The 57,518-nt window shown below is 69.6% G+C and carries 54 protein-coding genes, 1 tRNA gene and 2 pseudogenes (1 of these 57 running past the window's edge); 12 read left to right on the forward strand and 45 right to left on the reverse strand.

What is annotated here, in order from left to right; translation table 11 throughout:
• Positions 1–350: 350 nt before the first annotated feature.
• Positions 351–1,625, reverse strand: coding sequence for a UDP-N-acetylglucosamine 1-carboxyvinyltransferase (murA, locus tag RR1_RS09680; protein WP_010839848.1), 1,275 nt, complete (start codon positions 1,623–1,625; stop codon positions 351–353).
• Positions 1,626–1,679: 54 nt separating this feature from the next.
• Here murA and RR1_RS09685 point away from each other — a divergent pair, with 54 nt between their 5' ends.
• The gene (locus tag RR1_RS09685) at positions 1,680–2,252 is read left to right on the forward strand and encodes a cob(I)yrinic acid a,c-diamide adenosyltransferase (RefSeq protein WP_010839847.1); all 573 of its coding nucleotides are present in this window, start codon (positions 1,680–1,682) and stop codon (positions 2,250–2,252) included.
• 10 nt (positions 2,253–2,262) lie between these two features.
• On the opposite strand, the gene RR1_RS09690 is transcribed toward RR1_RS09685, so the two are convergent.
• The 22 genes from RR1_RS09690 to RR1_RS22865 form a co-directional block, all read right to left on the reverse strand.
• Positions 2,263–2,712 carry a DUF2550 domain-containing protein gene (locus tag RR1_RS09690; protein ID WP_010839846.1) on the reverse strand — a complete coding sequence of 150 codons (450 nt, stop codon included), beginning with the start codon at positions 2,710–2,712 and terminating at the stop codon, positions 2,263–2,265.
• A gap of 38 nt (positions 2,713–2,750) precedes the next feature.
• Entirely contained in the window at positions 2,751–3,119 is a 369-nt protein-coding gene (locus tag RR1_RS09695; protein ID WP_010839845.1) for a F0F1 ATP synthase subunit epsilon, read from the reverse strand.
• Between the two features lie 6 nt (positions 3,120–3,125).
• The gene (atpD, locus tag RR1_RS09700) at positions 3,126–4,574 is read right to left on the reverse strand and encodes a F0F1 ATP synthase subunit beta (RefSeq protein WP_010839844.1); all 1,449 of its coding nucleotides are present in this window, start codon (positions 4,572–4,574) and stop codon (positions 3,126–3,128) included.
• Positions 4,575–4,577: 3 nt separating this feature from the next.
• Entirely contained in the window at positions 4,578–5,549 is a 972-nt protein-coding gene (locus tag RR1_RS09705; protein WP_010839843.1) for a F0F1 ATP synthase subunit gamma, read from the reverse strand.
• Positions 5,550–5,597: 48 nt separating this feature from the next.
• On the reverse strand, positions 5,598–7,241 hold the full coding sequence (gene atpA / locus RR1_RS09710) for a F0F1 ATP synthase subunit alpha (RefSeq protein ID WP_010839842.1): 1,644 nt from the start codon (positions 7,239–7,241) through the stop codon (positions 5,598–5,600).
• A gap of 75 nt (positions 7,242–7,316) precedes the next feature.
• Complete coding sequence (locus RR1_RS09715) at positions 7,317–8,144, reverse strand: F0F1 ATP synthase subunit delta (RefSeq protein WP_010839841.1); 828 nt, start codon at positions 8,142–8,144, stop codon at positions 7,317–7,319.
• 5 nt (positions 8,145–8,149) lie between these two features.
• A complete protein-coding gene (locus RR1_RS09720) occupies positions 8,150–8,707 on the reverse strand; it encodes a F0F1 ATP synthase subunit B (protein WP_010839840.1) in 558 nt (185 codons plus the stop codon).
• Positions 8,708–8,716: 9 nt separating this feature from the next.
• Positions 8,717–8,959: an ATP synthase F0 subunit C gene (locus RR1_RS09725; protein WP_010839839.1), complete on the reverse strand. Its 243-nt coding sequence runs from the start codon at positions 8,957–8,959 to the stop codon at positions 8,717–8,719.
• Positions 8,960–9,056: 97 nt separating this feature from the next.
• Positions 9,057–9,839, reverse strand: coding sequence for a F0F1 ATP synthase subunit A (gene atpB / locus RR1_RS09730; protein ID WP_010839837.1), 783 nt, complete (start codon positions 9,837–9,839; stop codon positions 9,057–9,059).
• A gap of 331 nt (positions 9,840–10,170) precedes the next feature.
• Positions 10,171–10,641 carry a Cg1360 family ATP-synthase-associated protein gene (locus RR1_RS09735; RefSeq protein ID WP_040774954.1) on the reverse strand — a complete coding sequence of 157 codons (471 nt, stop codon included), beginning with the start codon at positions 10,639–10,641 and terminating at the stop codon, positions 10,171–10,173.
• Positions 10,642–10,724: 83 nt separating this feature from the next.
• On the reverse strand, positions 10,725–11,969 hold the full coding sequence (locus RR1_RS09740; protein ID WP_010839835.1) for a glycosyltransferase family 4 protein: 1,245 nt from the start codon (positions 11,967–11,969) through the stop codon (positions 10,725–10,727).
• 52 nt (positions 11,970–12,021) lie between these two features.
• Positions 12,022–12,681, reverse strand: a complete 660-nt coding sequence (locus RR1_RS09745) for an L-threonylcarbamoyladenylate synthase (RefSeq protein ID WP_010839834.1) — start codon at positions 12,679–12,681, stop codon at positions 12,022–12,024.
• Positions 12,682–12,706: 25 nt separating this feature from the next.
• Positions 12,707–13,693, reverse strand: coding sequence for a peptide chain release factor N(5)-glutamine methyltransferase (gene prmC / locus RR1_RS09750; RefSeq protein ID WP_010839833.1), 987 nt, complete (start codon positions 13,691–13,693; stop codon positions 12,707–12,709).
• 12 nt (positions 13,694–13,705) lie between these two features.
• Positions 13,706–14,782, reverse strand: coding sequence for a peptide chain release factor 1 (gene prfA, locus RR1_RS09755; RefSeq protein WP_040774906.1), 1,077 nt, complete (start codon positions 14,780–14,782; stop codon positions 13,706–13,708).
• A 91-nt stretch (positions 14,783–14,873) separates the two neighbouring features.
• Entirely contained in the window at positions 14,874–15,116 is a 243-nt protein-coding gene (gene rpmE / locus RR1_RS09760) for a 50S ribosomal protein L31 (RefSeq protein WP_010839831.1), read from the reverse strand.
• 230 nt (positions 15,117–15,346) lie between these two features.
• On the reverse strand, positions 15,347–17,362 hold the full coding sequence (rho, locus tag RR1_RS09765) for a transcription termination factor Rho (protein ID WP_010839830.1): 2,016 nt from the start codon (positions 17,360–17,362) through the stop codon (positions 15,347–15,349).
• Between the two features lie 457 nt (positions 17,363–17,819).
• A complete protein-coding gene (gene thrB / locus RR1_RS09770; RefSeq protein WP_040774903.1) occupies positions 17,820–18,761 on the reverse strand; it encodes a homoserine kinase in 942 nt (313 codons plus the stop codon).
• A gap of 55 nt (positions 18,762–18,816) precedes the next feature.
• Entirely contained in the window at positions 18,817–19,899 is a 1,083-nt protein-coding gene (gene thrC, locus RR1_RS09775) for a threonine synthase (protein ID WP_010839827.1), read from the reverse strand.
• The gene (locus RR1_RS09780) at positions 19,896–21,215 is read right to left on the reverse strand and encodes a homoserine dehydrogenase (protein WP_010839826.1); all 1,320 of its coding nucleotides are present in this window, start codon (positions 21,213–21,215) and stop codon (positions 19,896–19,898) included. Before RR1_RS09780 ends, thrC begins: the two co-directional genes overlap by 4 nt.
• Positions 21,212–22,633: a diaminopimelate decarboxylase gene (gene lysA, locus RR1_RS09785; RefSeq protein ID WP_040774900.1), complete on the reverse strand. Its 1,422-nt coding sequence runs from the start codon at positions 22,631–22,633 to the stop codon at positions 21,212–21,214. The genes RR1_RS09780 and lysA overlap by 4 nt, the downstream gene beginning before the upstream one ends.
• Positions 22,630–24,282: an arginine--tRNA ligase gene (gene argS / locus RR1_RS09790; RefSeq protein ID WP_010839824.1), complete on the reverse strand. Its 1,653-nt coding sequence runs from the start codon at positions 24,280–24,282 to the stop codon at positions 22,630–22,632. The genes lysA and argS overlap by 4 nt, the downstream gene beginning before the upstream one ends.
• A 117-nt stretch (positions 24,283–24,399) precedes the next feature.
• A complete protein-coding gene (locus tag RR1_RS22865) occupies positions 24,400–24,600 on the reverse strand; it encodes a hypothetical protein (protein WP_010839823.1) in 201 nt (66 codons plus the stop codon).
• Between RR1_RS22865 and RR1_RS09795 the strand changes: the two are divergent.
• Positions 24,533–25,347 (forward strand): annotated as a pseudogene (locus RR1_RS09795) (thioredoxin-like domain-containing protein). The gene RR1_RS22865 and the pseudogene RR1_RS09795 sit on opposite strands and share 68 nt — an antisense overlap.
• On the forward strand, positions 25,347–26,054 hold the full coding sequence (locus RR1_RS09800; protein ID WP_040774898.1) for a DUF305 domain-containing protein: 708 nt from the start codon (positions 25,347–25,349) through the stop codon (positions 26,052–26,054). The pseudogene RR1_RS09795 and the gene RR1_RS09800 overlap by 1 nt, the downstream one beginning before the upstream one ends.
• A gap of 3 nt (positions 26,055–26,057) precedes the next feature.
• Here the strand turns inward: RR1_RS09800 and RR1_RS09805 are convergent, their stop codons facing one another.
• Positions 26,058–28,454 (reverse strand): phosphoketolase family protein, encoded by a 2,397-nt coding sequence (locus RR1_RS09805; protein ID WP_010839820.1) that lies wholly within the window; start codon positions 28,452–28,454, stop codon positions 26,058–26,060.
• Between the two features lie 210 nt (positions 28,455–28,664).
• Here RR1_RS09805 and RR1_RS09810 point away from each other — a divergent pair.
• Both RR1_RS09810 and RR1_RS09815 read left to right on the forward strand, forming a co-directional pair.
• Positions 28,665–28,737, forward strand: a tRNA-Arg gene (locus tag RR1_RS09810).
• 224 nt (positions 28,738–28,961) lie between these two features.
• A complete protein-coding gene (locus RR1_RS09815) occupies positions 28,962–29,510 on the forward strand; it encodes a MarR family winged helix-turn-helix transcriptional regulator (protein WP_010839817.1) in 549 nt (182 codons plus the stop codon).
• Here RR1_RS09815 and RR1_RS09820 read toward each other — a convergent pair.
• From RR1_RS09820 to RR1_RS09830, 3 genes are all read right to left on the reverse strand, one after another.
• A complete protein-coding gene (locus tag RR1_RS09820; protein WP_040774949.1) occupies positions 29,478–30,524 on the reverse strand; it encodes an enoyl-CoA hydratase/isomerase family protein in 1,047 nt (348 codons plus the stop codon). The two genes, RR1_RS09815 and RR1_RS09820, sit on opposite strands and share 33 nt — an antisense overlap.
• Before the next feature lie 82 nt (positions 30,525–30,606).
• The gene (locus RR1_RS09825; protein ID WP_010839815.1) at positions 30,607–31,380 is read right to left on the reverse strand and encodes an SWIM zinc finger family protein; all 774 of its coding nucleotides are present in this window, start codon (positions 31,378–31,380) and stop codon (positions 30,607–30,609) included.
• 3 nt (positions 31,381–31,383) lie between these two features.
• Positions 31,384–34,221 carry a DEAD/DEAH box helicase gene (locus RR1_RS09830; protein ID WP_010839814.1) on the reverse strand — a complete coding sequence of 946 codons (2,838 nt, stop codon included), beginning with the start codon at positions 34,219–34,221 and terminating at the stop codon, positions 31,384–31,386.
• A 161-nt stretch (positions 34,222–34,382) separates the two neighbouring features.
• Between RR1_RS09830 and RR1_RS09835 the strand changes: the two genes are divergently transcribed.
• Complete coding sequence (locus RR1_RS09835; protein WP_010839813.1) at positions 34,383–34,700, forward strand: hypothetical protein; 318 nt, start codon at positions 34,383–34,385, stop codon at positions 34,698–34,700.
• A 60-nt stretch (positions 34,701–34,760) separates the two neighbouring features.
• Positions 34,761–35,483, forward strand: a pseudogene (locus tag RR1_RS09840) (HNH endonuclease family protein); the annotation flags it as partial.
• A 4-nt stretch (positions 35,484–35,487) separates the two neighbouring features.
• On the opposite strand, the gene RR1_RS09845 reads toward RR1_RS09840, so the two are convergent.
• Positions 35,488–37,020, reverse strand: a complete 1,533-nt coding sequence (locus tag RR1_RS09845) for a molybdopterin-dependent oxidoreductase (protein WP_040774895.1) — start codon at positions 37,018–37,020, stop codon at positions 35,488–35,490.
• Between the two features lie 111 nt (positions 37,021–37,131).
• Between RR1_RS09845 and RR1_RS09850 the strand changes: the two genes are divergently transcribed.
• Both RR1_RS09850 and RR1_RS09855 read left to right on the forward strand, forming a co-directional pair.
• Positions 37,132–37,956 (forward strand): shikimate 5-dehydrogenase, encoded by an 825-nt coding sequence (locus tag RR1_RS09850; RefSeq protein WP_010839810.1) that lies wholly within the window; start codon positions 37,132–37,134, stop codon positions 37,954–37,956.
• A 124-nt stretch (positions 37,957–38,080) separates the two neighbouring features.
• Positions 38,081–39,391 carry an HNH endonuclease signature motif containing protein gene (locus tag RR1_RS09855; protein WP_010839809.1) on the forward strand — a complete coding sequence of 437 codons (1,311 nt, stop codon included), beginning with the start codon at positions 38,081–38,083 and terminating at the stop codon, positions 39,389–39,391.
• Positions 39,392–39,411: 20 nt separating this feature from the next.
• On the opposite strand, the gene RR1_RS09860 is transcribed toward RR1_RS09855, so the two are convergent.
• From RR1_RS09860 to RR1_RS09875, 4 genes are read right to left on the reverse strand one after another with little or no spacing between them, the layout of a single operon-like run.
• Positions 39,412–39,930, reverse strand: coding sequence for an O-acetyl-ADP-ribose deacetylase (locus tag RR1_RS09860; protein WP_010839808.1), 519 nt, complete (start codon positions 39,928–39,930; stop codon positions 39,412–39,414).
• A 49-nt stretch (positions 39,931–39,979) separates the two neighbouring features.
• On the reverse strand, positions 39,980–40,522 hold the full coding sequence (locus RR1_RS09865; RefSeq protein ID WP_238559070.1) for a hypothetical protein: 543 nt from the start codon (positions 40,520–40,522) through the stop codon (positions 39,980–39,982).
• 31 nt (positions 40,523–40,553) lie between these two features.
• Positions 40,554–41,756, reverse strand: a complete 1,203-nt coding sequence (locus RR1_RS09870; RefSeq protein ID WP_010839806.1) for a benzoate/H(+) symporter BenE family transporter — start codon at positions 41,754–41,756, stop codon at positions 40,554–40,556.
• A gap of 24 nt (positions 41,757–41,780) precedes the next feature.
• On the reverse strand, positions 41,781–42,809 hold the full coding sequence (locus RR1_RS09875) for a phosphotransferase family protein (protein ID WP_010839805.1): 1,029 nt from the start codon (positions 42,807–42,809) through the stop codon (positions 41,781–41,783).
• Positions 42,810–42,982: 173 nt separating this feature from the next.
• On the opposite strand from RR1_RS09875, the gene RR1_RS09880 reads away from it, so the two are divergent.
• The gene (locus tag RR1_RS09880; RefSeq protein ID WP_010839803.1) at positions 42,983–43,600 is read left to right on the forward strand and encodes a hypothetical protein; all 618 of its coding nucleotides are present in this window, start codon (positions 42,983–42,985) and stop codon (positions 43,598–43,600) included.
• Between the two features lie 78 nt (positions 43,601–43,678).
• On the opposite strand, the gene RR1_RS09885 is transcribed toward RR1_RS09880, so the two are convergent.
• The 6 genes from RR1_RS09885 to RR1_RS09905 all read right to left on the reverse strand — a co-directional run bounded on the left by RR1_RS09885 (position 43,679) and on the right by RR1_RS09905 (position 49,064).
• Positions 43,679–45,028 (reverse strand): DUF6297 family protein, encoded by a 1,350-nt coding sequence (locus tag RR1_RS09885; RefSeq protein ID WP_040774946.1) that lies wholly within the window; start codon positions 45,026–45,028, stop codon positions 43,679–43,681.
• The gene (locus tag RR1_RS09890) at positions 45,025–45,681 is read right to left on the reverse strand and encodes an ABC transporter ATP-binding protein (protein WP_010839801.1); all 657 of its coding nucleotides are present in this window, start codon (positions 45,679–45,681) and stop codon (positions 45,025–45,027) included. The genes RR1_RS09885 and RR1_RS09890 overlap by 4 nt, the downstream gene beginning before the upstream one ends.
• Positions 45,682–45,768: 87 nt before the next feature.
• Entirely contained in the window at positions 45,769–46,086 is a 318-nt protein-coding gene (locus RR1_RS21925; protein WP_143153786.1) for a hypothetical protein, read from the reverse strand.
• A gap of 98 nt (positions 46,087–46,184) precedes the next feature.
• On the reverse strand, positions 46,185–47,609 hold the full coding sequence (locus RR1_RS09895; RefSeq protein ID WP_010839799.1) for an NAD(P)(+) transhydrogenase (Re/Si-specific) subunit beta: 1,425 nt from the start codon (positions 47,607–47,609) through the stop codon (positions 46,185–46,187).
• On the reverse strand, positions 47,606–47,935 hold the full coding sequence (locus RR1_RS09900) for an NAD(P) transhydrogenase subunit alpha part 2 (RefSeq protein ID WP_010839798.1): 330 nt from the start codon (positions 47,933–47,935) through the stop codon (positions 47,606–47,608). Before RR1_RS09900 ends, RR1_RS09895 begins: the two co-directional genes overlap by 4 nt.
• 4 nt (positions 47,936–47,939) lie before the next feature.
• Positions 47,940–49,064: a Re/Si-specific NAD(P)(+) transhydrogenase subunit alpha gene (locus RR1_RS09905; RefSeq protein WP_040774892.1), complete on the reverse strand. Its 1,125-nt coding sequence runs from the start codon at positions 49,062–49,064 to the stop codon at positions 47,940–47,942.
• A gap of 160 nt (positions 49,065–49,224) precedes the next feature.
• Here RR1_RS09905 and RR1_RS09910 point away from each other — a divergent pair, with 160 nt between their 5' ends.
• Together RR1_RS09910 and RR1_RS09915 are read left to right on the forward strand one after the other, a co-directional pair.
• On the forward strand, positions 49,225–50,019 hold the full coding sequence (locus RR1_RS09910; RefSeq protein WP_010839796.1) for an SIR2 family NAD-dependent protein deacylase: 795 nt from the start codon (positions 49,225–49,227) through the stop codon (positions 50,017–50,019).
• Positions 50,016–50,438, forward strand: coding sequence for an HIT family protein (locus tag RR1_RS09915; RefSeq protein WP_010839795.1), 423 nt, complete (start codon positions 50,016–50,018; stop codon positions 50,436–50,438). Before RR1_RS09910 ends, RR1_RS09915 begins: the two co-directional genes overlap by 4 nt.
• 7 nt (positions 50,439–50,445) lie before the next feature.
• Here RR1_RS09915 and RR1_RS09920 read toward each other — a convergent pair whose 3' ends face one another.
• The 7 genes from RR1_RS09920 to RR1_RS09950 form a co-directional block, all read right to left on the reverse strand.
• Entirely contained in the window at positions 50,446–51,603 is a 1,158-nt protein-coding gene (locus RR1_RS09920) for an ABC transporter substrate-binding protein (RefSeq protein WP_010839794.1), read from the reverse strand.
• Positions 51,604–51,672: 69 nt separating this feature from the next.
• The gene (locus RR1_RS09925; RefSeq protein ID WP_238559069.1) at positions 51,673–52,446 is read right to left on the reverse strand and encodes an ABC transporter permease; all 774 of its coding nucleotides are present in this window, start codon (positions 52,444–52,446) and stop codon (positions 51,673–51,675) included.
• A complete protein-coding gene (locus RR1_RS09930; RefSeq protein ID WP_010839792.1) occupies positions 52,443–53,276 on the reverse strand; it encodes an ABC transporter ATP-binding protein in 834 nt (277 codons plus the stop codon). The genes RR1_RS09925 and RR1_RS09930 overlap by 4 nt, the downstream gene beginning before the upstream one ends.
• A complete protein-coding gene (locus RR1_RS09935) occupies positions 53,273–54,211 on the reverse strand; it encodes an ABC transporter permease (RefSeq protein WP_010839791.1) in 939 nt (312 codons plus the stop codon). The genes RR1_RS09930 and RR1_RS09935 overlap by 4 nt, the downstream gene beginning before the upstream one ends.
• Positions 54,208–55,239, reverse strand: a complete 1,032-nt coding sequence (locus RR1_RS09940; protein WP_010839790.1) for a TIGR03842 family LLM class F420-dependent oxidoreductase — start codon at positions 55,237–55,239, stop codon at positions 54,208–54,210. Before RR1_RS09940 ends, RR1_RS09935 begins: the two co-directional genes overlap by 4 nt.
• Before the next feature lie 9 nt (positions 55,240–55,248).
• Positions 55,249–56,667 carry a dihydropyrimidinase gene (gene hydA / locus RR1_RS09945; protein ID WP_010839789.1) on the reverse strand — a complete coding sequence of 473 codons (1,419 nt, stop codon included), beginning with the start codon at positions 56,665–56,667 and terminating at the stop codon, positions 55,249–55,251.
• 35 nt (positions 56,668–56,702) lie between these two features.
• On the reverse strand, positions 56,703–57,518 hold the 3' portion of the coding sequence (locus tag RR1_RS09950) for a nitrilase-related carbon-nitrogen hydrolase (protein ID WP_010839788.1). 21 nt of this gene lie beyond the right edge of the window; the window shows 816 of its 837 coding nt (coding positions 22–837); the start codon falls outside the window, past its right edge — the gene reads right to left on this strand; its stop codon occupies positions 56,703–56,705.

Genomic DNA, 57,518 nt, shown 5'->3' on the forward strand with positions numbered 1-57,518 from the left:
CAGACCAGCCGTCACACCACACAAAAAATGTGGCGCGCCAAAAAATTGGCACTGACATTCATCGACACACTGTTGAGTTCTCAAAGAACACGCACACACCAACCACACCGACCCGAAAGCCGACACAACCGGGATGACTAGTTCCACCCACAAACACCTGCAGGCGCGGACCACAACCCTACACGAGAGTCTGTCCTGACCGCCAGGCGCACCCCGTACAACCTCGTTCACTCACCACACTCGAAAGCCGGGAGTCGGTGTCCGTGTCGCTCTGACTCGAAGAAAACTACGCCACCGCACCTTCATCCACCAAATCGCCTGGTCAGCGGGGCGCAGGCGACGATCGGCCGTCAGTGGCGGTCGGGATCGGGCACCCCGACGCGCTCGATCACGCCGCCCAGAGCCGCGAGCTTCTCGACGAACTCGGGGTACCCCCGGTCGATGTGGAAGACGTCGTGCACCTCGGTCACTCCCTCGGCGCAGAGCCCCGCCAGCACGAGGCCGGCGCCGGCGCGAATGTCGGACGACCAGACCGGCGCACTCGACAGCTGCGGAATCCCGCGGACTACGGCGTGGTGGCCGTCCGTGCGGGCATCGGCACCCAGTCGGATCATCTCCTCGACGAACCGGAACCGAGCCTCGAACACGTTCTCGGTGATCATCGACGTCCCGTCGGCGACCGCGGCCAGGCCGATGGCCATGGGCTGGAGGTCGGTGGGAAAGCCCGGGAACGGGAGCGTCGCGAAGTTGACGGCCTTCGGCCGCTCGGGCTGACGCACACGGAAGCCGTCGGCGTAGTCGGTGACCTCGGCCCCCGCCGAGCGAAGTTTGTCGAGCACGAGCCCGAGGTGCTTCGGGTTCACCCCGGTCACCCGCACATCGCCGCGGGTCATCGACGCCGCGATCCCCCACGTTGCCGCGACGATGCGGTCGCCGATCACGCGGTGCGTCGTCGGGTGCAACCGATCGACGCCGTCGATGGTCAACGTCGACGATCCCGCGCCCGAGACGCGTGCACCCATCTGCACGAGCATCGTGCACAGGTCGACGATCTCGGGTTCGCGCGCGGCGTTGTCGATGACCGTCTGGCCCTTGGCGAGGACTGCAGCCATGAGGATGTTCTCGGTGGCACCGACCGACGGGAAAGCGAGGCGAATCGCCGCGCCCTCGAGATCCTCGGCCTGCGCGACCACACACCCGTGTTCGATCGTGCTGTTGGCGCCCAGCAGTCGCAGCCCCGACTGGTGCATGTCGAGCGGCCGCGACCCGATCGCGTCGCCACCCGGCAACGCGACCACGGCCTGCCGGCACCGAGCCACGAGCGGGCCCAGCACACACACCGACGCACGGAACTGCCGGACCGCCGCGAAGTCGGCGTGATACTTCGGCTCCGCGGGAGTCGTGATGTATGCGACCGAGCCGTCGAGCTCGACGTCGCAACCCAGCCCGCGCAGCACCTCCGCCATCAACGGCACGTCGAGGATGTCCGGGCAGTTCTCGACGACGGTCGTGCCCTCGGTCAGCAACGCGGCAGCCATGAGTTTGAGCACGCTGTTCTTCGCGCCACCGACCGCCACGTCACCTTCGAGGCGGTTGCCGCCGGTCACCAAGAAACGTTCGCTCACAGTCCTACAGCCTAAGCGCAAGGGCCTTCGTACGCCGCAGGGTACGGTGACGCAATGGCGGTGCATCTCACCAAGATCTACACCCGGACCGGTGACGACGGCACGACGGGCCTGAGCGATTTCTCCCGTGTCGCCAAGACGGATCCTCGTCTCGTCGCCTACGCCGACTGCGACGAGACGAACGCCGCGATCGGTGTCGCGCTCGCCGACTCCGAGGTTCCGGACCGAGTCGCCCACGTCCTGCACTGGATCCAGAACGATCTGTTCGACGCCGGAGCCGATCTCGCGACGCCGCACGTGGCGAACCCCGAGCATCCGCCGCTCCGCATCACCGACGCCTACGTGACGCGGCTCGAGGAATGGTGCGACGAGTTCAACGCCGCGCTGGCGCCGCTGAACTCGTTCGTGCTTCCCGGCGGCACGTTGCTGTCGGCCCATCTGCACGTCGCGCGCACCGTCGCCCGGCGTGCGGAACGCTCGGCCTGGGCTGCGGTCGATCACGCACCCGAGACGACGAGCCTCCTGCCGGCGAAGTACCTCAACCGGCTGTCCGACCTGCTCTTCGTGCTGTGCCGCGTCGCGAATCCGGACGGCGACGTCCTGTGGCGCCCGGGCGCCGGAGCCTGAACTCCCGGATTCACTGGATACGACGGCGCTGACTGCGACCGTCCGGCCGGGACTCGACCCACGACAGGAATGCCGTCAGCGCACCGACGTCGAACGCGATCTCGTAGCTGCGCTCGCCGTCGATGTCGGCCGAATCGGTGAGTTCGACGATCACTGTGTCCTCGGTCATGATGTCGAACTCGTTGCCCGTGGCGCTTCGCCGTCCGGTGACCTCGATGCCGCCCCGCGTGAGCCGGGCATCCGGACCGGGACGCAGGCTGGAGAGTTTGAAGAACACCAGCGTGCTCTCCCCGTAGCGGACGATCCCGTGCCGCCACCCCGACCCGGGGCCCGCGGGGAGGGTGCGCATGATCGCCGCGGTCCCCCCACGGTGAAGCACGCGCAACCGATACAGAAAAGCCGCGACGAGAGACACGAGCAGCACGGCCAGAACGATCGTGAGAATCGTTCCGGCCGTCACTGCTGAGCTCCCGTCGCGGCTTGTCCGGCGTGGATCCGCTAGGCCCGCTCAGCGGCGCGAAGACGTCCGCGAGCAACTGCCACGGCATGCTCGTCGTCGCCCGCATCGGCCAGCGCGGCCTTGGCGGCCTCGACGTCGATGTCACTCGCGAGATCGGCGGACTCCGCGAGCACCGTCACGGTCTCCGCCGTCACCGACAGGAAACCGCCGTGGATCGCGGCGACGATCCGATCGCCCTCCACCGGGTGGATGACGACGACGCCCGACTCGACGAGCTGACCGAGGACCGGTTCGTGACCGGGCATGATGCCGATCTCGCCCTCGGTGGTCTGCGCGACGACAAGGCTCGCCTTGCCGGACCAGACGCGCTCCTCGACGGCGACGACGTCAACGGTCATGTCTGCCATGTCGGACTACTTTCCGGCGATCTTCTTGGCAGCGGCCTCGACGTCGTCGAGTCCGCCGAGGCTGTTGAACGCCTGCTCGGGGAAGTGATCGAACTCGCCCTTGCACACGCGGTCGAACGCCTCGATCGTGTCGCGCAGCGGCACGACCGAACCCGGCTGACCGGTGAACTTCTCGGCGACGATGAAGTTCTGGCCGAGGAACCGCTGGAGGCGACGTGCACGGCCGACGAGGACCTTGTCCTCCTCGGAGAGCTCGTCCATACCGAGAATCGCGATGATGTCCTGCAGTTCCTTGTACTTCTGCAGGATTCGCTTGACCTCGTTCGCGACGCGGAAGTGGTCCGCGCCGACGATCGACGGCTCGAGGATCCGCGAGGTCGACGACAGCGGGTCGACCGCCGGGTAGATACCCATCTGCGAGATCGGACGCGAGAGCTCGGTGGTGGCGTCGAGGTGCGCGAACGTGGTCGCCGGCGCCGGGTCGGTGTAGTCGTCGGCGGGGACGTAGATCGCCTGCAGCGACGTGATCGACCGGCCACGCGTCGAGGTGATGCGCTCCTGGAGCACACCCATCTCGTCGGCCAGGGTCGGCTGGTAACCGACGGCGGACGGCATACGGCCGAGCAGCGTCGAGACCTCCGAACCGGCCTGCGTGAAGCGGAAGATGTTGTCGATGAACAGGAGCACGTCCTGGCCCTGGACGTCGCGGAAGTACTCCGCCATCGTCAGTGCCGACAGCGCGACGCGCATACGCGTTCCGGGCGGCTCGTCCATCTGGCCGAACACGAGGGCGGTGTCCTGGAGGACGCCCATCTCTTCCATTTCCAGGTAGAGATCGGTGCCCTCACGCGTGCGCTCACCGACGCCCGCGAACACCGAGGTGCCCGAGAACTCACGCGCGATACGGGTGATCATCTCCTGGATCAGAACGGTCTTGCCGACACCGGCACCACCGAACAGACCGATCTTGCCGCCCTTGACGTACGGGGTCAGCAGGTCGATGACCTTGATGCCGGTCTCGAGGATCTCGGTCTTGCCCTCGAGCTGGTCGAAGGCCGGCGGCTTGCGGTGGATGCCCCACTGCTCGCCGTCACGGCCGGTGCCAGGAGCGTCGAGGCAGTCGCCGAGCGCGTTGAAGACGTGGCCCTTGACGACGTCGCCGACGGGAACCGAGATCGGCTTGCCGGAGTCGACGACGGCGGCGCCACGGACGAGTCCGTCCGTCGGCTGCATCGAGATGGTGCGGACCATGTTGTCGCCGAGGTGCTGTGCGACCTCGAGCGTCAGGGTCTTCGCGACCGATGCCAGGGTGACCTCGGCGTTGAGTGCGTTGAACAGTTCGGGAACGGCTCCGCGCGGGAACTCGACGTCCACGACGGGGCCGATCACCCGCACGACGCGGCCGGCGAGCTCGTTCGCCCCCGCTGTGCCCTTGTCGGTTACTGCTGAGGTCATTGTCTAGTCACTTCCTGCCAGCGCGTCCGCGCCGCCGACGATCTCGCTGATTTCCTGGGTGATCTGTGCCTGACGAGCCTGGTTCGCCTGACGCGTCAGGGTGTTGACCAGATCGTTGGCGTTGTCCGTCGCGGCCTTCATCGCGGTACGGCGAGCCGCGTGCTCCGAAGCCGCGGCTTCGAGAAGTGCCGCGTAGATGCGGGTGTTCACGTACTTCGGCAGCAGGGCCGAGAGCAGCTCTTCCGCATCGGGCTCGAAGCTGAAGTCCGGCGTGGGCTCGTCGTCCTTGGGAACCACGCTGTCCGAGAGCATGTCCTCGCCGAGCTCGATCTCCTCGGTCGTGACGGTGACCTCGAGCGGCGCGACACGACGCACCTCGGGACGCTGGGTCAGCATCGACACGAAACGCGTGTACACGATGTGCAGTTCGTCGACGCCTTCGACGGTACCTTCACCGTCCGGTGCCTCGACCTGCTCGCCCGACCCTGCCATGAACAGGTCGACGAGGTGACGTGCCGCTTTGTTCGCATCGGCGTACCGCGGCTTCTCCGAGAAGCCGGTCCACGCTCCCGCGACGTCGCGGTCGCGGAACGTGTAGTAGCCGAGGCCCTTCTTGCCGAGCACGTACGGAACCGGATCCTTGCCCTCGCTGCGCAGCAGCTGGTACAGCTCTTCGGCTTCCTTGAGCACGTTGGCGTTGTAGGCGCCGCACTGGCCACCATCGCTGGTGACGACGAGTACCGCGGCACGCTTGGGTTCCGCGCGCTCGGTGAGCAGCGGATGGTCGAGTGCGGTCGACGCGCTCGCCAGCTCGCTGAGCACCTTGGTGATCTCGTCCGAGTACGGCTTCGACGCCGAGACCCGGCTCTGCGCCTCGGTGATCCGCGAGGTCGCGATCAGTTCCCGAGCCTTGGTGATCTTCTTGGTCGAGTTGACCGACTTGATGCGCGAACGCAGTTCGCGAATGCTGGCCATCGATCGATCACTCTCCCTTCGTCTGTCGCAGTGTCAGGACCGCGCGGCTCACTTGTGGACGGACTTCCGCTTGACGGAGACCTGCTCCTGGTTGACCTCGTCGGCCGCGAGGGTGTCCGCCTCGGCCTCGTTGACGACGCGGTTGCCGTCGGACGTGAGGAAGCCCTGCTTGAACTTCTCCGTCGCGTCGAGGAGCGCCTTCTGGTTGTCGTCGTCGAGGACCTTGCCACCCGAGATCGAGTCGAAGACGCCGGTCGCGTTGCGGTGCAGGTCGTCGAGCAGCTCCGACTCGAAGCGGCGGACGTCACCGACGGGGACGCTGTCGTAGACACCTTCGCCGGCGAGCCAGATCGACACGATCTGATCCTCGACGGGAACCGGCGAGAACTGGTCCTGCTTGAGCAGTTCGGTCAGGCGAGCACCGCGGTCGAGCTGAGCCTTCGACGCGGCGTCGAGGTCCGACGCGAACGCCGAGAACGATTCGAGCTCACGGAACTGCGCGAGTTCGAGACGCAGCGAGCCGGAGACCTTCTTCATGCCCTTGGTCTGTGCGGCACCACCGACACGGGACACCGAGATACCCACGTTGATGGCGGGACGCACGCCCTGGTTGAAGAGGTCGGACTCGAGGAAGACCTGGCCGTCGGTGATCGAGATGACGTTGGTCGGGATGTACGCCGAGACGTCGTTGGCCTTGGTCTCGATGATCGGCAGACCCGTCATCGAACCGCCGCCGAGGTCGTCGGAGAGCTTCGCGCAACGCTCGAGCAGACGCGAGTGCAGGTAGAAGACGTCACCGGGGTATGCCTCACGTCCCGGCGGGCGACGCAGCAGCAGCGAGATGGCGCGGTAGGCCTCGGCCTGCTTGGTCAGGTCGTCGAACACGATGAGGACGTGCTTGCCCTCGTACATCCAGTGCTGGCCGAGTGCCGAGCCGGTGTACGGCGCGAGCCACTTGAAGCCGGCGGAGTCGGACGCGGGGGCCGCGACGATGGTCGTGTAGTCCATCGCGCCGGCCTCTTCGAGCGACTGCTTGACGCCCGCGATGGTCGAGCCCTTCTGGCCGACGGCGACGTAGATGCAGCGAACCTGCTTCGTGGGGTCGCCCGACTCCCAGTTGGCCTTCTGATTGAGGATCGTGTCGATGCAGACCGCGGTCTTGCCGGTCTTGCGGTCACCGATGACGAGCTGGCGCTGGCCACGGCCGATCGGGGTCATCGCGTCGATGGCCTTGATGCCGGTCTGCATCGGCTCCTCGACGGGCTGACGCTCGAGAACCGACGCCGCCTGGAGCTCGAGCGCACGGTTCTCGCTCGACTCGATGCCGCCGAGGCCGTCGATCGGCTGACCGAGCGGGTTGACGACGCGGCCGAGGTAGCCGTCGCCGACCGGCACCGACAGAACGTCGCCCGTCCGCTTGACCTCCTGGCCCTCGGCGATCGCCTCGTACTCGCCGAGGACGACGGCACCGATCTCGGTCGCATCGAGGTTCAGCGCGACGCCGAGGACGCCGCCCGGGAACTCGAGGAGTTCGTTGGCCATCGCCGAAGGCAGGCCACTGACATGCGCGATGCCGTCACTCGTGTCGGTCACCACGCCGACCTCCTCGCGGGAGGCCTCCGGTGAGTAGTTCGCGGTGTAATTGTCGATCGCGCTACGGATCTCGTCGGAGGAGATCGTCAGCTCCGCCATGTTCTTCCTGCTCTCGGTATCTGGTCTTCGAAAAGATCGGGGAATTGGTCTGTGCCGTCGGCGAACGTGGCCCGGCTACGCGAGTCCGCGCCGCAGCGCAGCGAGTCGCCCTGCCGCACTGCCGTCGACGACCTCGTCGCCCACGCGGACGACGAGACCTCCGAGGAGTTCGGGGTCGACCTCGTTGTGCACCGTCACGGGCTTGCCGTACATGCGGGTGAGCGTCGTCGCCAGCCGATCCGCCTGCTGCGTGCTCAGTGCGCTGACGCTGGTCACCTTGGCGACCAGGTTCTCGCGCTGAGCTGCAGCGAGGTTCGACAGTGCGTCGAACGCGTCCGCGGGAGCCGTCCCGCGGAGCCGGCCGACGGCCTGCACCGCGAGTGCCTCGCCGACCGCGGTCGCCTTGCCGTACAGAAGGCTCGTGAGGAGTTCCTTCTTGCGGCGCGGCGTCGTCGCACGGTCCGACAGGGTCTGCTCGAGTTCCGGATTCCCTGCGACGATGCGGCCGAGTCGGAACAGCTCGTCCTCGACGGTGTCGAGCTGGTTCTGATCGGCTGCGGCCTTCAGCAACGATTCCCGGCCGAGGAGCACGAGCGAGTCGAGCAGGTCTCGGGGCGCGGACCAGTCCTGAGCCACCGCCGTCGTGAGGACGGCGAGCGCCTCGGCGCTGATCTTGCCGCCGAAGATCTGCTCGGCCAGTCCCGAACGGGCCGCCGCGGGCGCCGATGCGTCGGACACCGCCGCGGCGAGGCCGCGGGAGTCGTCCAGCGTGTCGACAACCGAGAACAGGTCCGTTCCGGTCTGAGCCGCGGTCGCGGTCGCTGCCCCCGGGGAGACGGCGTCCACGGCCGAGGACAACGCAGCACGGGTCTGCGTCAAGGCCTCACGGCTCGCTGCGTACATGGGCCTCACTTCCCTGCTGCGGTCTTGTCGACGGAGTCGAGTTCGTCGAGGAAGCGGTCGATCGATCCGGCGCGCTTGACGTCGTCCGACAGCGACTCGCCGATGACCTTCTCCGCGAGGTCGACGGCCGTACGGCCGAGGTCTCCGCGCAGTTCGGTGACGATCTGCTGACGCTGCGCCGCGAGCTGGGTGTGACCCGCAGCCACGATGCGCTCGCTCTCCTCCTGGGCCTGTGCCTTCATCTCCGTGATGATCTGCTGGCCCTGCAGTCGCGCGTCCTCACGGATCTGCGCTGCTTCGGTGCGAGCCTCGGCGAGCTGCGCTCGGTACTGCTCGAGCGTCTCCTTCGCCTCGACCTGCGCCTCTTCGGCGCGCTGGAGACCGCCCTCGATCTTGTCCGTGCGCTCGTCGAGCACCTTCTGTGCCATCGGAAGCACGAACTTCCAGAAGACGAACGCGACGACAGCCAGGGCGACGATCGACCAGACGATGTCGTACACCGCGGGGAGGAGCGGGTTCTGCTCACCTTCCGCCGCGAGTACTGCGATGGTTGCTGCTGCCATGTCGGTGTCTTAGAAAATGAAGCCGGCGACGAGGCCGATCAGGGCGAGGGCCTCGGTGAAGGCGATACCGAGGAACATCGTGGTACGGACCTGTCCGGCCATCTCGGGCTGACGGACCATGGACTCCATCGCCTTGCCGACGAGGATACCGATGCCGATGCCGGGGCCGATGGCCGCGAGACCGAAGCCGATGGCGCCGTAACCGCGGACGGTGGTCTCAGCCGCTTCCTGTGCCAGGTACGCGAGGCTCATGGTGATTGTTTCCCTTTCTGTTGGCCCTCACCGGGATCGGTGGGGGCTCAGTTCTCGGTGTGGCCGCGTTCCCTCGGGGACGGCCGGTCGAAAAGTTCTAGTGCGAGTCCGCGTGCAGCGAGGTGTCGATGTACACCGACGTCAGCAGCGCGAAGACGTAGGCCTGCAGGAAGATGACCAGCAGCTCGAAGAAGGTGAAGCCGATCGCGGCCGCCACCGACGCGACACCGAAGATCGCGGTGAAGTTGCCGGCCTCGAAGAAGAAGTACCAGGCCGAGCTGAAGAACAGCACGAGCAGGATGTGGCCCGCGAGCATGTTGGCCATGAGACGAACCATGAGCGTGAACGGCCGCAGGATGAAGGTCGAGATGAACTCGATCGGGATCAGCAGCACGTGCAGGGCGGGTGGCACGTTCGGAACGACGACCGAGCTCTTGAAGTACGTGAGGAAGCCGTACTTCTTGATACCGACGTAGACGAACGTCCCCCACGCGAACAGCGCGAGCACCATCGGCATCGCGATTCGGCCGTTCGACGAGATGTTGAGGAACGGTGTGACGCCCGAGATGTTCGTCGCGAGAACGATGAAGAAGATCGTCGCGATGACGGGGAGGAACCTACGGCCCTGTTCCTTGCCGAGGATCTCCTCGGCGATGTGGATCCGCACGAAGTCGATCGCGAACTCGGCGACGTTCTGCACGCCACGCGGAACGAGCTTGGGGCTGCGCAGGGCGATCACGAAGAACAGCAGCAGGGCCGCGACCATGATCAGCCGGATCATGATCAGTCGATCGATCTCGAACGGTGTTCCACCGAAAAGGATGGCAGGCGGGTTGAAGTCGGCCAGTGTGGGCGGCGAAAAGCCCTCGCCCGCAGCCAAGAGTGTGACGCTCAGCGGTCTCTCCCGTAGTCGGTCCGCAGTCGAAGTCGGCCTGCGGTTCGATCGGACAGTGGTGGTTCGATCGGACGATCTTCCGGCCGACGAGGTCCGTTCGCGGAATCGTCAGCTCTCCCGGGGGAATGCTGTCGGCGTCGGCTGCTCTCGTCGACCCGGCGGTACGCATGGCGCCCGCCGCACAAATCGCAGTGGACACGCGTATCCGCACGCGGAATGCGCCCTTTGTGCCTGCTTGGCCCGAACCTTATCAAGACATCTACGACAGTGTGTAGGCGGGTCCCGGCCTGCGACGACGGTGGCCGGAGCACCCGCGCTACTCCTTCGTGTCGGACGAAGACGGCTCTCCCGCCACCCCCGCTCCGCCTCGAGTGTTCGGCTCCACGTACAGCATCTTACTCCCCAGTACGCCCCAGGTTTCCGAGCCCAGCACGAGAATCAACGCGCCTACCATCACGATCGCCAGCGAGGTCCGGCTGTAGAAGTCGAGCGGGCTCAGCAGACCGAGGGCGATGAGGGCGACGGCCATCTTCAGCAGCCAGCTGCCGAGCAGGACGGCAGCGGCCGTGAGGGGCGGAAGTTTCGCCGTCGCGAGCACGGTGACGGCGGTGATGAGGACGAACCCGCCGCCGATCCCGGCGCCGAGCAGCGCGCCCCAGACTCCCGGGAGTCCCGCGACGAGACCCGAGACCGCGACGCCGATCACGGCGAGGGCGACGAGACCGAGTGCACCGAAACGCACTGCGCGGCGCAGCGCCGCCGTCGATCCACCGCTCGGCATCATCATGGCGTCCGGATCGGACGAGGGCTCGGAGTTCGGCGCGGCCGCGGAATGCGGCGGTACGCCGGGGTTCGGGGAGGTCACGATACTCAAGGGTAACCGATGTCCGAATCAGCCCGATTCTGCGGCGACGGGCCCGGGGGCGACTCCCGGCCACGACGCAACGACGGCACCGCCGTCACGATCAGCGCGAACAGCAGTCCGCCCGCGAGCAGCAGCACCACGACGCGGCGATCGAACAGCGCAGTGCCGACCGCGCCGAAGGCGAGGACCCCGACCCACAGGTAGATCAGCAGGACGACACGGCGGTGCGAGTGGCCGATCTGGAGCAGCCGGTGGTGCAGATGCATCTTGTCGGGGCTGAACGGGCTCACCCCGGCGCGCGTGCGGCGTACGACTGCGAGCAGGAGATCGAGAATCGGAACGAACATCACCGCACCGACGAGCAGCAGCGGCGTGAAGAGACCCAGCAGGTCGCGGCTGCCGTACGCGTTGAGCGAGATGCGGCCCGACGCGCTCGTCGCGATCGCCGCCAGCATGAGGCCGATGAGCATCGAGCCGGAATCGCCCATGAAGATCCGGGCGGGCTGGAAGTTGTGCGGCAGGAAGCCGAGACACGCGCCGGCGAGCGCCGCCGCGAGCAGCGCCGGCGGATAGGCGCTGACGTCGCCGCCCTGATCGTGCAGCAGACCCGCCGAGAACACGCAGATCGCGACGGAGGCGATGAGCCCGAGGCCCGCGGCGAGGCCGTCGAGTCCGTCGACGAAGTTCATCGCGTTGATCATCACGGCAGCGACGGCGACCGTCATGAGCCCGGCCTGCAACTGGTCGAGGACGATCGTCGTCCCACCGTCGCCGAAGGGCAGGTAGATGATGTACCAGCTCACGCCCATCACGACGAGGATTCCGGCGGCGGTCACCTGGCCGACGAACTTGGTGAGCGCATCGAGTCCCCAGCGGTCGTCGACGACGCCGACGAGCACGATCACGAATCCGGCGATGAGGACCGCCGGTATGTCGTTGTTGAACTCGAACCCACGCGTCAACGCAGGGAGTTGCGTCGCGAAGCCGAGCGCGACGAGGACACCGAGGTACATTCCGGTGCCGCCGAGCCGCGGCGTCGGCTGGACATGGACGTCGCGATCGCGCGGAACGGCCACGGCACCCGAGCGGATCGCGAGGACCCGCACGGCTCCCGTGGCGAGGAAGGTCACGACGGCCGCGGTGAGAAAGACCAGGAGCAGCTCACGGATCGGGACGCCCGCGCCACCGCCGCCGTAGCCGAACGTCGACCCCACCGCCAGCAGCGACTCGGAGCCGGGTACGACGATCACCTCGACGACGCTACCGCGCGCCGCACCGCCGTCCCGTCGCGAAACACCGGGATCACTCGGCGCCTGCGAGATCGGCCGGCGACATGCCGAGGACGGTCGCGATGTCGTCGAGCGAGACTGCGCCTTCGCGCAGCACGCGCGGCGTCGCACCCGTGAGATCGACGATCGTCGAGGCGACGGCGTGCTCCGCGGGGCCACCGTCGAGATACACGCTCACGAGCCCGCCGAGCTGATCGCGGGCCTCACCGACCGTCGTCGCCGGCGGATTCCCGGACACGTTGGCGCTCGACACGGCGAGCGGTCCGACGTCGCGCAGCAGTTCGAGCGCGACGGGGTGCAGGGGCATCCGCAGCATCACGGTGCCGCGGGTGTCGCCGAGGTCCCACGCGAGCGACGGCGCCTGTTCGACGACGAGACTCAGCCCGCCCGGCCAGAAGGCGCGTACGAGTTCGCGCGCCTGCGGAGTCACGCTGTAGACGAGTCCGTCGATCGTGTTCCACGAGCCGACGAGAACCGGGACGGGCATGTCGCGGCCCCGGCCCTTCGCGCGCAGCAGGGCGTCGACGGCGTCGCTGTCGAACGCATTGGCGGCGATGCCGTACACCGTGTCCGTGGGCACGACGACGAGCCGGCCCGCCTCGAGAGCGTTCTTCGCGGCACCGAGACCCGCTGCGCGGGAATCCTCACTGCCGCAGTCGTATACGGAACTCACACGCTCATCCTTTCATTCGGCCGGTTCAGTCGGCCGACGAGGGCTGCGCCGACGGCTCGGGTACGGGCTCGGTGCGCTCGGGCTTCGGCCCGCCCAGCACCCGCCCGCCGGTCTGCGACATGCGCTGCGATTCGACGGCCGTCGCGACGCGATGCGCGACGACGAAACGCGGCCGGCCGGCGAGGTCGGCGTGCTCGGAGACGTTGCCGAAGACGCGGCGCTGCGAGAACAGCTCGGCGACACGCTCGCCGTGCGAGTCGTCGTGCTCGATGCCCGCCGCTCCCCCGATCCGCAACCATCGCGCGATGTTGGAGACCATCGGCTTGATGACGGACAGTCCGTCCGCGCCGCCGAACAGCGCGAGATGCGGGTCGTGATCGGCCACCTCGGGTTCGAGGTCGGCTCCCTCCGGAACGTACGGCGGATTCGCGACGACGACGTCGACACGCCCTTCCAGGGCCGTGAGCAGCTCGCGCTGGGTGACGTCGCCCTGATGGAGATGGACGGGGGTGTCCCCCGCGGCCTCGCGCGCCCGCGCGTTGCGACGGGCCCACGACAGCGCAGCGGAGTCGAGTTCGACGGCGTGGACGACGGCGTCGGGCCGCTCGTGGGCAATCGCGAGCGCGAGCGCACCCGAGCCGGTGCACAGGTCGAGAACGACGGGCGCGCGATCGGTGACGCGCTGGAGATGCGAGAGCGCCCATTCGAGCAGGAGTTCGGTCTCCGGCCGCGGGACGAACACTCCCTCACCGACCTCGACGTCGATCGCGCCCACGGCCGCCGTCCCGAGAATGTACTGGAGCGGGATCCGCTCGGCGCGTCGCGCGACCATCTCGTCGAGACGTTCGACGATGTCGCCGTCGACCAGCGGGACGAGCCCGAGTCGCGTGCGTGACGTGCCGAGCAGGTGCGCCGCGAGGAGTTCGGCGTCGGTGCGGGCGTTCGGGACGCCCGCGGCCTCGAGGCGTGCCGTCGCGTCGGTGAGAGCGAGGCGAAGGGGATGGCGGCTCACGGGACCAGCTTCCTACTCGGCTTCGAGCCGTGCACGGCGATCGGCCTCGACGAGCGCGTCGAGCAGTGCGCCCATGTCGCCGTCGAGCACGGCGTCGAGATTGTGCGCCTTGTAGCCGATGCGATGGTCGGCGATGCGGTTCTCCGGGAAGTTGTATGTCCGGATCCGCTCCGAGCGGTCGACGGTGCGCACCTGGCTCGCGCGCTCCGCGGACGCCTCCGCCTCGGCGGCCTCCTCGGCGGCGGCCTGCAACCGCGCGGCGAGGACCTGCATCGCGCGCGCCTTGTTCTGCAGCTGCGAACGCTCGTTCTGGCAGGTCACGACGATGCCGCTCGGCAGATGCGTGATGCGGACCGCCGAGTCGGTCGTGTTGACGCCCTGACCGCCCTTGCCGGACGACCGGTACACGTCGATGCGCAGGTCGGCGTCGTCGATGTCGATCTGCTCCGCTTCCTCCGGCTCCGGGTAGACGAGGACTCCCGCCGCCGACGTGTGGACGCGGCCCTGCGACTCAGTCACGGGCACCCGCTGCACGCGGTGCACCCCGCCCTCGAACTTCAGCCGCGACCACACGCCGTCACGCGTCGCCTCGCGTGCCGCGATCGACAGCGTGAGGTCCTTGTAGCCGCCGAGGTCCGACTGCGCTCCGCCGAGAACGGTGACCCGCCAGCCCTGCCGCTCGGCGTAGCGCGTGTACATCCGGGCGAGGTCGGCCGCGAACAGGGCCGACTCCTCGCCGCCCTCACCGCTCTTGACCTCGAGGACGATGTCGTCGCCGTCGTGCGGGTCGCGCGGGGCGAGCAGGTCGGTCAGCTGGGCGTCGAGCTCTGCTGCAGCACGCTCGAGTTCCGGGATCTCGGCCGCGAAGGCCGGATCGTCGGCAGCGAGTTCCCGCGCCGCGGCGAGGTCGTCCTGTGCGCCCTGAAGCTTGCGGTACGTCGCCATGATCGGGGCCAGTTCGGCGAAGCGTTTGCCCACGCGGCGTGCTGCGGAGGCGTCGCCGTGCAGCGCCGGATCCGCGAGCTGCTGCTCGAGTCCGGCGTGTTCGGCGAGGATGTCGTCGATCGCCGACGGCGACGTGCGTGCCATGTTTCGTTCCACTCCTGCTGATGTTCGTGCCGGTTGCGCAAAAACGCCGACGCCCGGCCTGCGATGTGCAGGACGGGCGTCGGCGAAACGGCTAGGAGTTGGCGGAGTCCGCCTTCTTCGCGCCACGATCGCGACGGCCGTAGCGGGCCTCGAACCGTGCGACGCGTCCGCCGGTGTCGAGGATCTTCTGCTTGCCCGTGTAGAACGGGTGGCACTGCGAGCACACTTCCACGTTGATCCGGCCGCCCTCGGCGGTGCTGTGGGTGTCGAACGTGTTCCCGCAACCACAGACCACGGTGGTGGCGTGGTAGTCGGGGTGAATACCTGACTTCATGGTGTCCCTTTCGATGGCCGCCGGGTCACCTTCGCCTGCCGAAGGTGTGAACCGGAACCGGACTCGGCCGTTCAGTATGCCAGAGCAGCGGCGACGGCCGACAATCGCGCCTGCTGTGTTTCCCAACGCTGCGGCGCCCCGTCGTGTTCCCGGGTTGGGGCGCTTCGCGCTCGTGCGTGATTCTCCGGTGTGGGGACCGGAAGATCACGCACGAGCGGCGGAGCCGCCCACTAGTCGTCGAGCGCTCCGCCGGGAGCGTTCTTCGACACCTGCATGAGGAACTCGATGTTCGACTTCGTCTTCTTGAGCCGGTCCATCAGCAGATCGATCGCCTGGTGCGAGTCGAGGGCCGACAGCACGCGCCGCAGCTTGTGCACGACGGCGAACTCGTCCGGACTCATGAGGAGCTCGTCCTTACGGGTGCTCGACATGTTGACGTCGACCGCCGGGAAGACGCGGCGCTCCGCGATCTTGCGATCGAGCTTGAGCTCGGCGTTGCCCGTGCCCTTGAACTCCTCGAAGATCACCGTGTCGCCGGTCGAACCGGTCTCGACGAGCGCCGAGGCGATAATCGTCAGCGAACCGCCGTTCTCGATGTTGCGGGCGGCACCGAGGAAACGCTTCGGCGGGTACAGCGCCGTGGAATCGACACCACCGGACAGGATTCGTCCCGACGCGGGCGAGGCGTTGTTGTACGCACGGCCGAGGCGGGTGATCGAGTCGAGCAGCACGACGACGTCCTGGCCCTGCTCCACGAGGCGCTTCGCCCGCTCGATCGCGAGTTCGGCGACGGCCGTGTGGTCGGACGGCGGGCGGTCGAACGTCGAGGCGATGACCTCGCCGTTCACCGATCGCGTCATGTCGGTGACCTCTTCGGGACGCTCGTCGACGAGGACGACCATGAGGTGGCACTCGGGGTTGTTGCGGGTGATCGCGTTCGCGATGTCCTGCAGCACCGTCGTCTTGCCTGCCTTCGGCGGGCTGACGATGAGCGCACGCTGACCCTTGCCGATCGGCATGACGAGGTCGATGACGCGTGTCGTGTACCGATTCTGGTCGGTCTCGAGCCGCAGCCGCTGGTTCGGGTACAGCGGGGTGAGCTTGTTGAACTCGGAACGGCCACGCGCCGATTCGGGCTCGCCACCGTTGACGGTGTCGATCCGCACCAGCGGGTTGAACTTCTGGCGCTGATTCTGCTGCTGCTCGCCCTCACGCGGAACGCGCACGGCGCCCGTGATGGCGTCGCCACGGCGCAGTCCGTTCTTGCGGATGAGGTTCATCGACACATAGACGTCGTTCGGTCCCGGCAGATAACCCGAGGTCCGGACGAACGCGTAGTTGTCGAGGACGTCGAGGATGCCGGCGACCGGCTGCAGGACGTCGTCCTCGCGAATCTCGACGTCGCCGCCGCCACCGCCCTCGCCGCGATCGCGTCCGCGACGGCGCTCACGGAACCGGCGGCCCCGCCGGCCGCGACCGCCCTCGTCGTCGTCGCCCTGATCGCGGTTGCCGCCACCCTGGCCACCCTGATTGCCCTGGTTGCCGCCCTGATCACGGTTGCCCTGATCGCGGTTCTGGTCGCGGTTTCCCTGGCCGCGGTTACGACGGTTTCCGCCGTCGCCCCGCTGCCCGTCGCCACGCTGCTGACCGTCGTTCTTCTGGCCGCCGTCGTTCTTCTGGCCGCCGTCGTTCTTCTGGCCGCCGTCGTTGCGGGACTGGTCGTTCTGCTTCTGCTGACCGCCGTCGTTCTTCGGCTGGTCCTGCTTGTCGTTCTTGGGCTGCTCGTTCTTCGGCTGCTCGTTCTTCGGCTGCTCGTTCTTGCCACGGCCGCCGTCACGCTGCTCGCTGCCCGCGTTCACCGGCTGTTCCGGGGCGGCGACGCCGTCGATCGTCGTCTGCTCGCCCGCAGGTCCTGCGGCACGGCGCGATCCGGACCGGCGTGCACGGCGCGGCCGGTCCTCGCCGTCCTCGGCGGCGGGCGCGGCGCTCTCGGCCGGCGCGCTGGGCGCCACCGCCTTCTCGCCTGACGGCTTGCCCGAGCCCTGGCGCTCCTTGATCGCGGCGATGAGGTCGCCCTTGCGCATCCCGGAGGTGCCCTTGATGCCGAGCTCGCCCGCGAGGGCGCGCAACTCGGCCAGCACCATGCCCGACAGCCCACCGGAGCGCCGAGCTTCGGCGCGCTTGGTCGAGGCCGTGACGGCGTTGTCCGCCTGCACCGGGCTGGTCGTGAGTTCCGTATCGGTCACGGAGGTCCTTTCCTTACCCCGGTCGCGGTCGTGCGACTCGAGGGTTCGTCCCGTAAACCCGGTCGCATCGGACGGATTTCGGATTCGCCGTACGTGGGTGCGATCGAGAAACTGTCGGCTGTGCCCGCCACCCGCTGAGACATTCGGGGGATGTTCGAACCCGGCACGGGTGTGCGGAGAGTTCCCACCAGGATCTCACCGAACCAGGACCTCACCGAAAAAGTGACCCCACCGATGATGTGGGGACGAGCCCGACTCGGGAAGACCCGAACCGAGAGCTCTTCGTCGATGCGATTCGCCTCGATGATGCGATTGCCCTGGATGAATCACCGGCGTCTGATTGCGCACGATGTACGGACACTGCCCACTCTAGCGATCTGCCAGCGTGTGAGCAAGCGTACCGGCACGCGCGTCTCGGTTTCCGACCGGCCGGTACGGCGCCGCGACGACCTGCGTCTCACGCCCGGTGGACGCCGCCGCTCACCGCGAGATCGAGCACCCGCAGTCCGTCGTGCTCGGCCTCGCTGCGGAGGTCGGCCGGGATCGTCTCGGTCCCGAGCGCGAGCACCGTGGGCCCGGCGCCCGACACGGTCGCGGCGATGCCGCGTTCGCGCAGCCTGCCGACCCAGCGGGTCGTGAGCGGCAGCGCGGGCGCCCGGTGCGGCTGATGCAGCATGTCCTCCGTGGCCGGCAGCAGCAGCTCGGGATTCGTCGTCAGCGCGACGACGAGCAGGGCGCTCCGGCTCGCGTTGAACGCGGCGTCGCCGTGCGGGACGAGGTGCGGCAGCAGACCACGCGTGTGCGCAGTCGACGACCGCTCGGTGGGGACGAGGACGCAGGCCCGCAGGTCCGGGTGGGTGTCGAGTCGTACCGCGCGGAAGACCTTCGCGAGCGCCGACTCGCCCGTGTTCTCGTCGTTGCTGCTCCACGAGACGACGGCGCCGCCGAGGACACTCGCCGCGGCGTTGTCGGGATGGCCTTCGAACTCCGAGGACAGCTGGACGAGCTGGGCGTCGGACAGTCCGTGAGTGGGGTCGAGCTCACGCGCGAGCTCGCTCGCCGCGAAGAGCCCGCCCACAGCTGCCGATGCCGACGATCCGAGCCCCCGCGAGTGCGGAATGACGTTGCGGCACACCACGTCCAACCCGTCCGCCCATACCCCGGCAGCCTCGAGGCCACGCTCGATCGCACGAACGACGAGATGCGACGGATTGCACGGAACGTCCTCGGCGCCCTCCCCGACGACCTCGATGTTCAGCCCGGATTCGGTTGTCGTGACCGTGATCTCGTCGTACATGCCGAGCGCGAGACCCAGCGTGTCGAAGCCCGGCCCGAGATTGGCGCTCGACGCGGGCACCCGCACGGTGACGGTGATTCCGCTGGGAAGGGTTTCGGTCATGGCTGGTTTCCGGATCGACGAATCATGGTGTGCCGCGGTCACGGGAGCGTCCGCGCTACGCGAGTTCGAGGGCCGCGGCGACCGCGACCGGATCGACGGGAATCGGCTCCACGTGCGGCATTCCGCGCAGCGCCGTGTCGGGGTCCTTGAGGCCGTTGCCCGTCACGGTGCACACGACGGTGAGCCCGGAGTCGAGCCAGCCCTCCTCGCGCGCGGCGAGCAGGCCCGCGATGCTCGCGGCCGACGCGGGCTCGACGAAGACGCCCTCGGTGGCCGCGACGAGGCGGTACGCGGCGAGGATCTCGTCGTCGGTCGCGGCGCGGAACGCGCCGTCCGACTCCTCCTTCGCCGAGACGGCGCCGTTCCAGGACGCCGGCGACCCGATGCGGATCGCGGTTGCGATCGTCTCGGGATCGCGCACGGGCTCGCCCGTCACGAGCGGGGCCGCTCCGGCCGCCTGCACCCCGAGCATCCGCGGACGCGACGTCGTGACGCCGTCCGCGTGGTACTCGGAGTAGCCGCGCCAGTACGCGGTGATGTTGCCGGCGTTGCCGACGGGAAGCGCGTGGACGTCGGGCGCCTTGCCGAGCGCGTCGCAGATCTCGAACGCCGCGGTCTTCTGGCCTTCGATGCGCACCGGGTTCACGGAGTTCACGAGCGCGATGGTGGGGAACTCGGCCGTCGTCTTGCGGGCGAGTTCGAGGCAGTCGTCGAAGTTGCCCTCGACCTGGATGATCTTCGCACCGTGCATCACGGCCTGCGCGAGCTTGCCCATCGCGATCTTGCCCTGCGGCACAAGCACGGCGCACGTCATCCCGGCGCGGGTCGCATACGCGGCGGCCGACGCGGACGTGTTGCCCGTCGATGCGCACAGCACCGCCTGCTGGCCGCGTGCGCGTGCATCGGTCACGGCCATCGTCATCCCGCGGTCCTTGAACGACCCGGTCGGGTTGAGCCCCTCGACCTTGAGATACACGTCGCAACCGGTGATCTCGGAGATGTGGTTCGCGCGGATCAGCGGCGTGTTGCCCTCGTGCAGCGTCACGGTCTGCCAGTCCGGGCCGATCGGGAGCCGGTCACGGTACGCCTCGATGAGCCCCGGCCAGGGCGTGTGGACTGCGGACGGGATCCCGGTCATCGGTGTGTGCCCTCCAGTCGCAGCACGCTGGTGACGGCTGTGACGAATTCGAGTTGTTCGAGCGCGCTCACGGTCGCCGACAACGCCGAGTCGCTCGCGGTGTGCGTGACGACGACGAGCCGCGCCCCGGTGCCTTCACCCTCCTGGCGGACCGTCGAGATGCTCACGCCGTGCTGCGCGAACTCCGCCGCGACGGCCGAGAGGACGCCGGCCTTGTCCGCTACCTGCATGTTGACGAAGTACCGCGTCGGGATGTCGCCGATCGGCGCGATCTCGAGGTTCGCGTACTTGCTCTCGCGCGGGCCACGGCCGCCGTTGACCTTGTTGCGCGCGGCCATCACGACGTCGCCCATGACGGCGGACGCCGTGGGGGCACCACCGGCGCCCTGGCCGTAGAACATGAGCCGCCCGGCGTTCTCCGCCTCGACGACGACGGCGTTGAACGCGCCGCCGACCGTCGCGAGCGGATGCGAGTCGGGAACGAGCGCCGGGTAGACGCGTGCCGAGATCCGGTCGCGGCCGCCCGGCGAGGGCACCCGCTCGCAGATCGAGAGCAGCTTGATGGTGCACCCCAGTGCGTGCGCGGACTCGAAGTCCTGCGGTGTGATGGCCGAGATGCCCTCGCGGTGCACGTCGCTCGCGCTCACCCGGCTGTGGAATGCGATCGACGCGAGGATCGCGGCCTTCGCCGCGGCGTCGAATCCCTCGACGTCGGCGGTCGGATCGGCCTCCGCGTAACCGCGGTTGCCTGCTTCCGCGAGCGTCTCGCCGTAGTCGGCGCCGGTCTCCGACATCGCGGAGAGGATGAAGTTGGTGGTGCCGTTGACGATGCCGGCGACGCGGTGGACGCGGTCGCCCGCGAGCGACTGCGTGAGCGGGCGGATCACGGGGATCGCGCCCGCCACCGCGGCCTCGAAGTAGAGGTCCACGTTGCGCGCCTCGGCCGCCTCGGCGAGCTCGCCCGTGTGCTCGGACAGCAGGGCCTTGTTCGCCGTCACGACGGACTTGCCGCTCGACAGGGCGGCGAGGACGAGCTCGCGCGGCAGCTCGATGCCGCCGATGAGCTCGACGACGATGTCGACGTCGTCGCGCTCGACGAGAGCGCGCGCGTCCGTCGTCACCAGGTCCGGGTCGAGGCCGCGGTCGCGCGAGGCGTCGCGAACCGCGATCCCCCGGAGCGCGAGCGGCGCACCGACGCGCTGCTGCAGGTCGTCGACCTGCTCCTGCAGGATGCGAACCACCTCGCTGCCGACGTTTCCGTAGCCGAGTACCGCGACTCCGACGGGCTGGTCGGCACCGAACTGTGCGCCGGTCACTGCTCCACCTCCAAAGCGATCAGGTCGTCGAACGTCTCTCTGCGCAGCATCACGCGCGAACGCCCGTCGCGTACCGCGACGACGGCGGGACGACCGAGCATGTTGTACCTACTCGACATCGAGTAGCAGTATGCACCGGTCGCCGCGACGGCCAGGAGGTCCCCCGGCCGGACGTCCTCGGGAAGCCACGTGTCGCGAATCACGATGTCGCCGGATTCGCAGTGCTTGCCGACGACTCGCGAGACGACGGGGCTGCCGTCTCCGGTCCGCGACACCAGCCGGCAGTCGTACTCGGCCTGATAGAGCGCGGTACGGATGTTGTCGCTCATCCCGCCGTCGACACTCACGTAGCGACGCGTCACGTTCGCGTCGACGTGGACGTCCTTGAGGGTCCCCACCTCGTACAGCGTGACGGTCCCCGGCCCGGCGATCGCGCGTCCGGGCTCGACGGCGAGCGTCGGCTCGGGCAGGCCCACGAAGGCGGACTCGGTGCGCACGATCTCGCGCAGCTTGGCGGCGAGATCGGCGACCGGCGGCGGATCGTCGCTGGACACGTACGAGATGCCGAGCCCGCCACCGAGATCGACGACGGACATCTGTGCGGTGCGGTCGACGCCGAAGCGGGCGACGACGTCGCGCAGCAGGCCGATGACGCGGTGCGCCGCGGCTTCGAAGCCGTCGACGTCGAAGATCTGCGAGCCGATGTGGCTGTGGAGGCCGACGAGCCGCAGGTTCTCGCTCGCGAAGACCTGCTCGACGGCCCGCATCGCGTTTCCTCCGGCGAGCGAGAAGCCGAACTTCTGGTCCTCGTGCGCGGTCGAGATGAACTCGTGGGTGTGTGCCTCGACGCCGACGGTGACCCGGATGAGGACGTCCTGCACGACGCCGGCGTCGCGGGCGACCTCGTCGAGCCGCTCGATCTCGTACTCCGAGTCCAGCACGACGTGACCGACGCCGGCAGCGACGGCGGCCCGGAGTTCGTCGACGGACTTGTTGTTGCCGTGGACCGCGATGCGCTCGGCGGGGAACCCGCCGTGCAGCGCCACCGCGAGTTCGCCGCCCGAGGCGACGTCGAGGCAGAGCCCTTCGTCGGCGACCCAGCGCGCGACCTCGGAGCACAGGAACGCCTTCGACGCGTAGTGGACTCGCGCGTCGGTCCCGAACGCGGCGACCATGTCGCGGCACCGGGAACGGAAGTCGTCCTCGTCGACGACGAACAGCGGAGTGCCGTAGCGCTGCGCGAGCTCGGTGACGGGGACGCCCGCGAGGGTCACCTCGCCGTCGTCGCCGCGGCGTGCACCGCGCGGCCACACGGCCGGGTCGAGGCGGGCGACCTCGTCGGCCGATGCCGGCCGTTCGGGCAGCCCGGGTGCGTGGAGCTGCTCGGCGTGCTTCGGTCCTGCGGGGTGTGCCATCACATCTTCTCCGGTGCGCTCACGCCGATGAGGTTCAGCCCGTTGGCGAGGACCTGCCGCGTCGCGCCGCACAGCGCGAGCCGCGCGGTGTGGATCGGCGCCGGCTCCTCGTCCCCTTGCGGGAGAACGCGGTTCGCGCCGTAGAAGCGGTGGTACGCGCCCGCGAGTTCTTCGAGGTACCGCGCGATCCGGTGCGGTTCGCGCAGGCTCGCGGCACTCGCGACGACGCGCGGGTACTCGCCGAGGGTGCGGACGAGGTCGCCCTCCTGCTCGGACACGAGCAGTGCGAGATCGGGGGCGTCGGCCGTCACGCCGAGGTCGCTCGCGGACCGGAGGATCGAGGAGAGTCGCGCGTGGGCGTACTGCACGTAGTAGACGGGGTTCTCGTTGCCCTCGCTCGCGTAGAGCTCGAGGTCGATGTCGATGCTCGTGTCGACCGACGAGCGGACGAGCGAGTAGCGCGCGGCGTCGACGCCGATGAGCTCGACGAGGTCGTCGAGCGTGACGACGGTGCCCGCGCGCTTGCTCATCCGGACGGGCTTGCCGTCGCGCACGAGGTTGACCATCTGGCCGATGAGGACCTCGACGGTGTCGGGGTCGTCGCCGAAGGCCGCAGCAGCGGCCTTGAGCCGGCCGATGTAACCGTGGTGGTCGGCGCCGAGCATGTAGATCGCGAGGTCGAAGCCACGCTTGCGCTTGTCCTGGAAGTACGCGATGTCACCGGCGATGTACGCGGCGTTGCCGTCGCTCTTGATGACGACGCGATCCTTGTCGTCGCCGAAGCGCGTCGACTCGAGCCACCAGGCGCCGTCCTTCTCGTACAGCGCACCCGAGTCCTTCAGCGTCTCCACGGCGCGCGCGACGGCACCCGACTCGAACAGCGAGTTCTCGTGGAAATACACGTCGAAGTCGACGCCGAAGTCGTGGAGGGTCGTCTTGATGTGCTCGAACATGAGGTCCACGCCGATCGAGCGGAACACCTCCTGCCGCTCGCCCTCGGGCAGCGAGAGAACGTCGGGGCGTGCCTGCTGGACCTGCTGCGCGGCGTCGGCGATGTAGGCGCCGGCGTAGCCGTTCTCGGGAGTGGGCTCGCCGAGCGCGGCGGCGACGAGCGACCGCGCGAAGCGGTCGATCTGCGCACCGTGGTCGTTGAAGTAGTACTCGCGCGTGACGTCGCCGCCCTGCGCCGTGAGAATGCGGCCCAGCGCGTCGCCGACCGCGGCCCAGCGCGTGCCGCCGAGGTGGATCGGACCGGTGGGGTTGGCCGACACGAACTCGAGGTTGATCCGCGTGCCCGCCAGCGTGTCGGCGCTACCGTAGGCGGCGCCCGCGGCGAGCACGTCCGAGACGATCGCGCCCTGCGCATCGGCCGCGAGCCGGATGTTGAGGAAGCCCGGACCCGCGACGTCGACGGCGTCGATCGCGGCGTTGCCGGTGAGCGCCTCGGCGAGCCAGCCCGCGAGTTCGCGGGGATTCGCGCCGACCTTCTTGCCGATCTGCATCGCCAGATTGGTGGCGTAGTCGCCGTGCTCCGGGTTGCGCGGACGCTCCACCGTCACCGCCGCGGGGAGTACCGAAGCGTCGAGGTCACGGCTCGTGAGAACGTCGGTGGCGGTCGCACGAAGGAGGTCGGCAAGGTCAGCGGGAGTCACAGGTATCCATCCTATGGGTTCGCCCGGCCGCGGTTGCCGACGGTCGCGGGATCGGCCGACCCAGAGAACTCTCAGGCGACGCCAGTAGAGTGGTGAAGCTGAACCTCAGTGGAAGCATCAACTTCCGGCGACCGATCCGGCCCCGCCGAACTCGGCCGCAGTCCCCGACCACGAAAGCGAATGACCATCGATGCCCAGCGGTCCCGGCGGTAAGTCGTCGAAGTCGTCCAGTGCCAAGTCATCGAAGGCGCTGAAGGCAGCCAAGAAGAAGTCTTCGGGCGGTGGCTCCGGCCGCCAGGTGAACGTGCCGTGGCTCACGATCGGCGCGGTCGTCGTCGCCGCGCTCGTCGGCGCACTCGCGTACAACCTGGTCCCGAAGTACCAGACCATCAGGAAGCGGAGCGCTGGGCGCCGACGGCGGAGAACCCCGACCCGTCGACCGCGATCGACGGCGTCACGGCGATCGACTATCCCGCCGGTATCCACGTGACGGGCACGCAGCGCGTCGCGTACGACCACGCCCCGCCCTTCGGCGGCCCGCACGACGGCGTGTGGGCGACCTGCACCGGCGTGGTCTACGAGGACCCGATCCGCAGCGAGAACGCGGTCCACTCGCTTGAGCACGGCGCAGTCTGGGTCACCTACGACCCCGAGCAGGTCTCGGGCGACTCCCTCGCCACGCTCGAGGACAAGGTCGACGGCGTCCCGTACATGATGCTCTCGCCGTACCCCGGTCTCGAGACGCCGATCTCGCTGCAGTCGTGGGGACGTCAGCTCCAGCTCGACGACGCCCAGGACGAGCGGATCGACCAGTTCGTCGCCGCACTGCGCCTGAACCCGAACACCTACCCCGAGGTCGGCGCGAGCTGCTCGACCATCCCGGGCAGCGGATTCGATCCCGACAACCCGCCGCCGTTCGATCCCTCGGAGCCCGGCCCTGACGCCGTCCCGATGGACGGTGGCGGAATCGAGCCGGATCCGTCCGAGGTCCGTAGCGGCGGCATGCAGCTGCCCGCGCAGGGCGGGCTCCCCGCCGAGGGTGGCGTTCCCGCGCAGGGTCAGTGATGACGGATCCGGCGCCGGAACCCCAGCCGACGCCGCGCAGCCAGCGCACGGCGCTGCTCGTCATCGGGGTCGTCGGCGTGCTCGTGCTCGGCTTCGCGATCGGTGTGCTGGCGCGGTTTCCGTTCGACGACTCCGGTCCGGCCGCTCCGGGTGAGGACTCGGTGGACGTCGGCTTCGCCCAGGACATGAGCGTCCACCACAGCCAGGCCGTCGAGATGTCGGCGGCGGTCCTGTCCTCCGAGGACGGCCACGTGCGCTCGCTCGCGTACGACATCCTCACGACGCAGCAGCATCAGCTCGGTCAGATGCAGGCGTGGCTGACGCTGTGGGGGCAGCCGCCGCTGCCCACGGGCGCGGGCTTCATGGAATGGATGGCGGACGACTCCGGCTCGCACGCGCACGGCGGCGTCCAGGGCGCCGCTCCGGCTGCGGACGGCGCGCTCGACCGGATGCCGGGCATGGCGTCGAGCGACGAGATGGCGCAGCTGCGGCAGGCGACCGGACCCGAGCAGGACGTGCTGTTCCTGCAGCTCATGCTGCGTCACCACGAGGGCGGACTGCCCATGATGGAGTACGGCGCGCAGCACGCGTCGGAGAGCGTCGTTCGCTCGCTCGCCCAGACGATGGTCGACACGCAGGAATCCGAGTCCGTCCTCATGCGGGACATGCTCGCGGCGCGGGGCGCCGAGCCGCTTCCGATGAACTGACCGTCAGGACCAGCGCCAGTCGCGCACCTCGGGCATGTCCTCGAGGTGCTCGACGACGTAGCTGCGGTGCCTGTCGAGCTGGGACCGGCAGAAGTTCTCGAGTTCGTCGGCGCCGTCGGGCCGCCAGGTGGCGCGGCGCACCGCCTCGAGCGCGAGGTGGTAGCGGCTCATCCGGTTGAGCACGACCATGTCGAAGGGCGTCGTCGTGGTGCCCTGCTCCATGAACCCGCGCACGTGGAAGCGGTCCGCGTCGGGCCTGCCGTGCAGCAGTTCGTGGACGGCGCGCGAGTAGCCGTGGAACGCGAAGATGCAGTGCACGTCGTCGGTGAACAGCGACTCGAACTTCTCGTCGGAGAAGCCGTGTGGGTGATCGGCCGGCGGCAGCAACCCCATGAGGTCGACGACGTTCACGACGCGCGTCACGAGATCCGGGGTGTGATCGCGCAGCAACTGCGCCGCCGCGAGGAGTTCCTGCGTCGGGACGTCGCCCGCGCACGCGAGGACGATGTCGGGCCTGCGTCCGCCCTCGCGCTCGGTGCTCGCCCACCGCCAGATCGACGCGCCCGCCGCGCAGTGCTCCTCGGCGGCATCGAGCGTCAGGTACTGCAGGTGCGGCTGCTTGTCGACGACGATGAGGTTGACGTGGTCGACGCTGCGGAAGCAGTGGTTCGAGATCGACAGCAGCGTGTTCGAGTCCGGCGGCAGCCAGATCCGCACCACCTCGGGCGAGAGCGGGATGAGGGCGTCGATCATGCCCGGGCCCTGGTGGCTGAAGCCGTTGTGGTCGTTGCGCCAGCACGTGCTGGTGAGCAGCACGTTGAGCGACGACACCGGCGCGCGCCACTCGAGTTCGTGCGCGTGCTGCAACCATTTGACGTGCTGGATGATCATCGATGCGCACACCATCGTGAACGCCTCGTAGCTCGCGAACAGCCCGTGACGGCCCGTGAGCAGGTAGCCCTCGAGCCACCCTTCGCACAGGTGCTCGCTGAGCACCTCCATGACACGGCCCGTCGGCGACAGGTCGTCGTCGTAGTACTCGATGGGGAGTTGCCATGCGCGCGCCGTCGCCTCGAACACGGCGCCGAGCCGGTTGGAGTGCGTCTCGTCGGGGCAGAACAGCCGGAAGGTGCCGCCGCCGTCCGCCGTCGTCGTGGCGCGGTAGATGTCGCGCATGAACTCGCCCAGCACGCGGGTCGTCTCGTGGACCGTCGCACCGGGCGCCTCGGGATCGACGTCGAGCGCGTAGTCCGCGATCGCCGGCAACGGCAGTTCGGTGCGTACCCGCCCGCCGTTCGCGTACGGCGACGCGCCCATCCGCTTGTCACCCGACGGCGCGAGCGCGCGGACCGACGCGGCGACGGCGCCCGCGTCGTCGAAGATCTCCTGGGGTGCGTACGAGCGCATCCAGGTCTCGAGTTCGGCGAGATGCTCCGGGTTGTCGCGGACTCCGTGCAACGGGACCTGGTGAGCGCGGAAGGTTCCCTCGACGAGTTCGCCGTCGACCTTGTGCGGCCCGGTCCACCCCTTGGGTGTGCGCAGCACGATCGCGGGCCAGCGGATCCCCTCGACCTCTTCTCCCCCGCGTGCTCGCTCCTGCAGCGCACGGACGGCGACGTACGACTCGTCGACCGCACGCTGGAAGTCGCGGAACACCTGCTCGGGGTCGTCACCCGCGACCTCGATCGCATCCCAGCCCTGACCGGACAGGTACTCGGTGACGTCGTAGGTCGGCGTCCGTCCCGGGACCGTCGGCCCCGAGATCTTCGCGCCGTTGAGATGCAGGATCGGCAGCACCGCGCCGTCGCGGGCGGGATTGAGGAACGCCGGAAGCTTCCACGACGCCGAGAGCGGGCCCGTCTCGGATTCGCCGTCGCCGATCACGCACGCGACCATGAGATCCGGATTGTCGAACGCTGCACCCGCGGCGTGGACGAGCGCGTAGCCGAGTTCACCTCCCTCGTGGATCGACCCCGGGGTCTCGACGCTCACGTGGCTCGGGATGCCGCCGGGAGTGGAGAACTGCCGGCACAGCGCCCGCACGCCCGCCTCGTCGAGCGAGACCTCCGGGTAGATCTCCGAGTAGGTGCCCTCGAGATACGTCGACGCGACGATCGCCGGGCCGCCGTGGCCGGGGCCCGCGATGTAGATCCAGTCGGTGTCCGTCCGGACGATGTGACGGTTGAGGATCGTGTAGATCATCGACAGCCCGGGGCTCGTGCCCCAGTGCCCGAGCAGCCGCGGCTTGATGTGCTCCGCGCGCAGCGGCTCCCGCAGCAAGACGTTGTCCTGCAGATAGATCTGCGCCACCGTGAGGTAGTTCGCGGCGGCCCACCACCGCAGATCCTCGTGCAGTTCGTCGTCGGTGTACGCGGACCCGGTTCCCACCTGCTCGGTCACTTGCTGTCCCTTCGTCGGACTGTGCCAGCTCTCGTCGGACTGCTCGCGCAGCGGCGGTGCGCGACCGCACCGTTCGCGTGTTCCGAGCGTAGGCGCGCCGCTCGCCGCCCGGGCCGGATTCACGACCCCCGTGGCGAGCCGATTTGCGGTGGAGCACCGGTCATGCGCTAGGCTTGGGCCGCCCGACAGGCACACCGGTTCGACCGGTGCGCCCCCGTAGCTCAGGGGATAGAGCGTTCGCCTCCGGAGCGAAAGGTCGCAGGTTCGAATCCTGCCGGGGGCACCGACGACGACCGGATCGCATTCACAGATCCGCCGCCGGTGCCGGGAAGTCTCTCACTCGATCTCGTGGTTCGTGGTGTCGTCGCCGTTTCGCGGCCCGAAACGACTGCATCCGGGCATGTTCCGAGTTCGGCGATTCGCTCGGCCTTTCGCCGACACTCCCCCGACCGCTGCCCGTGACGGTTGCTTCCGGAACCACCGAGTCCGCATGCCACAATCGACGCCATGCCCGCTCGAAGGCCCCTGCCGCAGGACCCGATCGCCGAGGCCCGTCGACAGTGGACGGAGCGGGGATGGGGTGACGTCGCAGACGGGATGGCGGCGGTGACGTCCGTGATGCGAGCGCACCAGATCCTGCTGTCGCGCGTCGAGGACGTCCTCAAGCCGTTCGCGTTGACCTTCGCGCGCTACGAACTGCTCCAGTTGCTCACGTTCACCCGCACGGGCGCGCTGCCGATGACCAAGGCCAGCGCCCGGCTGCAGGTGCACCCGACGTCGGTGACGAACGCCGTCGACCGGCTCGAGAAGGCGGAACTCGTCCGCAGGGTGCCGCATCCCACGGATCGCAGGACGACGCTCGTCGAGATCACCGACGCGGGGCGGGCACTCGCCGCCGAGGCCACCGAGCACCTCAACGCCGAGGTGTTCGCCCGGCCGGGCCTCGGCCGAGACTCCAGCCGGCAGCTCGTCTCGCTCATCACCGAACTCCGTACCGCGGCTGGAGATTTCGACGCGCCGGGCTCAGGCGAGTCCGAGTTCGTCGTCACCCAGTGACACGAAGAAGCGCGACACGTCGCCGACCTCGCTCGACGTCGCCGGGTCCCAGCGCGGGGTGCGGTCCTTGTCGATGACCTGCGCGCGAATCCCCTCGGCGAGATCGTGCGTGCCGAGAATCCGCGTGGAGACCCGGTACTCGTCGTCCAGAACGTGCTCCAGCGACTCCGCCCGCGCCGCGCGGCGCACCGACTCGAGAGTGACGGCGAGCGAGGTCGGCGACTTCGTGGCGAGCGCCTCGGCCGCGGCACGCGCCTCGGGTTGCGGTGCGGCTGCGAGCCGTTCGACGATCTCCTCGACGGTGCTCGCGGAGTAGGCGGGGTCGATCCACTCGCGCGCCGCGAGCAGCGGCGACTCCGGTGCGGGTCGAGCGAAACGCGCGACCGCCGCGTCGACGGAGTCCTCGACCAGCGTCTCGGCGAATCCGTCGAGATCCTCGGAGTGGACGAAGTGATCGGCGAACCCGCACGCGATCGCGTCACCGGCGCCCATCCGCGCGCCCGTCAACGCGAGATGCGTCCCGATCTCGCCCGGCGTCCGCGCGAGCAGATAGGTGCCACCGACGTCGGGCACGAAACCGATGCCCGTCTCCGGCATCGCAACGACCGACCTCTCGGTGACGAGACGAACGTCGCCGTGCGCCGAGATCCCGACACCCCCGCCCATGACGATGCCGTCCATGAACACCACGTACGGCTTCGGATACCGCGCGATCGCCCCGTTCAGGACGTACTCGTCGCGCCAGAAGTCGAGCGAGGCCACACCACCTGTCGTCGCGTCGCGGTGGATCGACACGATGTCGCCACCCGCGCAGAGCCCGCGCTCTCCCGCACCGCGGACGAGCACGGCCCGGATCTCGCCGTCGCTCTCCCATTCGAGCAGTGCCGCGGCGATCTCGCGCACCATGTCGTGATCGAGGGCGTTGATCGCGCGCGGTCGGTCGAGGACGATCTCACCGACCCCGCCTCGCCGCCCGACACGAACCTTGTCCCCGGACACCGCGGGCTCGCCCATCGTCACTCCCTGTCTGCAGACGCGAACACGTGTCCCACGAAACATAACCGGACACGGCGCGCCCGCGGGCCTCCGGGACCCGTCACAACTCGCCGTAGAGTTCGCCGAGTTCGGTCAGGACGTCGTCGACCTCCCGTTCGTCGCCGCAGAACGTGCGCAGTGCAGCGCGCAGCAGAAGCGGTTCGAGGTCGTCGGGTGCCGCCCTCGCGACCGGCTCGGGCAGCTCCGGCAGGACGGCGTCGGCACCGAACCAGTCTCCGGCGTCGTCGGCCTCCGCACCCGACGTGTCGACGGCGTCGATCAACTCGTCGAGCCGCAGTCCGCGCAGTTCCAGCAGCTGCAGCGGCTCGGCGTCGATCCGCTCGGCCGCGACGTACGCGAGCGCAGCGGCGTGCTTGCACGGCCAGCCGTCGTCGGGGCACGTGCAGTCGAAATCGAAATCCGCTGCATCCGAAGGCATCACGAGATGCGCGAACGAATCCGGGATCGTGCCGCCCGCGAGCACCGCGAGGCTGCCCGGCTCGCGACGTACCCGTGCGACGACGTCCGCGACGGCGTCGTCGTCGAGCGGCCGCAGCCGGACGACAGCCTCGAACGGGTCGAGCTGGCTGCCCTGCACCTCACCCACGACGACGCCGCGGTCGATCCCGACCGAGACGACCTGACCGCTCCGCGCGTACGCACGCCCCCGCGCCATGCGCCCGCGATCCCCGAGCCGCTCGAGCGCGTCCACGAACGCCCGGCCCCACATCGTGTGCCCGAATCGCCCGCGCCGGTTCGCCGTCGCGAGCCCGCCCTCGACGGGCCGAGTGCGTCCGAACTGGGAGAAGTCTCTGCCGAATCGCTTCGTCGCCACTGATCACTCCCCCACGGCGTCGTCGCCGAGCCGCAACAGATCGCGGAGCTGGTCGTCGGCCATCTCCGTCACCCAGTTCTCCCCGGCGCCCACCGCGAGCTCGGCGAGCTCGGTCTTCGACGCGATCATGTCGTCGATCCGTTCCTCGACGGTGCCGACACACACCAGCTTGCGTACCTGCACGTCCTTGCGCTGACCGATGCGGAACGCGCGGTCGGTCGCCTGGTTCTCGACAGCGGGATTCCACCAGCGGTCCAGGTGCACGACGTGATTCGCCGCAGTCAGGTTGAGCCCCGTGCCGCCGGCCTTGAGCGAGAGCAGCATGAGCGACGGGCCGGACGGATCCTGGAACCGCTCGACCATGCCGTCGCGCGCCGACTTCGACACTCCACCGTGCAGGAACGGAACCTCCGTCCCGAAACGCTGCGCGAGATACGGCGCGACGAGATCCCCGAACTCGCGGAACTGCGTGAACAGCAACGCCTTGTCGCCCTCGGCCAGGACGGCGTCGAGGGTGTCCTCGACGAGAGCGAGCTTGCCCGACCGGTGACGGCCGCGGCGCGTGACGGCCGAGCCGTCCTTGAGGAAGTGCGCGGGATGGTTGCACACCTGCTTGAGCTTCGTCAGCGCGGCGAGCACGGCCCCCTTGCGCGACATCCCCTGCGCGTCGCGGATCGTCGCGAGCATGTCGTCGACGACGGCTTGATACAGCGCCGCCTGCTCCTCGGTGAGGTTCGCGCGGACCGTCAGCTCCACCTTGTCCGGCAGATCCGCGATGACCGAGGGATCGGTCTTGACGCGGCGGAGCACGAACGGCGCCGTCACCGCCCGCAACCGGGCCGCCGCGAGCGAATCCTGTTCGCGTTCGATCGGAACGACGAACCGTTTGCGGAACATCGCGTCCGAACCGAGAATCCCCCGATTCGCGAAGTCGAGAATCGACCGCAACTCGTCGAGCCGGTTCTCGACGGGCGTGCCCGTGAGCGCGACGCGGTGACGCGCCTCGATGCTGCGCGCGGCCCGTGCCTGAGCGGTGCGCGGATTCTTGATGTGCTGCGCCTCGTCGAGGACGACCCGACGCCACGGCACACCGCGCAGCGACTCGAGATCGCGCACCAGCAGGTGATACGTCGTCACCACCAGGTGCGCGCCGCCCGCCGCCGCAGCGAACTCGTCGCCGGTCGGCCGGTCGACGCCGTGATGCACGTGCACCGTCAGATCGGGAACGAACGTCGCGGCCTCGCGCTGCCAGTTGCCGACGACGGACATCGGACACACCAGCAGCGTCGGGCCGGGCGGCTCGTCGCCGGGGACGTCGTGCTCGTGCGCGAGCAACGCGAGCAGCTGCACCGTCTTGCCGAGCCCCATGTCGTCGGCGAGGACCGCCCCGAGCCGGCAGCGACTCATGAAGGCGAGCCAGTCGAGTCCGCGTTGCTGATAGGGACGCAGTTCGGCCCGCAGCGACGGCGGCCGCGGTGTGGGGGCCGGTTCCGCCGCCGGGTCGAGCAGTTCGGCCGCCCAGCCCGTCGCGCGGATCTCGTCGATCGGCAGGTGGCGCGCGTCGTCGTCGAGCAGGCTCGCGAGCAGGTCGACGATCGCGCGGTCGCCGCTGCCGTGCCGCTCGGCGACGAAGTGCGCGGCGCGGCCGAGCGTCGCGGGATCGGCCTGCACCCACTCACCGCGCAGCCGCACGAGGCCGCTCTTCGCGTCCGCGAGACGACGAAGCTCCGCCTCCGTGAGCACGACGTCGCCGAGCGCGAGTTCCCATTCGTAGTCGACGATCCGGTCGACGCCGACGGTGCGCGACTCCGCCGTCGCGGGCGACGACGGCGACGAGACCTTCAGCCGCAGCGACGGCGCCACGACCGTCCATGCACGCGGCAGCAGCACGACGACGCCCTGCTCCCGCAGCACCCCGGCGCCGTGCGCGACGAGATCGGTCACGACCGGCGTCGGCAACAGCAGATCGAGGCTCTGCGGATCGGTGGGGACGTCGCGCAGGCGCGGGTACGCGCGCGCGGCGTCCTCGAGCCGTCGCACCGCGTGCTCGAGCCGCGCGCGATCACTGCCGCGGAGCGCGACGGGCTCGGGTGCATCACCCTCGTCCTGCAGACACACCTCGAGCCGCCACAGCGCGTCGTCGGGCCCGGTGCCCTCGTAGGGATCGGCGGCGGGGTCGTCCGGTAGCTCGTCGGGTTCGAGCAGCCGCAACACGAGGGTCGGCTCGCCGCTCGACAAGCTCGCGCGCCAGCGGTCGAAGGCCTCGCTCGTCGCCGGTGACGCGTCGTCGAACTCGGTGCCGGCCACCAGCGCGCGAAGGAACGGATGCCGGGCCTGCTCGTCCGGCAGCAGCCGCCGCACGACGGGATCGGTGAGCTCGCGGGTGATGTCGGCGACGACGTCCCGCGCCGGCGCGACGTCCCGAAGCACCGGTGGCATCGCAGCGGCGAGTTCGGTGGCCCACGCGCGTTGCCGCGCGCCGCCGACGAGCGTGAACCGCGGCCACCACGCGCCCTCCGCGCGTCGCACCTCGGGTACGACCCTCCCCGCCCGTGCCCAGCGGTCGAGGCCGGTCGCGACGTGCACGAGGTAGCGCAGGTCGGGAGCGACGCGAGGATCGCCCGGATACAGCGTCAGCAGTGCGTCCGCCGCGGCGTCGGGAGCCAGGGCGAGCGCAGCACGATCGACGGCGTCCGTGTCCGGCGCCTCGCGCACGGCGGTGCGGACCCGGAAGCGCCGCGCGAGCAACGCGTCGATCGTGGGGTCGATCGCCGTCGGCATCTCGGCGTCGTCGGTCCACAACAACAGACCCGCGCCGGGTTTCCAGATGCCGTGGAGCATGCGTCCAGTCAACCAGTCACCCCCGACGCGCCGCGTATCGCGCCACGAACGCCCGGCCGGTCCCGCTAGAGTCCGGCACATCGGAGGACAGGGTCCTGCACCTCGGAGGACGCGGCCTCGTACGGCGGCGACGGCCCTCGCACAGCGACGAAGGAGCACCGATGAGCATCATGATTCAGGTTCTCGAACAAGGATTCTCGTCGTCGACACCGTGGGAGCAGCGCAAGTACGCCTTCGTCGACGCGGAGCACATGGTGACCGTCCGGCTCGACGGCGCCCGCGGCGTGTGGCTGGACGGTCCTCGAGCCGGTGAATCACATCAGCTCGCACTGACGGAGGAGGCCTCCGAGTCGATCTACTTCCTGTTGCGGACGCTCGAGACGATCGCCGAGTGTCGTTCCGAGGGCGGCTCGTGGCTCATCGGGCACGACGGCCGCACGCTCGCGTCGATCTCGGCGTCGCCACTGCCGTTCGTGTGACCCGGCGTGTCGGTGGCGGGGGCGATACTCTCCCCACACCGTCGAGCGCCGGGGGGACGCATGCGGGAGAAGTGGTATCGGCTCGGTCCGGGGGCACGGCTGCTGGCCGCGATCGCAGCGGGAGTCGTGCTCGTGCTGTTCGTGGGGGTGATCGTCGACCGCTCGACGGTGCCGCCCGCTCTCGGCAGCCCTGCTCGCGCCGAGATAGAGGGGTTGCTCGCGGCCGTCGCCGTCGTCCCGGATCGACCGCGCCCCGGGGGTTACGAGCGTTCCTGTTCCGGCGGCGACGGGTGCGTTTTCGGGCCGGCGTGGACGGACGCCCACGGCGCGCCGGGTGGGCGCGACGGCTGCGACACCCGCAACAACGTACTCGCGCAGACCCTCACCGACGTGCAGTTCGTTCCGGGCACATCGTCGTGCGTCGTGGCCGCGGGAACCTTCACCGATCCCTACTCCGGCGCCCTCACGACCTTCGATCGCAGCACCTCTCGCGAGGTCCAGATCGATCACGTCTATCCGCTCGCCGCCGCCTGGGACATGGGCGCGTGGCAGTGGAGTTCGGCGAAGCGCGTCGAGTTCGCGAACGACATCGCAGTCGAACTGCTCGCCGTCGGTGCGCGCGACAATCGCGACAAGGGAGACGCGACTCCGTCCGACTGGCTGCCACCCGATCCCGCGATGCACTGCTTCTATGCGGGCAAATACCTCACGGCCGCGGTCGCGTACGGGCTCCCGATCACCGATGCCGACCGCGCGGTGCTCTCCCGCGTCGCTCGCCGGTGCCGCGTCACTGGACGCGCAGTGTGCGCGAGTGCCAGCCTGTCGCGCCGTCCGGGATCGGGTCGACGCGCTCCTCGGGCTGCGTGGCGCCGCTCAGATCGGTCGCGCGGACCTGCAACATGTGCGTTCCGGGAGCCGCGTCCCACACCCAGCTCCACTGCCGCCACGTGTCGATCGAGTACTGGGGTGCGAGGGTCGCGAGCTGCCACGGCCCCTCGTCCACCCTGACCTCGACGCGCTCGATTCCGCGATGCTGCGCCCATGCCGTGCCCGCGACGGTGACGGGTCCCGCCGCGACCGGGCCGCTCGCACTCGGCGACTCGATGCGCGACGCCGTCTTGATCGGCGCCTGCTCGCCCCACCCGCGCTGCGTCCAGTAGGCCTGGGCCCGATCGAATCTCGTGAGCTCCCAGTCGACGACCCACTTGGTCGCCGAGACGAAGCCGTAGAGCCCGGGGACGACCTGCCGCACGGGGTACCCGTGTTCGAAGGGCAGCGGTTCGCCGTTCATCGCGACGGCGAGCATCGCGTCTCGGCCGTCGGTGAGCACCTCGACAGGCGTGCCCGCGGTGAACCCGTCGGACGACGTCGACAGCAGCATGTCGGAATCGGGAGCGACGCCGACCTCGTCGAGCAGGCTCGCGATCGGGAATCCGATCCACGTGGCGTTGCCCGCGAGATTTCCTCCGACCTCGTTGGACACGCACGAAAGCGTGACGACGCGCTCGATCATGTCGCGTTCGACGAGATCGTCCCACGTGAGCGTCAGTTCGCGGTCCACCATGCCGTGGATCCGCAGCTGCCACTCGTCGGTCGTGAGTCGCGGCACCGACAGGGCGGTGTCGATCCGGTAGAACTCGGCGTTGTCGGTCACGAACGTCGTTGCACCGTCGACGTTCACACCGTCCGGGATGGGCGGCGCGGGTGACGTCGGAGTCGGCAGCCGGAGCGAACCTCGGTTCGCCACCGCCTCCTGGGCGCGGGACGCGACGGTGCGTCCCACGGCCACCGCTGCTGCTGCGACGACGACCGCACCGCCGGCGATCGCGAAGAACGCCCGCCGACTCGGACCGGCCGGCGTGTCCGTCTCGGCCGCGGCCGACGCGGATCGCGGCGCCCGGACGAGAAGCCGCAGCACGATGATTCCCGCCGCGACGCCGACGATCGTCGGCAGCGCCCACACCGCGCTCGCACCGGGGCGAGCCAGTGCCGCGTAGACACCGACGGCGCCGAGCACGACGAAGATCGCCGTCCCCCACGGCCACCGTCGTCGCTCGAACACACCGGCCACGACGGCCGCGAGCGCGATGAGCACACCCGTCCCGACGAACAGCGCCGTCTTGTCGTTCGTGCCGAAGGTGTCGATCGCGAACTCGCGCGCCCACGCCGGACTTCGGTCGACGGTGGTCGATGCGACGGCGAGGAACGGAGCCGAGTCGGGGTCGATCGCCGCGGCGACGAGCTCGCCGACACCGAGGGTCAGGGCCGCTGCAGCGAGCCCACCGATCGCACCGCGGATCACTGCGGCAGGTCTCGTCATCGTGCTCTCCTCGCGTTCCGGACCGTTCCGTACGTCACACTCGCGGAGGGATTCGGATCCGCTGCCCCGAGTGGATGGGACCGGGCCGCTGCGCTGGGTATCGTCGGCACGATGAGCGAGGACTTGCGCGTTCACCTCGACCGGGACACCACGCTGTGCATCTCGTTGTCCGGTCGTCCCAGCAACATCGGGACGCGATTCCACAACTACCTGTACCGCGAGCTGGGGCTGAACTACGTCTACAAAGCCTTCACGACTGCCGATCTCGCGGGCGCGGTGACGGGAATCCGCGCACTCGGCATCCGCGGGGCGGGAGTCTCGATGCCGTTCAAGGAAGCCGTCATCGACCTCGTCGACGAACTCGATCCGTCCGCCGCGGCGATCGACTCCGTCAACACGATCGTGTCCGACGACGGCAGGCTGCGCGCGTACAACACCGACTACACGGCGGTCCGGTCGCTGCTGGAGGGCGTCCCGCAGGACGCGAGTGTCGCCGTCGCGGGCAGCGGCGGCATGGCGAAGGCGGTGGTCGCCGCACTCCACGCGCACGGCCTGCGCGACGGAACGGTCGTCGCCCGCAACGACGTCACGGGACCTGCGCTCGCACGCCGGTACGACTTCGCGTGGGAGCCCGAACTCGGGGGCCGCCGTCCCGACGTCCTGGTGAACGCGACGCCGATCGGGATGGCGGGCGGCCCCGACGCATCGGCCCTGCCGTTCTCGCTCGATGCCGTCGAGTCGGCGACGACGGTGTTCGACGTCGTCGCCATGCCGTCCGAGACACCGCTGCTGAAGGCCGCGGCCGCGGCGAACAAGACGGTGATCTCGGGGGCGTCGGTCATCGCGCTACAGGCAGCGGAGCAGTTCGCGCTCTACACGGGTGTGCGGCCCACCGACGAGCAGATACGGCGCGCATCGACCTTTTCCCGGGAGTAGACGGACGTGGCGTGGGTCGACGGGCGCGGTCTGTGCGGGCCTCGGGTTGTCCACAGGTCCGTGGTTATCCCCAGCTGCGGAAACGAGTCTTGTGTCGAACGGATATTCGAACTAGCTTTGTCGCATGGGGTCGGGGGATTCACACACAGCACACGGCGTAGACGCCGCGGGCGTCGAGCCGTGGCAGCTCGGTGACGCCGAACTGTCCACCACGGTGCTGGACGTGTCGCGGCAGATCGAGGCGTTGCAGGCCCGGCGGATCACACTGATGGGCGAGCTCGCCGACCGTGGCCTCGCGACCGCAGCCGGCTACCGCGACGCCGGGGCCTGGCTCGCGGCCCACACGATGCTCGAAATCGGTGAGGCACGCGACGTCACAGCGCTGGGAACAAGCCTACGAACCGAGCCCGAGATCGCCGCTGCCGTTGCCGAACAGCGGATTTCACCGCGGCACGCGAGCATGCTGTGCGCGTTCTTCGACACGCCGCCGTCGCTGCTCGCAGCGCTGGCGGACACCGACCCGGACGAACACGCGAACGTGATTACGGCCTGCCGGGATGCGCTGTTGGCCGCCGCAGCGCCTGGTCCGGAGACCGCGACGAAGTCGGTACGCACCGCGATCGAGACACTGCGGGCGCGCCTCGACATCGACACCGACGGCCCGACGACCCGTGAACGCGAGGACCTCAACACGTTCACCCTCTCGAACACTCTGAACGGCAGGGTCGTGCTGCACGGCGACTTCGACGCCCTGTCCGGTGAGATTCTGTCGACGGCTCTGTCGAAGCTGTCGGCACCGCGGCCCGCAGCGGACGGGACGCGTGATCCGCGCTCCGCCGGGCAACGCCGCGCGGACGGACTCATCGAGATCTGCCGACGCCACCTCGACACCGGCGGCAACGGGCACGAAGCCGCCGAGAAACCCCACGTCACCGTCCTCATCCACCAGCGAGACCTGAAAGCACAGCCGCAGGACCACGACGAGCGGGTGAGCGTGTCCGTCACCGCCCTACTCGACGGCATCGGTCTGCCCTGGATGCCGTGGGGCGGCACCCTCACACCCGAGACCGCACGGGCCGTCGCATGCGACGCGCACGTGACACCGGTGATCATCGACGACCACGGCGTCCCACTGAACATGGGCCGCACCACCCGTCTCGTCACCCCAGCACAACGCCGAGCACTCACCGTCCGCGACCGCGGCTGCGCGTTCCCGACCTGCACAGCACCCGTGAGCTGGTGCGAAGCACACCACATCACCCACTGGGCCGACGGCGGACCCACCGACCTCGACAACACAGTCCTGTTGTGCGGCAAACACCACCGGCATGTTCACCACAGCAACTGGCGAATCGTCCCGACACCACGAGGGCGACCGAGGTTCGAGCCGCCGGGCGTCGCGCCACCGGGCACACCCGTGATCGCTACTGCCTGATCGCCGATCAGGGCAGAGCGCTATGCCTCGAGCGCGCGCCGCAGCGCACTCGCTGCGACTCCGTCGAACGCCACCAACGTCACGGAGTCGAGCGCGGTGGCCGAATCGCCGAACTCGGCGATCGCGGCCACCGCCCGACGTGCGGCGTCGTCGACCGGCCAGCCGTAGACCCCCGCCGAGATCAGCGGAAAGGCGATCGACCCCGCGCCGAGTGCTTCGGCGACCCGCAGGCTCGAGATGTAAGCACTGCGCAGCGTGGCCGAACGATCCTCCGATGCCGAGTACACCGGGCCCACCGTGTGGACGACCCACCGCGCGGGCAGCTCGCCCGCCGTGGTCGCGACGGCGTCGCCGGCCGCGAGGCCGTCGGGGTGGGTCGTCGCGCGGAGTTTCTTCGTCGCCTCGAGGATCGCGGGACCGCCCGCGCGGTGGATCGCGCCGTCCACGCCGCCACCGCCGAGCAGCCCCGAGTTCGCGGCGTTGACGACGACGTCGGTCTCGATCCGGGTGATGTCGCCCTGCACGACCTCGATGCGCATGTTTCGACTGTGTCACGCGCGCAGCGGTGGCGTCAGGCCTCGCGGCCGATCAGGGTACGACGACGTCCATCGTGACCGGGATGCTCGGGTGATCGGTCCGCATCGTGATGTGGACGCGCCCCGGGCCGGTGTTCATGTAGACGTACTCGCGGGTGAAGCTGCGGTTGCTCGCGGGAACGAACCGCGTCTCGGTGCCCCGCTCCCCGGTGTCGAGGTTGTGCCAGTCCATGACGGCCGTGACGTCGCAGCGCAACAGGATCGGCCCCCACTCGCCCAGAACCGGGAACCCCTGCAGGATTTGCAGTTCGACGGAATGGACCGCTCCAGCCGCCCCGTAGACGTGGTAGGTCTCGTCCAGTGGCCCGTCGAAGGCGGTGCCGCCGGCCGAGATCATCCCGCCGCAGATGCCGTCGCCGAGAGTGAACACCGGAGCCATGTGGAAGCTCTCGCTCACGCATTCGCGCGGGCCCGTGCTCGACCAACCCAGTCGGCAGGGGTCGGCAGCGGCGGCGCTTCCCGGCGCGGCGACCAGCAACCCCGCTCCCAAGAGGCCCGTGGCTGCGGCGGACGCGATCGCTCTGAGCGGTTTCATGCCCCGATCATCGCCCGAATTGTGGCGTTCATTACATTTTCTCGCGACTTCTCGTCGGTCGCGGTGCGAGAAACCACCGCACGGCCAGCCCGATGACCAGCGCCCAGAAGGCGGATCCCACGCCCAGCACCGCGACGCCCGAGGCCGCGACGACGAAGGTGACGACGGCGGCGACACGATCGGACTCGTCCGCGAGTGCGGCGGACAACGCGTTCGCGAGTGTCGCGAGCAGCGCCACGCCCGCGACGGCAGCCACGACGCCGTCGGGCGCTGCGACCACGACAGCCGCGAACGCCGCCGCACCGGCTCCGATCACCAGGTACGACACGCCCGCCGCGATGCCCGCGATCCACCGCTGCTGCGGATCGCGGCCCGCCGCCGGCCCCGCTGCTAGCGCGGCGCTGATCGCGGCGAGGTTGACGGCGTGGCCGCCGGCGAACGCACCCAGCACCGTTCCGGCGCCCGTGGTGAGCATCGACGCGCGCCACGGCACGCGGTACCCGAACGACGCCATGACGGCGGTGCCCGGGATGTTCTGCGACGCCATCGTGACGATGTAGAGCGGAAGGGCGATTCCCACGATCGCCTGCCAGGTCCAGGTGGGGGCCGTGAGCTCGATCGACGCGACGAGGTCCGCGGCGGCGATCGACGCATCGCCCCGCGCCACCGCGACGGCCACCACGGCCGCTGCCGCCGCGAACGCACCGGGAACCGCCCACCGCGGTGCGAACCGCGCGAGCACCAGCCACACCACCAGCACCGGCACGGTCGCGGCCGCCGAATCCCGCAACGCGAAGACCGGCGCGAGACACAGCGGGAGCAGGACTCCCGCGAGCATCGCCTGTGCGAGCGGCACGGGGATCCGGCCGACTGCGCGCCCGAGAGCGGGGATCAGTCCGGTCGCGACGATCGCGACGCCGGTGACGACGAACGCTCCGACCGCTGCGGGCCACCCGCCCTCGACGGCGCCCGCGCTCGCGAGCAACGCGGCGCCGGGCGTCGACCACGCGAGCGTGATGGGCTGCCGGTAGCGGCGCGCGAGCCACAGCATTCCGAGGGCCTGCGCGAAGCACAGCGCGATCAGGCCCGACGTCGCCTGCGCCTCGTCGGCGCCCACCGCGCGCAGTCCCGTGAGGACGACGGCGAACGAACTCGTGAATCCGACGAGGGCGGCCACGATGCCCGCGCTCGCGGGCACCCGGATCGCGTCGCGCTCGTCCTCACGTGTCGTCACGCGAGGAACGTACTCGCGGTCGGGTCAGGAGAGCCCTTCGGCCTCGGCGGTGTCGAGGGCGCGGCGGACGATGCCGTCGATGAGTTTCTCGGTCGGCCCACCGGAGCCGGCGCGGTTGCGGGGATCGTCGACGATGCGCCGCAGGACGCCTTCGGCGATGATCGTGAGCTTCCACAGCGCGAGCACGTGCCAGTAGCCGACGGCGCTCACGTCGCGCCCCGACTTCGCGGCGTAGGCCGCGACGAGCTCGCCCCGGGTCGGGAAGCCTTCGAGGGTCGACGCCATGAACGGCCCCGCGACGGAATCGCCCGCCTCGGGCCAGTACGCGAGCAGCGCGCCGACGTCCGCGAGCGGATCGCCGAGCGTGCACAGCTCCCAGTCGAGCACCGAGAGGACCTTGCCCTCGGCGGGGTCGACGATGACGTTGTTGAGATGGAAATCGCCGTGGACGAGCGTCACCTCGGACTGCTCGGGAACGTTCCGCGCCAGGACGGTCGCGAGTTCGTCCACCTCGGGGACGTCGCGGGTGCGCGACTTCTCCCACTGCGCCGACCACCGGTCGAGCTGGCGCGGGGCGTACGGCTTGTGGCTCGCGAGGTCGGTGAGACCCGCGTCGTCGAGGTCGACGTCGTGGATGCGGACGAGGGTGCGCGGCAGCGCGAGCCCGACGGCACGGCGCTGATCGACGGTGAGGCTCTCGGCGGTGTTGACGCTGTCGACGACGACGCCGTCGACGTAGCTCATGAGGACGAGCGGGGCGTCGGTGATCGCCGGATCCTCGGTGAGGCCGAGCACCTTCGGCACCGGGACGCTCGATCCCTGGAGCGCGGACAGGATGCGGTGTTCGCGGACGACGTCGTGCGCCGACGACAGCAACTTGCCCAGCGGCGGCCGGCGCAGCACCCATCGGGCGCCACCCGAGTCGCGGACGGCGTACGTGAGGTTGGACTGCCCATTGCCGATGCGTTCGAACGTGAGCGGCGCGACGGCCCCCACGCCGAGGCTCGCGATCCAGCCGGTCACCGCGTCTTCGTCGATCCCTACTGCGTTCACGGAACCGAGCGTAACGGCAGCGGCCGCTCGGACGAACCGGTGTCGTCGGGAGGGTGTCCCTCGCGCGCGGTTCGCGTCCCCGCGGGCGGTCGTCCCCGCGCGCCCGTAGCGTACGACGAAGATCACACGACCGGGCGGGGGTTCGGGCCGATGTATTTGGCATCCTGTATGGCATGACCGACTCGACCGAGCGGGTGCAACGAAGCATCCGTCGTATCGCCGTGGCCGCCGTCAGCGTTGTGGCGCTGGTGGCGTTGTATGCGCTTCGTCCCCGGGTGTCGTCGTTCACGACTCCCGAGAACTTGCGGGCGCTCGCCGAGCCGGTCCTGTCTCTTGTCGACGTCACGACCGCTCTCGTGGCGACGGTCGTGCTCACCGTGGTCGCGATGACGCGGCGTCTGCCGTTCGGTGTCGCCGCGGTCCTACTGCTCGTCATCGGCTCGACTGTGTCGAGTGCTGCTGTGCACCAGTGGGTTTCGTCCGTCCCCGATGCGGGCCTGCCGAACGGCTACGTCGTCGGCGTCAGCGCGATCTACGGTGCCGCGGTCCTCGTCGCCGCGCCGCAGTTCAAGCCTGCGGTCGCCGGCCTCGGTGCCGTCGCGGTCCTCGCGATCACCGCTGCGGCGGTCGTCGCCGAGCCGGTCGCGCTCGCCGGCGTCGCGGCGTCCCTCATGATCACCGCGATCTGGTGGGCACTGTCGTCGGTGGTGATGCTCTACTCCCCCGTCGCCGCCCAGCGCGAGGAGTTGCGTCCCGACACCGCGGCCATCGCTTTCTCCCGCTACCGCTGATCATCCGTCCCCCGAACGGGCGGTTTCCGGCATGCGCCCTCGCGCGATGCTCCGGAAACCGCCCGTTCACTGTTTTCGTCAGGCGATCAGCGTGACGACGGCGGCCGCGACGGCGAGCACACCTACTCCCCGGAGCTTCTGCCGGAGCAGGTCGACCGGGAGTTGCCCGAACCCCGTCTCGAGGACCAGCCCGTCGTACGCCGGGGGGGTTCCGGTCCCCGAGCGGTAGGCGGCCAGCACGGCGCCGAGCAGGCACACGAGCGAGACCGCCCACCCCGTCAGCGACGCCGTCGCGGCGGTGACGGCCAGCGAAGCACACACCGGCAGCACCAGGAGGGGACGCGCGATCGCGCCGTCGGACACACCGAGCAGCGCCCCACTCCCGCGTGCAGCACGCAGTCCTGCCCCGAAGAGCGACGACGCGGCGAACACCGCGACGAGTTGTACCCACGCGAGCACGAGGGGTGAGACGAGGGCCGCCGCGAGCCATGTCATGCCGACGATCACCGCCACCCACACGAACGACCGAGGACGGCGCCGGTGCCGGAGGACGTCGATGTACACGAGTGCGCGTGCACTGCCGAGCGGCAGTGTGCGGGACGTGCGCCGTGCGATCCGCCGCCACGCGTTCTCCTCGACGACCCCCGTGAGGATCGTGGGAGCGAGTCCGACGAGCGACACCCGCGCCGCCACCGCGATGGCGGCGCCTCGATCCAGGTCGGCACGTGACGCACCGCCGCAGGCCGCCAGTGCACCGACCAGCATCCCCCCTGCGAGCGCAGCGACGACGACTACCGGCTGCCGTTCCGCCGCGGTGAGCGGTAGCCCGACGGCCGACGCCACCGCGAGCGTGCCGACGGCCACGGCTCCGAGTCCGTACGCGATCCCGACGGCGACCGTCGGTACGGCCCGGCTCTGCACCAGCGCCGCGAAGGACACGACCGCGACGCCGAGCAGCGCCGAGAAGACGGTGACAGGCCACCACGGTTCGACGGCGCCCACGAAGGCCGCGAGCCGTCCTGCGACGCCGCCCGCCACCGCGCCGCAGAGCGCCAGCGCGAGCACCGTCGGTCGCAGCGACGCTGCCCGGTCGACCGGCGTCGACAGCACCCAGACGTGCCGCTCGCCGCTTACCACGAGGGGCCCGAACGACCGCGCCGCCCACAGCCCGGCTCCGGCCGCGCCCGCGACGACCAGCCACGCCCACAGCGGATCGGGGCGGAATCCGGGAAGGACGGCCGTGTCGGTCAACGCTCCGGACGAACGCGTCACGAGCCACCAGCCGATTCCCGCCACGAGGGCCGTCCCGAGGGTGCCGTCGACCAGAGCTGCGCCCAGGTCACGCCGCGGTGCGTGCTCGCGCGCGAACCGGCGCCGCATCCGCCGCAGTTCCGCCGCCGTCGGCACCGTCGCCGTCGCCGTCCTCATCGCCACGAGTCACCGTCCACGGTGTCGTCGGCGACCGCCGTCACGAGTGCGGCGTCGTGGGACACGATGAGAATCGCCGTTCCCTCCGACGCGATCCGCTGCACCGTCGCGGCGAGCCACTCCCTGCCGTCGGCGTCCAGGTGCTGCTCGGGTTCGTCGAGGACGAGCAGTTCGCTCGGGCGCACGAGCACCGACGCGAGCGCGAGCCGGTGGCGCTGGCCGCTCGAGAGTGTCACCGGGAGCTGATCGCGCGCCGACGTGAGGCCGACGTCGTCCAGTGTCCGGGTGGCGAGCCCGTACGGATCGGGCATGCCGTGGCCGCTCGCGACGAGTTGCAGATGCTCGTGGGTGGTCAGGTGCGGGAAGGTCGCGACGTCGCCGACGACCGCGGCGACGGCTCGCCGGAAATGCGGTGACGCCTCGTCGACGGATTCGCCGCACACGGTGACGGTTCCGTCGTCCAGCCGGTCGGCGCCGATCACGCAGTTGAGCAGGGTCGTCTTGCCGGCGCCGTTGGCGCCGACGAGCGCGCAGCAGCGGCCGGCCGCGACGTCGAAGGAGACGTCGCTGAAGACGACGAGGTCGCCGAATCGGCGTTCGGCGCCGTCGACGGACAGGATGGTGCGGCCCTCCGGCCGCGAGTGCGAGAGCACGATGGGTCTCCGGTTCCTCGAAGGAATGTATGTCCGAGGAGCAGGAGCCGAACGGCGCAGCGCCCGGCGTCGGAAGCGAATCCGACGTCAGGTGGGTGCGAACGCGGCGGCCCCTGCATCGAGAGCCGGTGCGCGGGGCCAGCCGTGGCGGCGGCCGACGCCACGGGCGCGACGACGAGAACCATCGCGTCGTCGTGAGCGCCGGTGTGCCGGTGTGTGTTCGAGGGTGGCAGCGTCCGGTATCCGGAGTGCGACTCTCGCAGCGAGACCGAGACTCGCAGCAGCGACGAGGCCGACGACGAGTAGTTTCGCGTCGCCGGCGAGGGTGACCTCGGCGGCCCACAGTGTCGCCCACGCCATGAGGAGACCGAGCACCGCGACGGCGCGACTCCCCCGAGATCTCACGCGGACGACACTAGCGGGCCCCGGTCCTCCGTCGTTCGAATCATCGATGATCTCGAACACACCCTGAGCCGCGCCTCGCCGGGGTCACGACGGTGACATCAGATCGCCTTCAGTTCCTCGATGATCTCGGAGACGACCTTCTTCGCGTCGCCGAAGAGCATCGACGTCTCGGGCTCGTAGAACAGCGGGTTGTCGATGCCCGCGAAGCCCGACGACATGGACCGCTTGACGACGATGACGTTCTTCGCGTCGTCCACGTTCAGCACCGGCATGCCGTAGATCGGCGACGACGGATCGTTGCGTGCAGCCGGATTCGTGACGTCGTTCGCGCCGATCACGAGCGCGACGTCGGCGCGGGCGAAGTCGTCGTTGACGTCGTCCATCTCCTTCATCGCGTCGTACGGCACGTCGGCCTCGGCGAGCAGGACGTTCATGTGCCCGGGCATGCGGCCCGCGACCGGGTGGATCGCGTACTCGACGGTGACGCCCTTCGCTTCGAGCAGCTTCGCCATGTCCTTGACGGCGTGCTGTGCCTGCGCGACGGCGAGACCGTACCCGGGGACGACGATGACGAGGCTGCCGTACGCCATCTGGATCGCGGCGTCGGCGGCGGAGGTCGACTTGTACGTCCGATCCTCGTGTCCGGCACCGGCTGCCGCGGCACCGCCGCCGAAGCCGCCCGCGACGATCGCGGGGATCGACCGGTTCATCGCCTTCGCCATGAGGTTGGTGAGAATCGAACCCGACGCACCGACGATCATGCCCGCGACGATCATCGCCTTGTTGTCGAGTGCCAGGCCCGCCGCAGCCGCGGACAGGCCGGTGAGTGCGTTGAGCAGCGAGATGACGACGGGCATGTCGGCGCCGCCGATGGGTAGCACCACGAGCAGTCCGAGCACACCCGCGACGACGAGCAGTCCCGCCATCCACCATCCGGAGACCGGCGCGTCGGGGTCGATCGCAGCGATGCCGATGTAGACGGCGATGCCGATCGCGACGACGAGGAGGACGAGGTTGACGGCCTGCTGCGCCTTCCCGAGCCCGATCGGGCGGCCGGGCAGGATCTCCTGGAGCTTGCCGAACGCGACGACGCTGCCCCAGAACGAGATCGAGCCGATGATCGCGGCGAACAGCGATGCAACGATGACGTGGGTGACGGGCTCTTCACCGTGGAAGTCGGTGAAGCCGCCCGAGTCGAGGAACTCGGCCCACGCGATGAGCGCGACGGTGCCGCCGCCGACGCCGTTGAACAGCGCGACTAGCTGCGGCATCGCCGTCATCTTGGTGCGCAGCGCGGGCGGGATGCCGAGCGCGACACCGATCACGAGGCCGGCGACCACGATGATCCAGTTGCTCGAGCCGGCATCGCGGATCGCGATGAGCGTCGCGACGACGGCGACGAGCATGCCCACCGCGGCGATCTGGTTGCCGCGCACCGCGGTCTTCGGTCCGGTCAGCCCCATGAGGCCGTAGATGAAGAGCGCGAACGCGACGATGTAGAGCACATCGACGAGGTACGTCACTTGCTGTCCCCCTTCGCCTCACCGGCGGACGTGTCCGCGGGCTTCGACTTGAACATCGCGAGCATGCGGTCGGTCACGACGAAGCCGCCCACGACGTTGACGGTGCCGAACACCAGTGCCACGAACAGAATCAGCTGCAGTCCCCACGAGGGGTCGTGCACCTTGCCGAGCACGACGAGCGCGCCGAGCACGACGATGCCGTGGATGGCGTTCGTTCCCGACATGAGCGGCGTGTGAAGGGTGTTGGGCACCTTGGAGATCACGGCGAAGCCGACGAACCCCGCGAGCACCAGAATCGCGATGTTCGAGAGCAGTTCGGTGTACATGTCGTCACGCTCCTTCGCGGGTGACGCAGCTGTCGGCGAGCACCTGATCGGAGAAATCGGGTGCGACGCGCCCCTCGTCGTCGAGCATCAGTTCGAGGAGTGCCAGCACGTTCTTCGAGTACAGCTCGGACGAGTGCTCGGGCATCGTCGCGGGCAGGTTGAGCGGCGCCGCGATCGTGACGCCGCCGGAGACGTACGTCTCGCCGGGGCGAGTCAGCTCGCAGTTTCCGCCCGTCTCGCCCGCGAGGTCGACGACGACGCTGCCGGGCCGCATCGACGCGACGGCATCGGCCGTCACGAGGATCGGTGCGCGACGCCCAGGAACGAGCGCCGTGGTGATGACGACGTCGAAGCCCGCGATCGCGTCCTGCAGCGCCTGCTGCTGACGTGCGCGTTCGTCGTCGGTCAGCTCGCGCGCGTAGCCGCCTTCGCCCGCGGCGTCGATGCCGAGATCGAGCCAGCTCGCCCCGACCGAACGCACCTGATCGGCGACCTCGGGCCGCACGTCGTATCCGGTCGGCCGCGAGCCGAGCCGCTTCGCGGTCGCGAGGGCCTGCAGCCCGGCGACGCCGACGCCCAGCACGAGAACCGATGCAGGCTTCACCGTTCCGGCCGCCGTCGTGAGCATCGGGAAGAAGCGGGTGAGCTCGGACGCCGCGAGCAGCGTCGCCTTGTACCCGGCGACGTTCGCCTGCGAGGACAGCGCGTCCATCACCTGCGCACGCGAGATGCGCGGGATCGCCTCCATCGCGAACGCCTGAACACCGGCGTCGCGGAGCGCGCCGATGCTGTTGTCCTCGTTGCGCGGTGCGAGGAAGCCGATCAGTGTCCGGCCCGACGCGAGGCGTCCCACCTCGTCCGCGCTCGGCGGCGCGACCTTGACGACGACGTCCGCCGCCCACGCGTCACCGATGCGCGCACCGGCCTGTTCGTACTCGCTGTCCGGAATCAGCGCGTTCTCGCCCGCCCCTGCCTCGACGACGACGTCGACGCCCCGCTGTGCGAGTGTCGCGACGATCTTGGGGACCAGCGCCACACGCCGCTCCCCCCCAGCGGATTCACGGACGACGCCGACCGTCGTCCGCGATGCGGAATCGCGCGGCTCGGCGCTTTCGTGTGCTGTCTCCACAGCCCTACTCTCTTCGCTTGTTCGACCCTGCCGCGCCGGGTCGGCGCACTCCCCGCAGCGGACGGTGGTGACCTGAGCCACTGCGATCGCAGAGATCATAGCCACACGGCGGGTCCCGCTGTGACCGCCTCTGGTTGTGGCACGCGGCATACTCCGTGTCGTGGCTGCCGACACCGACCCTCCCGCGATCGCCGATGCCGTCGTCGACCTGTGTGCCGCCGCGCGGTCGATCACGGTGCTGACGGGCGCGGGCATGTCCGCCGAGAGCGCCGTGCCGACCTTCCGGGACGCGAGCACGGGCCTGTGGACGGGGATCGATCCGATGGAGATCGCGACGCCCCGGGCGTGGCGGCGCGATCCGGATCGCGTGTGGGCCTGGTACTGCTGGCGCGCCGCGCTGGTCCGCCGTGCCCGTCCCAACGCGGGGCACGACGCGATCGCGCGGTGGCAGGGTGGCGCGGACGTCACCGTCGCGACACAGAACGTCGACGACCTCCACGAACGCGCGGGCACGACCGTCGCGGCCCACGTCCACGGCAGCCTGTTCGCGCCGCGGTGCTCCGAGTGCGGCGCCGCCGCCCCGGGCGCCGAACTCGCGGTACCGGACGCACCGGTCGAGCGGCTCGCTCCGCCCCGGTGCGGCGTGTGCGGGGGCGCGGTGCGGCCGGGTGTCGTGTGGTTCGGCGAGCCGTTGCCGGAAGCGGAGTGGGACGCGGCGGCAGCGGCGGCGACGACCGCCGATCTCGTTCTGGTGGTGGGGACGTCGGGCGTCGTGCATCCGTTCGCGGCGCTGCCCGAGGCGGCGCGCGACGCCGGTGCGACCGTCGTCGAGGTCAATCCCGAGGACACGCCGATCACCGCGGTCGCGCATCATGCCGTCCGTGCCACGTCCGGGTCGGCGCTGCCGCGCCTGGTTCCCGAGTTGCCCCGCCCGGTCCCCGAGGAGGATTCGTGACCGACTGCCCGTTCTGCGCGATCGTGCACTCCGGCGCGCCCGCGACCCGCGTGTTCGAGGACGAGCGCACCGTCGCCTTCCTCGACATCCGGCCGCTCGCGCGCGGGCACACCCTCGTCGTCCCCCGGGCGCACGCGTCCGGCCTGCACGAACTCACCGGCGACGACGCCGCGGCGGTGTTCGCGACGGCTCAGCGGCTCGCCGCCGCGATGCGCAGTGGCCCGATCGCCGCCGACGGCGTTCATCTCGTCGTCAACGACGGGCGCGCCGCGATGCAGACCGTGTTCCACGCGCACATGCACGTCGTCCCGCGGCACCGCGGCGACAAGATCTCGCTCGCGGCGGGCATCGCGACGCGTCGTCGTCACGACGCGGAGCAGGCCGGCGCGGACGTCCGCGCCGGCCTGCCACCGGAGTGAGGGTCGGTCAGTTGCCGCCCTCCTCGAGGGTCACCTCGATCGGCGCGTAGTTCTCGCCGGTCACGTCGACACCCTTGTCCCGCAGGATCTCCAGCGCCTCGGTGACGTACTCGTTGGAGTACGCCGCCTCGTCCGGTTCCTGGGTGAGGACGGTCTGGCCCTCCGCGTTCCTCGTCTCGGACGCGATCTCCACGGTGCGGTCCCAGGCGGCCTCGTCGATCGTGCCGACGCCCGCGGGCGACGGCCAGATCAGCTTGTTCACCTCGTTGATCTGCCACAGCTGATGGCTGGCCCCGAGCGTCGAACCCGCGGCGACGGTGATGTCGCGGCATTCCTCGACGTTGTCGCGGCAGTACGCCCATCCTTCGAGCGACGCCGCGACGAACTTGACCGTCTGCTCGCGGTAGGCGGGGTCCTCGAGCTTGTCGGTGCTGGCCCAGATCGCGTCCTGCAGCATCGCGACGCCCTCGTCGTTCCAGTCGATCGTGCGGAACTTGTCGGGCGTGTAGAGCTCACCCGTGTCGGGGTCGACGGCTTCGAGCAGCTGCGCGTACTCGTTGTACGACATCGCCTGTGCGGCATCGATGTCGCCGGCGAGCAGTCCGTTCATGTCGAACTGCTGCTGCACGAGCGTGACGTCGTTCGCGGGGTCGATACCTGCCTCGGTCATGGCGGCGAACAGCTCGTACTCGTTTCCGTAGCCCCAGTTGCCGACGTTCTTGCCGCGCAGATCGGCAGGCCCCGTGATGTTCTCGTCCGCGAACGACACCTGGAGGGTGCCCGAGCGCTGGAAGACCTGTGCCACATCGGTGATCGCGGCGCCGGCCTCACGGAACGCGAGGGCCTTGGGGACCCAGGCGATCGCGTAGTCGGCCTGCCCCTGCGCGAGGACGGTCTGGGGCACGATGTCCGAGCCGCCGTCGAGGATCTCGACGTCGAGCCCCTGCTGCTCGTAGAAGCCCTTCTCCTTCGCGGCGAGGAAACCCGCGAACTGTCCCTGTTTGAACCACTGCAGCTGCAGCGTCACCGGCGTCAGCCCGCCCTCGGACGCCGCTCCCGTCGCCTCGGTCTCGGTGGTGCTGCATCCCGTCAGGGCGAGGGCGGACAGCGCGAGCGCGGCGGCGCCGGCCCCGATCCGCGCGCGGGTACTGATCGATCGTGACATCGAATCTCCTTGTCGTACAGCAGAGAACGAGCGATGGCGAGGTGGGTGATGCGGGCAGCGCTGCACGCATCACCGTGAGCGTCGGCGCGAGGCCAGGCGTTCGAGGGCGAGGACGACGAGGAAGAAGAGCAGCCCCACCGCCATCGCACCGAGGACGTACGCCCACGCCCGGGGATACGCGGTGTTCGCGGCAGCGGACGTGATGCGCGAGCCGAGACCGTTCTGCAGTCCGCCGAAGTACTCGGCGACGATCGCCGCGATGACGGCACCCGGTGCAGCCACACGCAGTCCCGTGAACAGGAACGGCAACGCGGCGGGAATGCGGACGGTCCGCGTCGCGCGCCACTCGCCCACCGCGTAGACGTGCATGAGTTCGAGGTGCACGGCGGGAACCTGACGCAGCCCCTCCGCGACGGACACGAAGATCGGGAAGAACACGACGACGGCGACGGTGATCCGTCGCGGCACGTCGGTGGACGTCCCGTACATCGAGTTGAGCAGCGGAGCGAGCGCGACGATGGGCACTGCGGCGGCAGCGGCGGCGAGCGGCGACAGCAGGGAGTCGACGACGTTCCATCGCACCGCGAACACGGCTCCGGCGAATCCGAGCACGGCACCCGCGACGAGTCCGATCAGTGCGTTCGTTCCGGTGGCGGTCGCGGCGGCCCGGATGCCGCTCGCGTTCGCGCCGAACTGTTCCGCGATCGACGTCGGGCTCGGCAACAGGAACGACGGGACCCCGAGGGCCGTCGTGCCGATCTGCCACAGTGCGAGGACCACGACACCGAAGACGACCGGGGCGAGCCAGATCTGCACCCCGGGCGCCGCACGCACGGTACTCATCGGTCGTCCCGCCCGGCGTGGGCGGCACCGACGCGGCCGTCGGCGTGGTGGAGCGCTTCGCGCACCCGGGTGATCGCCCCGTAGAAGCCTTCGCTCTCGCGAGGATCGCCGTCACCGGCGTCGCCGAACGCGCCGATCTCGACGATCTCCGTGACGCGGCCCGGCCGCGGCGACATGACGACGACGCGGTCCGACAGGAACACCGCCTCGGGGATCGAGTGGGTCACGAAGATCACCGCGGCGTCCGTGTCGCGCACGATCGAGAGCAGTTCGCCCTGCAGCCGTTCACGAGTCATCTCGTCGAGCGCACCGAACGGCTCGTCCATGAGCAGCAGGGCGGGCTTGCGCGCGAGGGCGCGGGCGATCGCGACGCGCTGCTGCATTCCGCCGGACAACTCGGGCGGGTAGCGATCGGCGAAGTCGGTGAGTCCCACGAGGTCGAGCAGTTCGTCGCTGCGCGCACGTCGCTGCGACGCCGGGAGCTTGTGCAGTTCGAGCGGCAGTTCGACGTTGGCCCGGACGGTGCGCCAGTCGAGCAGACCGGCCTGCTGGAAGGCGATCCCGTAGTCCTGATCGAGGCGTGCGGTGCGCGCGGACTTGCCGAACACCGTGACGCCGCCGGCGGAGGGGGCTTCGAGGTCGGCGACGATGCGCAGCAGGGTCGACTTGCCACAGCCCGACGGGCCGATGAGCGAGACGAACTCGCCCGGCGCGATCGTGAGCGACACCTCGTCGAGCGCCGTGACGCCGGCGGCGTCGAAGACCTTGGTGACGTCGCTCAGCGTCACCGCGGGCTCGGCCGGTGCCGTCTCGGGGGCGGTGGTGCTCATGCGGATCCTCCTGGGGGACGGGTCGTTCCGGAATAGCGACGCAGTGCGCGTTCGAGCAGGCCGACGAGGCCGGTCACGACGAGCCCGAGTACCGCGGCGGCGAGCACGGCGGCGTAGAGCCGGGACGCGTCCCCCGTGGCCTGCTGCGAGAAGACGATGATCTGACGGCCGATCCCGCCGGACATTCCGGTCGAGATCTCGGCGACGATCGTCCCGATCACCGCGGCTGCCGCGGCGAGCCGCAGCGCCGGAATCAGGTGGGGCACCGACGCCGGCAGCCGGAGCTTCACGAGGGTCGCCCACCATCCCGCGGCGCAGCAGTACAGGAGTTCCTCCGACGCCTTCGACGGTGCGCGCAGCCCCGCGAGCATGCCGATCGCGACGGGGAAGAACGCGAGGTACGACGCGATCACGACGATCGACATCCACGGTTGCCACGGCTGTCCCGCGATCGCGATCCTGCCGCCCCACCCCGCCACGAGCGGGGCGAGCGCGATGAGCGGAACCGTCTGCGACAGAATCACATACGGCAGCACAGCCCGCTCGACGAGACCGAATCGCTCCATCGCGACGGCGAGCAGCAAACCCACGGCGGCGCCGAGCACGAACGCACCCGCGGCGAGTCCGAAGCTCGTCGCGGTCGTCCGGACGAGGACGGCCCCGACGCTCTCGCTCCCCGCCCCCGCGACGGGATCGACCACGACGGCGAGCACCGACCACACATGGGGCAACGCGCCGTCGCCGGTGCGTGGGAGCACGGGGACCCCCGCGATCGAGACACCCTGCGCGGGAACGAGGAACTTCACCGCCTCCCACACGATCACGACGAGCGCGAGCGCCGCGACGCCCGTCGCGGGCCGCCGCCAGGACCTCGGCGTGCGCCGCGCGACCCGCGATGCGGGGGTGACCGCGGCGGCGTCGAGGACGGCGGTCACGTCGTCGCCACAGCGGTGTCGGCAAGATACGGAACGACCGACTCGCCGTACCCGTCGAGCGTCGCCGTCTTGGCGTCGTGCTGCAGATACACCGCGAACTGATCGACGCCGAGCTTCTCGAGCTCCTTCAGCCGCTCGATGTGGTACTCCGGCGGGCCGATGATGCAGAACCGGTCCACGATCTCGTCCGGCACGAAGTCGGCGTGCGTGTTGCCGGCGCGCCCGTGCTGGTTGTAGTCGTAGCCCTGCCGGCCCGCGATGTAGTCGGTGAGCGCCTGCGGCGTCTCGCCGTCGGTGCCGTACTTCGCGACGATGTCCGCGACGTGGTTGCCCACCATCCCACCGAACCATCGGCACTGCTCACGCCCGTGGGCGAGGCGATCCTCGGAGCCGTCGGTGAGGTAGGCGGGCGCCGCGACACAGAACGACAACGACTCCGGGTCACGGCCCGCCGCCTCCGCCGCGGCCTTCACCCGCGCGATGGTCCAGGCGGTGATGTCGGGGTCGGCGAGCTGGAGGATGAACCCGTCGGCATGGGTTCCGGTGAGCTCGAGCGCCTTCGGCCCGTACGCCGCGACCCAGACCTCGAGGCTCGACTTGCTCGCCCACGGGAATCGCACCGTCGCACCGGATTCGAGGGTGACGGCCCGGCCGTTGCCGAGTTCGCGGATCACGTGGATCGCCTCGCGCAGGCGGGCCAGCGTCGTCGGCTTGCCGCCGAGCGTGCGCAGCGCCGAGTCGCCTCGGCCGATGCCGCACACCGTGCGATTGCCGAACATCTCGTTGAGCGTCGCGTAGGTCGACGCCGTGACCGTCCAGTCCCGCGTCGCGGGATTGGTGACCATCGGCCCGACGATCACGTTGCGGGTGTTCGCCAGGATCTGGCTGTGGACGACGTAGGGCTCCTCCCACAACAGGTGCGAGTCGAACGTCCAGACGTGCGAGAACCCGTGTGTCTCGGCCTGCCTGGCGAGCTCGACGACCCGCGAGGCGGGCGGCGTGCACTGCAGCACGACTCCGATATCCATGGTGAGCTCCTAGATCAGGTTCTGCGAGAGGTCGCGCTTGACGAAGCGGCCGTGGCCGGCCCGGCCGAGATATTCGCCGCCGTCGACGATCACGGTGCCGCGCGACAGGACGGTGTCGACGTGGCCGTCGATCCGCACTCCCTCGTACGCCGAGTAGTCCATGTTCATGTGGTGCGTGTCGTTCACGCCGATCGTCGTGTGGCCCTTCGGGTCGTAGATCACGATGTCCGCGTCGGCGCCGGGCGCGACGATCCCCTTGCGCGGATACATCCCGAACATGCGCGCGGGCGTCGTGCAGCAGACGTCGACCCAGCGTTCGAGGCCGATCCGGCCGTCGACGACGCCCTGGAACATGAGGTCCATCCGATGCTCGACGGAGCCGATGCCGTTGGGGATCTTGGAGAAGTCGCCGATGCCCATCTCCTTCTGCCCCTGGAAGCAGAACGGGCAGTGATCCGTCGCGACCGTGGTGACGTCGCCGGTGCGAATGTAGCGCCACAGTTCGTCCTGGTGGCCCTCCTCGCGCGAGCGCAGCGGGGTCGAGCACACCCACTTCGCGCCCTCGAAACTCGGTGCGCCGAGCTGTTCTTCGAGCGAGAGGTAGAGGTACTGGGGGCACGTCTCCGCGAAGACGTTCTGCCCGGCGCCGCGTGCCGTCGCGATCTGTTCGAGTGCCTGCTTCGCCGAGACGTGGACGACGTAGAGCGGCGCACCGGTCAACTGCGCGAGCATTATCGCGCGGTGCGTCGCCTCCTCTTCGAGTTGCCACGCGCGTGAGGTGCCGTGGAAGTACGGTGCGGTGTCGCCGCGCGCGATCGCCTGCTCGACGAGAACGTCGATCGCGATGCCGTTCTCCGCGTGCATCATCATCAGCGCGCCCGTGTCGGCGGCCGTCTGCATCGCACGCAGGATCTGCCCGTCGTCGGAGTAGAAGACTCCCGGATAGGCCATGAACAGCTTGAAGCTCGTGACGCCCTCGGCGACGAGTTCCGCCATGCCCTTCAGCGAATCGCTGTCGACGCCACCGATGATCTGATGGAAGCCGTCGTCGATCGCGCACTGCCCCGACGCCTTCTCGTGCCACGACGCGAGCGAGTCCTGGATACGGCCGCCCGGGTTCTGCACCGCGAAGTCGACGATCGTCGTCGTCCCTCCCCAGGCAGCGGCGCGGGTGCCGGTCTCGAAGGTGTCGCTGGCGGACGTTCCGCCGAACGGCATCTCCATGTGGGTGTGGCCGTCGACGCCGCCGGGGATCACGTACTTGCCGGTCGCGTCGATCAAGACGTCCGACGTCGCAGCGAGATCGGATCCCACTGCCGTGGAGCCCGGTTCGAGGAGAGCGACGATGCGGTCGCCGTCGACGAGGACGTCGAGCTGCTGCGAGCCCGTCGGCGAGACGACGGTCCCGCCGTGGATGAAGGTCGTCACGGGTGGTTCCCCTTTCGTGAGCGTGGTGCGGGGCGTCAGGCCTGCGTGAGCGGCCCGTAGGCGTCGGGGCGGCGGTCCCGGTAGAACTGCCAGCGCTCCCGCACGACCTTCAGCATGTCGAGGTCGAGATCGCGCACGAGCAGTTCGGGATCGCGATCCGACGCCGTGCCGTCGACGAACTTCCCTTCGGGATCGGCGAAGTAGCTCGTGCCGTAGAAGTCGTTGTCGCCCAGGTCTTCCACGCCCACCCGATTGATGGCGCCGACGAAGTACTCGTTGGCGACGGCCGCGGAGGTCTGTTCGAGCTTCCACAGGTAGTTCGAGAGCCCGCGCGAGGTGGCGGAGGGGTTGAAGACGATCTCCGCCCCCGCGAGACCGAGGGCACGCCAGCCCTCGGGGAAGTGCCGGTCGTAGCAGATGTTGACGCCCACCTTGCCGACGGCGGTGTCGAAGACCGGCCAGCCGAGGTTGCCGGGGCGGAAGTAGAACTTCTCCCAGAAGCCCTTCACCTGGGGAACGTGCATCTTGCGGTACTTGCCGAGGTAGCTGCCGTCCGCGTCGAGGATCGCGGCCGTGTTGTAGAGGACGCCGGGCATCTCCTCCTCGTACACGGGCAGTACGACGACCATGCCGAGTTCTGCTGCGAGCGCCTGGAACCGCTCGACGGTGGGACCCGGGACCGACTCGGCGTACTCGTAGAACTTCGCGTCCTGCACCTGACAGAAGTACGGGCCGTAGAACAGCTCCTGGAAGCAGATCACCTGCGCGCCCTGCGCCGCGGCGGCGCGGGTGTACTCCTCGTGCGCCACGATCATCGATTCCTTGTCGCCGGTCCAGTTCGTCTGGACCAG

The sequence above is a fragment of the Rhodococcus rhodnii NBRC 100604 genome (assembly GCF_001894925.1).
GTDB classification, from domain to species: Bacteria; Actinomycetota; Actinomycetes; order Mycobacteriales; family Mycobacteriaceae; genus Rhodococcus_F; species Rhodococcus_F rhodnii.

Excerpts from the sequence above, each read along its gene's own strand:
- RR1_RS09685 (WP_010839847.1), top strand. The coding sequence starts at position 1,680 with ATGGCGGTGCATCTCACCAAGATCTACACCCGGACCGGTGACGACGGC.
- RR1_RS09695 (WP_010839845.1), bottom strand. The coding sequence starts at position 3,119 with ATGGCAGACATGACCGTTGACGTCGTCGCCGTCGAGGAGCGCGTCTGG.
- atpD (WP_010839844.1), bottom strand. The coding sequence starts at position 4,574 with ATGACCTCAGCAGTAACCGACAAGGGCACAGCGGGGGCGAACGAGCTC.
- RR1_RS09705 (WP_010839843.1), bottom strand. The coding sequence starts at position 5,549 with ATGGCCAGCATTCGCGAACTGCGTTCGCGCATCAAGTCGGTCAACTCG.
- atpA (WP_010839842.1), bottom strand. The coding sequence starts at position 7,241 with ATGGCGGAGCTGACGATCTCCTCCGACGAGATCCGTAGCGCGATCGAC.
- RR1_RS09715 (WP_010839841.1), bottom strand. The coding sequence starts at position 8,144 with ATGTACGCAGCGAGCCGTGAGGCCTTGACGCAGACCCGTGCTGCGTTG.
- RR1_RS09720 (WP_010839840.1), bottom strand. The coding sequence starts at position 8,707 with ATGGCAGCAGCAACCATCGCAGTACTCGCGGCGGAAGGTGAGCAGAAC.
- RR1_RS09725 (WP_010839839.1), bottom strand. The coding sequence starts at position 8,959 with ATGAGCCTCGCGTACCTGGCACAGGAAGCGGCTGAGACCACCGTCCGC.
- RR1_RS09735 (WP_040774954.1), bottom strand. The coding sequence starts at position 10,641 with ATGATGATGCCGAGCGGTGGATCGACGGCGGCGCTGCGCCGCGCAGTG.
- prfA (WP_040774906.1), bottom strand. The coding sequence starts at position 14,782 with ATGGCACGCACGTCGCCGTCGGCGATCGACGACATCCTCGCCGAACAC.
- rpmE (WP_010839831.1), bottom strand. The coding sequence starts at position 15,116 with ATGAAGTCAGGTATTCACCCCGACTACCACGCCACCACCGTGGTCTGT.
- thrB (WP_040774903.1), bottom strand. The coding sequence starts at position 18,761 with ATGACCGAAACCCTTCCCAGCGGAATCACCGTCACCGTGCGGGTGCCC.
- thrC (WP_010839827.1), bottom strand. The coding sequence starts at position 19,899 with ATGACCGGGATCCCGTCCGCAGTCCACACGCCCTGGCCGGGGCTCATC.
- RR1_RS09800 (WP_040774898.1), top strand. The coding sequence starts at position 25,347 with ATGACGGATCCGGCGCCGGAACCCCAGCCGACGCCGCGCAGCCAGCGC.
- RR1_RS09815 (WP_010839817.1), top strand. The coding sequence starts at position 28,962 with ATGCCCGCTCGAAGGCCCCTGCCGCAGGACCCGATCGCCGAGGCCCGT.
- RR1_RS09820 (WP_040774949.1), bottom strand. The coding sequence starts at position 30,524 with ATGGGCGAGCCCGCGGTGTCCGGGGACAAGGTTCGTGTCGGGCGGCGA.
- RR1_RS09830 (WP_010839814.1), bottom strand. The coding sequence starts at position 34,221 with ATGCTCCACGGCATCTGGAAACCCGGCGCGGGTCTGTTGTTGTGGACC.
- RR1_RS09835 (WP_010839813.1), top strand. The coding sequence starts at position 34,383 with ATGAGCATCATGATTCAGGTTCTCGAACAAGGATTCTCGTCGTCGACA.
- RR1_RS09845 (WP_040774895.1), bottom strand. The coding sequence starts at position 37,020 with ATGACGAGACCTGCCGCAGTGATCCGCGGTGCGATCGGTGGGCTCGCT.
- RR1_RS09850 (WP_010839810.1), top strand. The coding sequence starts at position 37,132 with ATGAGCGAGGACTTGCGCGTTCACCTCGACCGGGACACCACGCTGTGC.
- RR1_RS09855 (WP_010839809.1), top strand. The coding sequence starts at position 38,081 with ATGGGGTCGGGGGATTCACACACAGCACACGGCGTAGACGCCGCGGGC.
- RR1_RS09860 (WP_010839808.1), bottom strand. The coding sequence starts at position 39,930 with ATGCGCATCGAGGTCGTGCAGGGCGACATCACCCGGATCGAGACCGAC.
- RR1_RS09865 (WP_238559070.1), bottom strand. The coding sequence starts at position 40,522 with ATGAAACCGCTCAGAGCGATCGCGTCCGCCGCAGCCACGGGCCTCTTG.
- RR1_RS09880 (WP_010839803.1), top strand. The coding sequence starts at position 42,983 with ATGACCGACTCGACCGAGCGGGTGCAACGAAGCATCCGTCGTATCGCC.
- RR1_RS09885 (WP_040774946.1), bottom strand. The coding sequence starts at position 45,028 with ATGAGGACGGCGACGGCGACGGTGCCGACGGCGGCGGAACTGCGGCGG.
- RR1_RS09900 (WP_010839798.1), bottom strand. The coding sequence starts at position 47,935 with ATGTACACCGAACTGCTCTCGAACATCGCGATTCTGGTGCTCGCGGGG.
- RR1_RS09920 (WP_010839794.1), bottom strand. The coding sequence starts at position 51,603 with ATGTCACGATCGATCAGTACCCGCGCGCGGATCGGGGCCGGCGCCGCC.
- RR1_RS09925 (WP_238559069.1), bottom strand. The coding sequence starts at position 52,446 with ATGAGTACCGTGCGTGCGGCGCCCGGGGTGCAGATCTGGCTCGCCCCG.
- RR1_RS09930 (WP_010839792.1), bottom strand. The coding sequence starts at position 53,276 with ATGAGCACCACCGCCCCCGAGACGGCACCGGCCGAGCCCGCGGTGACG.
- RR1_RS09940 (WP_010839790.1), bottom strand. The coding sequence starts at position 55,239 with ATGGATATCGGAGTCGTGCTGCAGTGCACGCCGCCCGCCTCGCGGGTC.